The sequence below is a fragment of the Sorangium sp. So ce145 genome (assembly GCF_051525985.1).
Lineage (GTDB): Bacteria > Myxococcota_A > Polyangia > Polyangiales > Polyangiaceae > Sorangium > Sorangium cellulosum_B.
Genome location: NZ_CP150315.1, coordinates 5,109,530 through 5,166,269 on the forward strand (window position 1 = coordinate 5,109,530; position 56,740 = coordinate 5,166,269).

Genomic DNA, 56,740 nt, shown 5'->3' on the forward strand with positions numbered 1-56,740 from the left:
GTTCGAGCCCGCTCGACGCGCCGGAGCTCTCGCCGATCGCGGCCTGCACCGGCCAGCTGGGCCTCGCGGGCGCCGAGCCCGTGGTCGATCTGGCGACGCCCGCGGGCGCGCGGGAGCTCGAGGGGTGGCGCGCCGCGGCGCTGCACGCCGGGCGCACCTCGATCGCCGCCGTCGGCCCCGCCGCGTTCTGCGAGGAGGCGGCGCGCGCGGCGGAGGGCATCGACGCCTGGCCGGCGGGCGGCCCGCCCGCGGACCCCTGGCCGGCGGCGGACACGGTCGGCGTGTACACGACGAACCAGCTCGGACGGCGCGCCGCCCGCGTGACCGTGGCCGCGCGCGTCGCGAGCCCCCAGGCGGCCGTCGCCGCGGCGGAGCGGCTCGGCGCGCCTGGGTCCCCGCTCCGCGCGCGCCTCTCGGCGCTCCCCTCCCCGTTTCGCGCCGTCGAGGTGCTCGGGGTCGCCCGCCCGCGCGGCGGCTGCGTGAGCGTGACCATCGAGGCCGCCGATCTGCCCACGGCCCCGCCCGTCGAGGCCTCGGCTGCGCTCGCGGCCGCGGTGGCGCGGCAGGAGATCCGCCGCGGCCTCTCGGCGCCGCCGAACCCCGACGTCGCCACGCGTCAGGTCCTCACCGCGCAGGACCCTCGCGACGCCGGCGCGCGCGCCTCGTGGTGGGCGCTCTCGGGGAGCGCCCCGGGCGCGCCGCCGGAGCGGTGGGCGACGGCGCTCGGCCTCCCTCCGAGCGCCGACCCGCCGAAGCCCGCAACGCCGGGCGAGGCCGGCGCTCGGCGCTTCGAGGCCGAGCTCTCGCGCGCGCTCGCGCCGGGAGCCCAGCCCTCCCTGGAGCGGCGGGCGCTGGTCGAGCGCGGGCAAGGCGAGGTCTGGGTCCTGCTCGGGAGCCCGTGCGGCGTCGCCGAGGAAGGGCTGTACGACGCCGGCGCGACGGCGCTCGCCGCGCTCGCCGCCGTGCAGACCCGGCGGCGCGAGCTCGACGTCACGATCGAGCCGTGGGTCACGGCGGATGCCGTCGGCGTGATCGCGCACGCGCCGTTCCGCGACGAGCGCGAGACCCCGGCCGAGCTCGGGCGCCGCGTGGCGAACGCCGCCGCGCGCACGGTCGCGGCGACCACGCTGGGCCCCGAGGCGCTGACGCTGGCGCGCGCCGCGGCGCTCCAGCACCTGGAGCACCTCTCCGGAGGGCGGGCCGCGGCGCTCGAGGCCTTCGCCTCCGCGATCGCGCCCGACCACCCGTCCTGGATCGAGCCGTTCGGCGTCTGGGACCGGGTGGCGAGCGGCGCGCTCGAGACGGTGCAGCTCCGCTGGCAGGCGCTCGCGACCGGCCCGCTCCGGCTCGCCGTCCTCGCGAACGCCGACGCTTCCCAGGCGGCCGCCGCGGCGGAGGCCGCCGAGCGCTGGCTCGCGCCGCGGCTCACCCCGCGCGGGTGCGGCTCACCGGACGGCGCGGTGGTGCCACGGCTCGGTCACCACGACGCCCGCCTGCCGGCCGGGGCGGCCCTGTCGCAGGCCGTCGTCGGCGCGCGGCTCCCTGCGGCGATCGAGGCCTCTCCCACGGCGCGCGAGCTCGCCGAGCTCACGGCCTTCGCCCTCAACGGCGAAGGCGGGCTGCTCGCGGCCGCGCTCTCTCCCGCGGCGAGCACGGCGTCCCCGGCTCCAGCCAGCGCGGCGCCGACGAAGCGGCCGCTCGCGGCCCGCGCGAGCGCGCGCGTCCTCGGCGGGACACGCGCGGCGGCGCTCGCCGTCGAGATCAGGGCAGAGGCCGGCGAGCTGACCGAGGCATCGGCCCGCGTGAAGGAGCTCCTCGCCGGCCTGGCGCAGCGGGTGACCGACGCCGATCTCGGCCGCGCCGAGGCCCACCTCGCCCGGCGGGAGCGCGACGCGCTCGCGGAGCCCAGGCGCCGGCTCATCCACCTGTTCAACGGCCGCCCCTCCCGCGCGGCCGCCGCGAAGATCACGCTGGCCGCGTGGCGCGCCTTCCTGGCGGGCGCGCTCGGCGCGGACGCGGTGGTGACCGTCGAGGCCCGGCCCGACTGATCACTCCCCGCCGTCGAAGTCGCCGGCGTCCTCGAGCTCGGCCGCCCGCCCAGCGCGGGTCGCCTCGGGGCCCTCGTCGTCGGTGTCGGCGTCGCCGTCCGCGCCCGTGGCCTCGTCCTCGTCGACCTCGTCCTCGTCCTCATCGTCGTCCGGCTGGGTCAGCACGGGGAGCCGGCGCTTGCCGACCGGACCCTCGTCGACGTAATCGCGCAGCGCCATCATGTCCTTCAGCGCCTCTAGCTTCGCGAGCGCCTTGACCTCGACCTGGCGGATCCGCTCGCGGGTCAGGTTCATGATCGCGCCGACGTCCTCGAGCGTCGTGCCGCCGCGATCCGCGACGTCGAGCGCGCACGTCTCGTTCATGTCCCAGACCTCGAGATCGGGGAAGTTCAGCTTGATAGCGCCCGTCCTGGCGGAGACGTCGAGATAGAGGTGGTGCTGGCACGAGACGTACGGGCACGGCCTCGGGCCGTCGACGCACTCGGCGCGGGCCCGCGGCTTGTAGTAGTCGGTCTCGGGGTAGAGCATCCGGCCGATCTCGAGCTCGCGCTTGGTCATGCGCTTGACGCTGATCGTCCGCGCCCGGATCTCGCGCTTCCGCCGCGATCTGCGCTGCTCGCGCGTGATGGCGTTCCCCGACTCCGCGGGGTCGGCCTGGAGCGCGAGCGCGCCCTCCACGACGGGCTCCGTCGAGCCCGCTGGGCCGCGATCGCCCTCCGCCGCATCCGCACCGTCCAGGCCGAAGATCTCGAGCTCGCTGTCAGACACCGTCGCCATGCGCTGCCTCCGTTTGGTAGCGTCTCCGCTCTCAAGCGCGCGCGTCTCTCCCCGTACGTCCGAGTCCCAGCTCGAGCGCAGAGGGATCCGCTCCTTAAGCCCGACGTAAAGCCGGATGCCGTCCCTAAAAAATTGCGACGAAACGAGCCGATGCCCGTCCCGTCGATCGCATCAAACCCAGGCGGGGCCGCGCCCGCGGCCCCATGTACTTCACGACGACGAAAGCCCCGCGACTCGGCCCCTCAAGAGGAAGCCGCCTGTTTCGTGAGCCGCGCTTGCGCCATCAAGCGCTCTTCTATCAACGCCAGCTTGGCGACGAGCTCCCGCGCGAGCGACTCCGCGCTCGCGAGGTCCTGGGCTATCGCCCTGCCGCTCGTCTCGCTCCGCCTCTCCTTGGCCGCATCCCTGAGCGCATTGAAGACCTTGGCCATCGTGCGCTCGAGCTCCTCGATATCACCTCTCACGAACAGGAATTCACGCTGGATCTCTTCGATGGTGTAGTCCTGGGCCATCATCTCTTTGATGCGCTGAACCTGGCGGACTACCGTGGCCGGATACATCCCCTGCGAGCCCTGGTGCTTGCCCTTGCGCCCTACCCGCACGCTGCGCGGGAGCAAGCCGAGCTGCACATACTTCCGGAGCGTCGCCTCGCTGAACTTGATGCCATGAGCCGCGAACAGCTCGAGGATATCGCTCGATGTGATCCCCTGGGCGTGCTCCCGCTCGATGCGATCAAGCACCTCCTCAGGGATCCTCTGCACCGGTCCTCCCATCGATTGCCGGAGGCCCTACCCAACCGACGCGGGCGACTCTATTCCACTGAATGGAATACAGTCAATTGACGCGACTACGATTATTGTGTGGCTGTCGCGAGACGCGGTGCTTTGCCGGGGTTCTTGACATCCCTCGGACATTTTTCGTCCGTCGGAGCGACGCGTCGGCCCGCCCGGCACGGCGCGGGTCGGGGGCCGGGGTGGGAAAAAGGCGACGCTCGGTGCAATGGGTGCGAGCAGGGGGGCGCCCGACACCCGGCGGGGCTCGTGGAGCGGCATGCCCCGTACCCTGACACACATCGGTCCTTTCAGACAAAAGGGCTGATAGTCTCGCCGCCACCATGGCCAAAGCCCTCGCCAGCGAGGGTCGGGGCTCGGCCTCTCCCGCCGCCCCCCGACCCGTCGAACGCGTCATCAGGGATGTCACCGCCCGGGGTGTCAGGATGCGGGTCCTGGTCGCCGGCGCGGGCAACGGCCCGGCGCTGCTGCTGATCCACAGCTTCCTCGTCAGCCACCTGGAGTTCGATGACGTGATCGACACGCTGGCCCAGCGGTTCCACGTCATCGCCCCGGACCTGCCGGGCTTCGGCGAGAGCGAGAAGCCGAGCCCGGCGCGGTACGCCTACGGCATCGAGACGTTCTCCGAGGCCGTGGCCGACCTCATCGCCGCCTTCGGCGTCGGCCGCGCGCACCTCGTCGGCCACGCGATGGGCGCCGCCGTCGCGATCACGCTGGCCGCCAACCACCCGGAGCTCGTGCAGCGGCTCGTCCTGGAGGACGCGCTCTGTTACCCGTTCCCGATGAGCTTCAAGATGAAGCTCCCGCTCCTGCCGGTCGTGGGCGGCATCGTCTTCAAGCAGCTCCACGGCCGCGGCACGTTCCGGTCGTACTTCCGCGACGACGTGTTCCGGGCGGACGCGGCCGTGCCGCTGTCGCGCATCGACCGACACTACGATCTCTTCAACGCCCCCTCGGCGCGCGAGAGCGCGCACGCGGTGCTGCGCGCGGTGCTCGACGCGCGCCCCGTCGTCGCGCGCCTCACCCGGATCACGGCGCCGACCCTCGTCGTGTGGGGGCGCGACGACCGCATCTTCCCGGCGGCGAGCGCGCAGCGGCTCGCCCGCGAGATCTCCGGCGCGATGCTCGAGATCATGGACGCCGGGCACTCGCCCCACGAGGAGCGGCCGGGGGAGTTCGTCGCGCTCGTGACGCAGTTCCTCGAAGGGAAGCGGTGACGGCGGCGGCGCGCTGGGCTCGGCTCTCGCGCGGCGCGGCGCGAGCGGCCGGGCGCGCGGGGCGCGCCGTCCTCGGCGAGGACGCGGCGCGGCGGTTCCTCGGGGACCGCTCGGCGCTGCTCGGCCTCGGGATCGTCGCGCTGCTCTCGCTGTTCGCCGCGGTGGGGCCGGCCGTCATCGCCCACGACCCGAACGCGAGCGACTTCACCCTGGCCCGCGACGCCTCCGGCGCGCCGCCCGGGCCGTCGGCCGCCCACTGGCTCGGGACGGACCCGCTCTTCCGCGACCTGCTCGCGCGCCTCGCGCACGGCGCGCGGCTCTCGCTCGCCGTCGCGCTCTCGTCCACGGCCCTCGCCACGGGGCTCGGCGCGCTCGTCGGCGTCACGGCCGGCATGGCCGCCGGCACGCGGGCGGACGCGCTCGACGGCGCGCTCATGCGGCTCGTCGACGTGATCCTCGCCCTGCCGTACCTCCTGTTCGTGACCGCGATCGGCGTCGCCGTGGGGCGCGCGGACGTGGGGACGATCCTGCTCGTGCTCGGCCTCACGGGGTGGACCGGGGCGGCGCGGGTCGTCCGGGCCAAGACCGCAGAGCTCGCGCAGCGCGATTTCGTGGCCTCGGCGCGCGCGCTCGGCGCGGGGCCGCTGCACATCGTCCGGCGGCACGTCCTGCCGAACGTGGGCGGGACGCTGCTCGCGCTCGCGACCATCAGCGCCGGGCAGATGATCCTCGCGGAGGCCGCCCTCGGCTACCTCGGCGTCGGCGCGCAGCCGCCGACCGCGACCTGGGGCCGCATGCTGCACGAGGCCGAGCCGTACCTCGGGGTAAGGCCGCTCCTTGTGGCCGCGCCGGGCTTCGCCATCGTGCTCGCCGTGCTCGGCTTCCACCGCGCGAGCGAGGGGCTCCGCGACGCGCTCGATCCGGCCGGCGCGGCGCTCCCGCGCGGCCGTCGCCTGCCGGTCGATCTGCTCGTCGCGGCCGCGGCGCTGCTCCTGCTCTCGGGCGGCTCGGCGGGCGGCGTCCGCGCGCCACTCGGCGGCGAGCCGGCGCCCGGCGCGCCCGTGCGCGGCGGGACGCTGCGCCTCGCGACAACGGTCAACGCGCGCGCGCTCGATCCGGCGATCGCCTACGACGAGCTCTCGAGCACCGTCGCGGAGCTCGTCTTCGCCCGCCTCGTCACGTGGGACCAGGCCGGCCGCATCACGCCCGATCTCGCGCGCGCGATCGAGGTGGAGCGCGGCGGGCGGACGTACGTCTTCACGCTGCGCGAGGGCGTGCGGTTCCACGACGGCGCGGAGCTCCGCGCCGCCGACGTGAAGCGCTCGATCGAGCGGACGCTCCACCCGAGGACGCCGAGCCCGGGCGCGAGCCAGTACGACATGATCGAGGGCTTCGCCGAGTACCACGCGGGCGCGGCGCCGCACCTCGCCGGCGTGCGGGTGCTCGGCGATCACGCCGTCGCGATCGATCTGCGCGCGCCGGACGCGACGTTCCTGCCCCTCATGACGCTCGCGTTCATGGCGCCGGTGTGCCCCTCGTCCGGGGCCGCGGTCGACGCGGCGAGCCCGCCGCCGCCGTGCGGCGCCGGCCCGTTCCGCGTCGCGCGGTGGGACCAGGACGGCGGCATCGGGCTCGCCCGCCACGAGGGGTACTTCCGCCCGGGCCTGCCGTACCTCGACGCCATCGCGTGGCAGACCGGCGTGCGCGCGACGACCCAGCGCTACAAGTTCGAGGAGGGCGAGCTCGACGTCCTGCGCGATCTCACCGCGATCGACGCGGCGGCCTACCGCGCCGCGCCCGGGTGGGAGGGGCGCAGGCGCTGGGTGACGCGGGACAGGACCAACGCCGTCTTCCTCAACACCGAGCTCGCGCCGTTCGACCAGCTCGCCGTCCGGCGCGCCGTCGCGTTCGCCCTCGACCCGACCGTGCTCGAGAAGGTGCGCCCCGATCTGCTCGCGCTCGACCGGGTGCTGCCGCCGTCGATCCCGGGCCCCCCGCGCGACGCGCCGATGCGGCAGCACGACCTCCCGCGCGCGCTCGCGCAGATGGCCGCGGCCGGCTACCCGTACGACCCGGCGACCGGCAGGGGCGGCTACCCGGGCGTCATCGACTACATCGCGGTCCCGGACACGCTGGAGCAGGCGATCGGCGAGATCGTCCAGCAGCAGCTCGCCAGGATCGGCCTCCGCGTCCGCCTGCGGCTCGTCAGCTGGGCGACGTACCTCGCCGAGGCCTCGCGGCGCCGCGCCGTCCCCATGGGCTGGGTCGGGTGGCAGGCCGATTTCCCCGACCCGGCGAGCGTCTTCGAGCCGACGCTCTCCACGCGCGCCATCCGCGACGAGGGCTCGCAGAACTACGCCTTCTTCAGCGACGAGGAGCTCGATCGCACGCTCGACGCCGCCCACGCCGAGCAGGATCGCGCGCGGCGCCTCGCGCTGTACGACCGCGCCGAGCGCATCGTCCGCGATCGCGCGCCGTGGGTGCCCACGTACACGGCGCGGCAGCTCGAGCTCTGGCACCCCTACGTGCGCGGCCACGAGGGCGCCGCCGCGCTCACGTCGCGCTTGCACGAGGTCTGGCTCGACCCGTCCGCGCGGCCCGGGGCCGGCGGCGGGCCGCGCGCGGCCGCGCCACGAACCGCGACGCCGCTCCGCGCGCTGCTCGCGCGCGCGGCCCTCCCCCGATGAGCACCCCGCGCGCGCGCCGTGCCTCCACGCCCCGATCGGGCCGCGCCTCCGCGGTGGGCTCCGCGCTCGCGCGCCTGCTCCGGCGCCTCGGCTGGGCCGCGATCGTCATCGCGGGGGTCACCGCCGTCTCGTTCGGGATAGCGTACCTCCTCCCGGGAGACGCCGCGCGGATGCTCGTCGGACCGCAGGCCTCGGCGGCGGACCTCGAGCGCGCGCGGGCCATCCACGGGCTGGATCGCCCGGTCCCCGTGCAGTTCGCGCGGTTCGTCCGGCGGCTCGTCCACCGCGGCCCCGCGGGGGGCGGCGACGACAGCGCCCCTGCCGCCCGCGCGGGCGCGCGCGCCGATCCGGAGCACCGCAGCTGCGCGGCGGGGCCGCTCGGCCTGCACGTCGACCTCGGCTACAGCTTCCATTACCGCAAGCCGGTCGTGGATCTGCTCGAGGCGAAGGTGCCGCGCTCCGTCGAGCTCGCGCTGGCCGCCCTGCTCGTGCAGCTCCTGCTCGGCCTCTCGCTCGGGATCGTCGCGGCGGTCCGCCGCGGGACGGCCTGGGAGGACGCGGCGCTGGGCGCCACCCTGCTCGGCGCGAGCGCGCCGACCTTCGTGATCGGCCCGGCGCTCCAGTACGTGCTCGCCTACAAGCTCCGGCTCTTGCCGTACGACGGGTACGGCGCCACAGCGGCGGATCACCTGCGCTCCCTCGTCCTGCCGGCGCTGACGCTCGGCGTGTTCGGCAGCGCCCTCTACGCGCGCATCGTCCGCGAGGAGCTCCGGACGCTGCTCCGCCAGGACTTCATCCGCACCGCGCGCGCCAAGGGCGCCTCTCGCCTGCGCGCGCTCGTCGTCCATGCGCTGCGCAACGCGCTCTTGCCGCTCGCCACGCTCGCCGCGCTCGACCTCGGGGCGCTGGCGGGCGGCGCGATCGTCACGGAGAAGCTCTTCCGCTGGCCCGGCGTCGGGAGCATGGCGGTCGAGGCGCTCCAGAACCGGGACGGCCCGCTCATCGTCGGGACGGTGCTCTTCTCCGCGGCCGCCATCGTGCTCGCCACCGTGGCGCTCGATGTGGCGGCCCTGGCCCTCGATCCCCGGCTCAGGTCGCGGTCGCGCTGAGCGCGGGCCGCACGCTCACGGCATGCCGGCGAGCGCGCGGCACTCGGCGCCGAGCGAGGACTCGGGCGAGGAGAGCTCGGCGCACTTGCGGAACGAGGCCCGCCCGCCGCGCCCGGCCGCCTGCTCGGCGGCGCCGCGCAGGTGCCACGCCGCGGCGCTCCCCGGGGAAGCGGCCGTGAGCTGCTGCGCGAGCTGCACCGCCTTGCCGGTCTGCCCCGACTCCAGGGCGCGCATCACGCGCGTCGAGAGGGGCCCGCCCTCCTCGCCCGGCGCGGCAGGCGCGGGCGCGGCAGGCGCGGGCGCGGCAGGCGCGGACGCGGCAGGCGCAGACGGGGCAGCCGAGGGCTCCGGCTCCCGCGTCGGCGCGGCGGCCTGGCCCGCTGTCGCCGCCGCGCTCGGCGGCGCCGCGTGGGTGGTCGGCGCGTGCGAAGCGCGCTCGGAAGGCGCTCCGGCCGGCGCGGGGCTCGCCGCTGCAGGCTTCGCCCGCGCGCTCGCCGAGGCCGGCGCGGCCGGCTGGCCCGCCGGGGCGTCGGCGGGGGTCGCCGCGGCGAGCCCCTCCGCGGCAGCGGCCGCCAGCTCTCCTTCCGGCTCCGACGCGGCCAGAGCCGCTGCGGGCACCGCCGCGGAGTGCTGCCCCGCCGGCCCCTCCTCCGGCAAGGGCGCATGGACCGGCGCCGCTGGCACGGGGCGCCCCGTCTGGCCGACCAGCCACACGCCGGCGGCCCCGAGCGCGAGCGCCGTGACCAGGCCGGCGACGATCCGCGCGATGCGGGCCCGGCGCTCCTCGTGGCGGGGCCCGAAGAGCGTGGCCTCGACCGCACCGGCGGTCGTGTCGGCGTCCTCGGCCGAGGGATGCTCCCGCGCCGCCATTCCCTCCGGCGCGTCCACCCCGCCGCCGAGGAAGAAGCGCTCGCTCTCGCTGATCGGCCCGGGGTCGCCAGGAGGCGCGTCGTCCGGCGCCGCCGCGGGGCTCGCCGCCAGGGCGGCGTCCGGCACCGGCAGCGGCGGCGGGGAGGCCTCGATCGGGCGCGCCTCTTCGGCCCTCGCTTCGACGGGCTGGGGCGCCTGCGCACGCTCCGCCGCGCGCGGGACGGCGACGGGCGGCGGCGCGTCGCTCGGCGGGCGGGGGCGCAGCGTGGGGCTCGTCGACGCCGCCGGGGTGCGCTCCTCGCCAGCGGGCGACGCGACGCCCGCTGCCGCCGCAAGCGCAGGCGGCGCCGCCGCAGGCGCGGGCGGCGCCGCGGGCTCGGGCAGCGCCGCTGCGGGCGCGGGCGGCGCCGCGGGCTCGGGCAGCGCCGCTGCGGGCGCCTCCGGAGGCGTGGAGCGAACGCGCTGCTCGGCGGGAGCGACCGCGGCCACGGGCCTGTCGCTCCTCGTGGAGCGCTGCTTCTGCGCGAAGCTGCGCGGCGTCACGAGCGGTCGCGTGAGCGGGGCCTCATCGCTGCTCGCGAGCGTGGTGTCCTTGTCGAGATCGACCTCGGCGCGCGGCCGCGTAACCCGGGCGGCCTCGGCAGGCGATGCGGCGTTCCGCGGCGGCTCCGACGGCGCGCGGCCGCCCGCCGCGACAGGGCGCGCCGCGGCGTTCCGCGGCGGCTCCGACGGCGCGCGGCCCCCCGCCGCGACAGGGCGCGCCGCGGCGTTCCGCGGCGGCTCCGACGGCGCGCGGCCCCCTGTCGCGCCGGCGCGCGCCGCGGCCGACACGGTGCTCCGCGGCGGCTCCGACGGCGCGCGGCCCCCCGCCGCGCCGGAGCGCGCCGTCGCGGCCGACACGGCGCTCCGCGGCGGCTCCGACGGCGCGCGCGCCCCCTCCAGCGCGGATCGCGCCACGGCGGCGCTCGCGCTGGCCGCTCGGCCGACCGCCCCTGGCCCGTGCACCGCGCTGCGGGTCGTCACGGGGCGCCCGGGGGACTCCGCGTCGGGGTCCCCCGCCGGCGCGTGCAGCTCGTGACCGGGCCGGGAGCGCGGGAGCACCGCCGGAGAGACCCGGTTCGAGAGCGGCGCCGGGACCACGGCGGCGTCCTCGAGGTCGTCGGAGCCGGCGTTCCCCGGGCTCCCCTCGGGGTAGTTGGAGCGCCGCGCGCTCGACGGCGACGAGAGCGGCGAGAACTCGTCATGGAACGCCGCCTCCGGCTCGCTCGGCACCACGTCGTCGGGCGGGAGCGCGGCGGCGGGCACCAGCAGCCCCTCGAAGTAGAGCTTCGAGATGGTCGAGAGCGTCGAGAGATCCTCGAACGGGGACGCGTCGACCACCTGCATCAGCGTGCGCTTGCCGTCGAACAGGCGCAGGATCCCGTTCAGCTCGTCCGGGATCTCGTTCAGCCGCTCCAGCAGCTCCTCGCTGTCGACCTCGAAGACGGTCGCGAGCGACGGCAGCGCCTCGAGCAGGCGGCCCCACTCGTCGACGCGGCGCATGCCCTCCATGAGGAGGCCCTGCGTCGACGTCTCGATCCCGTCAGGGTTGTCGACCTTGCAGAACTCGACCTCGAACGTCCCCTCGTTCCACAGGAGCGCGCGGTAGACAGCCTCCTCGCCGCAGAGCCGGCCGAGCGTCGCGTCGACGACCTTGCCCTCGCGGAAGTAGACCTGCGCCTCGTTGTCCGCGTGCGACAGGTGGACGATCCCGCTCTTCCGGCTCACCTCGAACGTCTGCAGCAGATCCACGACGTTCATGTCGAGGATCGACCCGGAGAACCTGGTCCGCCCCGTCGTCGAGAAGTGGCGCGTCGTGATCCCCTCGCGCGTCCGCCGCGCGAGGAGCAGCGTCACGCGCGCGATGAGCTCGCGCACGAAGATCGGCTTGGTCAGGTAGTCCTCGACGCCGAGCTCCAGCCCGCGGATCTTGTCCTCGATGGACCGCTGGCTCGTGAGGAAGACGACCGGGATCGAGGCCCAGTCGGCGTGCTCCTTCATCTTGCGGACGAGGGCATATCCGTCCACGTTGGGGAGGCGCGTGTCGCTGAGGACGAGGTCCGGCGTGGAGACCTCGAGCTTCGCGAGAGCGTCCGCTCCGTCCTTCGCGGTGGTCACGCTGTAACCGGCCTTTTTCAGGCTGACCTCGAGGACCCGAACGCTGCGCGGATCCGCGTCGACCAGGAGGAGCTGTTGCTTGGCCACTAGAGGTTTCCGCCTCGCGAAGGATGGCGAGCCCGAACGGACGCTGTCAAGCGCTCCGCCCTGAGCGTCGCCGCTGCCGTCGATCGCTTGTCCCGCGGCCGCGGGCCCGGCGATCGACGTCGTCCATCGTGCACACAGGACGGCTGGGAAGGCCAGGTTTCGTCGCGCGCCGATCGGGCGATCAGCGCTTCCAGGGATCGACGATATCGCCGGTGGCTTGCGGCCTTACCATGGAGGCCGTGGGCGCCGCGGTCGCCGACGGACGGGCCGTCGCCGCGGTCGGCTTCGCCGGGATAGGGGCGGCTGTGCCCTGGGTGCGGGGCGGCTCCTGCGCGGTCGGCGCGGGCGCCGCCGTCGCGGCCGCGACGGCGGGCGCGGCGGGCGGCTCGTCGATCGCCTTGGCGGGCGCCGTCTCCGCCGGGAGGGCGCCGCCGGGAGCGTCGGCGGCGGCGGCCTCGGGCGGCTCCTCGGGCGCCGGCGCGCGCAAGGCGCGGACGCCGAGGGCGATGACGATGGGCACGAGGACCGCCGCGAGCGCGATCGCCACGCGCGCGGCCATCGAGAGCGGCTCGGAAGGCTCCGCAGGCGCATGGCCCGGGGCGACCATCTCCTCGGTCGCGCGCGGCCGCATCGACTCGGTCGCGCGCGGCCGCATCGACTCGGTCGCGCGCGGCCGTATCGACTCGTGGCGAGGCAGCTCGCCCGGGGGCGCGACGGAGGTCACGCGGCCCGGAGGATCGAGGGCGAGCTCGATGGCCTCGACGAGGTCCGCCATCGAGGAGAAGCGCTCCTCGGGGTTCTTCGCGAGGCAGCGCATGACGATCGGGCCGAACGCGCCGAGCGCGGTGGCGTCGGGCATCACCTGCTCGAGCGGCTCGGGCGACATGTACATGTGCTTGGTCAGCACGCCCATGTACGTGTCCGCCTCGAAGGGGACGCGCCCCGCGAAGCACTCGTACATGAGGACGCCGAGCGCATAGATGTCGGCGCGGGCGTCGATGCGCTTCCCCTCCGCCTGCTCCGGGCTCATGTAGTGCGGCGTCCCGAACACCATGCCGATGCGGGTGAGCCGCTTGCCGCCGGTCACCTTCGCGACGCCGAAATCGAGCAGCTTGACGAACTCCTGATCGCCGTTGCGGACGAGGTACACGTTGTCGGGCTTCAGGTCGCGGTGGATGACGCCCGCGGAGTGCGCGGCCCCGAGCGCGGCGGCGCACTGGAGCATGATCTGCCCGACCCTGTCGGCCGGCAGCGTCTTCTCGGTGCGCAGCAGCGACGCGAGGGAGGTCCCGGAGAGGAACTCCATGACGAAGAACGGCAGCTCCGCCTGCCCCGTCTCGACCTCGATCGCGCCGAAGTCGCTCACCGCGACGATGTTGGGGTGGCCGATCGCCGCGGCCGCCTTGGCCTCCTGGATGAAGCGGGCGACGAGCTCGGCGTCCTGCGCGATGTCGCGCCGGAGCACCTTCAGGGCGAAGAGGCGGCCGAGCGACTTGTGGCGCACCTCGTACACCGTCCCCATCCCTCCTTCACCCACGACCGCCTGCACCTCGTAGCGGCCGTCGATGGTGCGCCCGAGCATCGGATCGGCCGACGGATTCCAGTCGGGCGCGTCGGCGAGCGGATCGCCGTCGAACGGGCAGAAGCGGGAGTCGCCGGAGAAGGTCTGCTTGCAGGTCGGGCAGCGCCGCGCGCGCGGGGTCTGTTTCGCCTTCCCCCGGCGCGCCGGCCCGTCGAAGCGCGCCGGCAGGGGTGGGAGCGCCGGCAGCGGCGGGAGCGCCGGGCGCGCGCCGACGTGCGCTGGCAGTGTATCTGCGCGCGGCGGCACGTCGCTGCGGAACGGCAACTCGCTGCGCGGCGGCGCGTCGCTGCGCAGCGGCACGTCGCTACGCGCTGGCGGCGCATCGCTCCGCGCTGGCGGCACATCGCTGCGCGCTGGCGGCACATCGCTGCGCGCTGGCGGCGCATCGCTCCGCGCCAACGGCACATCGCTCCGCGCTGGCGGCACATCGCTGCGCGCCGGAGGCTGAGCAAATGATTCGTCTCCGTGCAGCCGCGGGATGTCTTCCCGATGGAACAGCTCGGCAGCCTCGGACTCGCCGGCGGTCATCTCGGGCTGAGCATCCCCGGCCATGCGGAGCGTCACTGGCACCCCATCGAGTCTAGCCGAAAGCGCGCTCGGTGGTTCGGATCAGATGGCGCCAGTTTGGCGACCGCGGTGGAGCGCCCCCCGCGGGTCGCCGCGCGCGGCGGCCTGCGCCGCCTGGTAAGGACTCAGATCTCTTCCAGAATCTTCGCCTTGCGGGCCTGGAACTCCTCGTCGGTGATGAGGCCCTTGCTCTTGAGCTCCCCGAGGCGCTCCAGGCGCTGCTCGATCGACGGCGCTGCGGCGGGGGCAGCCTGCGGCGCCCCCGGGTAACCCTGCGGCGCCCCCGGGTAACCCTGCGGCGCCCCCGGGTAGCCCTGCGGCGCCCCCGGCTGCTGCATGTGCGGCGGCACGAACTGAGGCTGGCCCTGCGCCGCGAGCGCGGGGTTCATCGCCTGCGCCAGGCCGGCGCCGATCGCCACCTGGGCGCCCAGCCCCGCGACGCCGCTGCCGTCGCCGCCCTGCGCCATGCCCTGGCCGGCGCCCATCATCGCCTGGCCGGCGGCGTAGTTCTGCCAGTTGCCCGCCAGCTGCTGCACGTACCGCGCGTCCTGCTGGAACCGCTGATCGAGCTCGAACTGCTTCGCGCGGGCGGTGTCCTGCGCGACTCCGATGCCGCGGCGCGCCTCGCCGCGCGCCTTGTTCGCCTCGCGGAGGAGCTTCTGGTCCTCGGCCGCGAAGTTGATGTTGAAGTTGCCGATCTCGAGGATCTTGCAGCCGATCTCCTCGAGGTTCGGCGCGGATTGCACGATGCGGGCGCCGAGCTCCATGCTCATGCCGCCGAGGTTGAGCAGGCTCTTCTGCTGCTGCGCGCAGACCTGGCCGATCACGGTCTTCACGCTCATGAAGAACTTGCCCTTGATCCAGCTCAGGACGACGTCGTTGTCGCCGCTGCCGCCGCACTGCCCGTGGTACCCGACGACGAACCGCACCGGATCGACCACCACCAGCGAGAACTCGCCGAAGATGCGCGGCGTCACGAACTCGTAGAGGACGGGGTCCTCCATCGACTCCAGCGGCCCGCCGAACGGCACGCCGCGGACCGGCTGCGTCTTGACGAAGAAGATCTCGGCGATGAAGACGTCCCCGCCCGTGAACTTGTTGACGAGGTTGTTCAGGAACGGGATGTTCTGGGTCTGGAGGGTGTGGCGCCCTGTGGGCAGGTAACCCATGTACCTGCCGTCCTTGAAGAAGAGGGCACACTCATCGCTGTCGACCGTCAGCTGCGACCAGAAGGGGATGTTCTGGTCCGGGTGCTTGTAAACGATGAGATGCTTCGCCGCGTCCGGGCGCGCGATCATCATCTCGCGGACGCCGCTCTTCACGAAATCGAAAATCCCCATGTCGCGCTCCTCTTCGGTGTGCTGGGTGTGACGGATCTGCCGGTCCCCTGCCCCCCGGGACCTCGGGCTTCATTCCGGCAGACGGCGCGCAGGGCCCGCGCCGTTCGTTCTCCGTTGACGATCGCCGCGCCTTTCAGGCACACAGCGGCCTCAGGATAATCCGCAGATCGCAGGGCAGCAATGCCCGCCGGGAGGACCGTATGCCCGTTGCTCCGCTTGCTCTGCTTGCTCTGCTTGCTCTGCTCGAGCCGCTGGCGTCACCCGAGTCATCCGCGCCACCCGAGCCACCCGCGTCCTCCGGGATCCCGAGCTCCGCCGTTCGGCAGCCGAAGCGCTCGTTCTTTTGGCACGGGGCCGCGCTGGCGAGGGCGCCTCGATGATCGCGCCGATCGACGTCGGCGCCCTCTCGGCGCCCGCGCAGAAGCTGGCGCAGCCGGGCGCGCCGCAGAAGCTCAGGGAGATGGCGGCGCGCGGCATCGCCCCCGGGCTCAAGCCGGGCGACGTCGTGACGGTGCTCGTGCTGCTCGCGTCGCGCGAGGAGGAGCCGGCCCACGAGGCCGCGGAGAAGACGCTGGCGGCGCTCCCCGAGCCGCTGCTCCAGGGGGCGCTCGGCGCGGATCTGCAGCCGCCAGTCATCGATCGGCTGGCCCGCGCGTACGCGGACCGCCTCCCGGTCGTCGAGAGGCTCCTCGCGATGCCGGGCGTCGCCGCGGAGACGCTCGAGGAGCTCGCGCGGACCGGGGGCGAGGCGGTGACGGAGCTCATCGCCGTCAACGAGGAGCGGCTGCTCAAGAACCCGCGCGTCATCGAGAAGCTCTACCTCAACAAGAACACGCGGATGTCGACCGCCGACCGCCTCGTCGATCTCGCGTCCCGCAACGGGGTCGAGCTCACGGGCATCCCGGCGTGGCGCGAGGTCAGCGTCGCGATCAAGGACGAGCTCATCGCGGAGCCGTCGCCCGAGCCCACGCCGGACGACGTGCTGTTCAGCGAGACGCAGGCGCTCGCGGAGGCGCTCGCCGCGGACGAGCCGGTCGACACCCACGTCGAGGACGAGGAGGGCAAGGAGGCGATCAAGGAGCAGTACGTCCCGCTCTACAAGCGGCTCGCCGACATGACCATGTCGCAGCGGATCCGGCGGGCGATGCTCGGCTCGCGCGAGGAGCGCATGCTGCTCGTGCGCGACTCGAACCGCCTCGTGGCCAGCGCCGCCGTGCGCAGCCCGCAGATGCAGGAGGAGGAGGTCGTCCTCATCAGCCGCAACCGGAACATCTCGGACGAGGTGCTGCGGATCATCTCGACGACGCCCGAGTGGCTGAAGAGCTACACGGTGAAGCGGAACCTCGTCGAGAACCCGAGGACGCCGGTGCTCGTCGCGACGCGGCTGGTCCAGCACCTGCGCGAGTCCGATCTCCGGGGCATCGCGAAGAGCAAGAACGTGACGTCGCCGGTGAAGGACGCCGCGAGGCGGCACCTCGAGCGGCGCAAGAGCTGAACGGGGACGAGCGATGAGCGACCTGGTCCGCTTCGGCGTGGCGATGGATCGCGCGCTGCTGGCCGAGTTCGATCGGCGCATCACCGCGCAGGGCTACGAGAACCGCTCGGAGGCGCTGCGAGATCTGGTCCGCGCGGACCTGACGCGCGCCGCGCTGGACGAGGGGGCCGAGGTGGCGGCCACGCTGACGCTCGTCTACGAGCCCGAGGTGCGGGAGCTCGTGCTGCGGATCTCCGAGCTGGAGGAGCGGCGCGCGGGATCTCTGGTCTCCAGCCTGCTGGTCCGCCTCGACGCGGCCCGGCTGCTCCAGGTGATGGTGCTGAAGGGCCGCGGGCAGGAGCTGTCCGAGCTCGCCGGGCAGCTCGCCGGGGCCAAGGGGGTCCTGTCCTGCGCGCTCACGCCGGCCGCGGCGCTCCCGGGGGCGGCGCGCCGGTAAGCGGGGGCGGCGCGGCGCGCCGGGAAGCGGGGGCGGCGCGCCGGTGGAGGAGGGCTCTCCAGAGCTGCTGATCTACGCGTCGTCGCCGGAGCTGTCGGCCACTTTGACCGTGGTCTTGGGCGGGTCGACGATGAACGTCACGAGGCGCTCCTTGGCCTCGAACTCCTGCCGGTAGATCACGGCCGAGCGCTTGTACTTGAAGGGGCCCACGCGCACCCGGTGCCACAGGCCGCGGCCCTTGACGTACGCCGGCTCGACGTACGCCTTGTGCCCGCGCCGGCGCAGGGCCGCCGCGAAATTCTCGGCGTCGGTGGGGTCCTTGAACGAGCTCACCTGGAGCTGGTAGTTGCCAGGCCCTCCCCGCTCGGTCTCCGGCCCCTCCTCGCGCGACACGTGGCGGGCCATCGCGGTGAGCGTGTCGTTCGGGGCGACCTCGCCTCCGGGACGCCCGAGCACGTGCTGCGCCGGCAGCGGGACCACGGGCAGCCGGTCCGCGGCAGGCGGCGGGACGGGCTCCGCGGCGGGCGCCTCGGCGGAGGTGGCCGCCTTGGCCGCCCGCGGATCACGCACGGCCTCGAGCGCGGTCGTCGGGTGCTCCGCGTCCGAGAGGACCGCGGGGAAGGTCACGTCCTCCCCGATCGTGGCAGGGCGCGGGGCCGGCTTCACGCCGGCCGGGTGGGCGCGCGCGACCAGATCGCCGAGCGGATCGGCGGTGACCGGCCGCTCGCGCTGCGGGGCGCGCAGGAGCGCCACCGCCGCGAAGACGATGCACGCCCCGCCGAGCGAGGCCAGCACCAGCGCGCCCGCGCGCGACGGGCGAGCCCCGGGATCCTCTTCCTGGATCTCCTCGAGGTTCCGCACCGCCCCGGTGTCCATGCTCTCGCCCTTGCTGCGCCTCATGCGTCCTCCTCGCCCCGTCTACCCTGCCCGGCCGGCGACCCACAACTTTCGTGTGCTACTTTATCCTACATCTTCCAGAGAAGTCCGGTCGCGGAACGAGCGCTCTCGGGTGAGCGCGCGCTTCGGCGGGACCGGGCAGCCTCGCATGCGCGGCGCGCGCGGTGAAAGTTCTCGGCTGGCGCCGGGCGCGCGCAGGCCAGACGATCCCCGCGGGCTTCGTCCGCGGTGAGCCGTCTCGCGGCCCTGCCGTGACTCAAGGGGGCCGATCGGGTCACGAGGCGGCAGGAGGCGTTCGATCATTCCCAGCGGAGCCCCACGATCATGGTGATGCGCGCCGGCGCGCTCGCCCCCCCGCGAAGGCTGGGCGTGGTCGCCTATGCGAGCGACGAGGCGCTCGTGGAGGGCCTCCGCGCGAGGCATCCTGCCGCGCTCTCCGCCTTCCACGAGCGCTTCTCCGGGCACGTGCTCCGCGTCCTCGGCCGGCTGCTCGGCGGCAGCCGCGACCTCTCCGACGCGCATCACGACGCCTTCGTCCGCGCGCTGTCCTCCCTCGACACCCTGCGCGATCCGGCGGCGCTGAAGGCGTGGATCACCTCGGTCGCCGTGTTCACGGCGCGGACCTGCATCCAGCGGCGCGCGCGCAGGAAATGGCTCCTGTTCTTCGCCCCCGACGAGCTCCCCCCCCTCGTGGAGCCCCCGTACGAAGGTGAGGCCCGCGAGGCGCTGCGCGCGACCTACCGCGCGCTGGAGCGGCTCCCGGCCGACGAGCGCATCGCGTTCGCGCTGCGGCGCATCGAGGGCATGGATCTCCAGGAGGTCGCCGGCGCGTGCGGCGTCTCGCTCGCGACCATCAAGCGAAGGCTGGCCCGCGCCGAGGCCAACTTCCTTGAGGCGGCGCGGGACCAACCCGCCCTCGAGGCGTGGCTGAAGGGAGGCGCGTCATGAGCGATCGCCCCTCGCTCGATCGTCTTCATGAGCTCCGCCGGGCCCAGGATGAAGAGCTCGCGGCGCAGGATCTCGACGGTGCGCGCCGACGGTTCCTGGAGATCGCGGCCGGCGGATCCCCCCGTCCCGGGGCTGCGCGCCTCGGCCCCCCGCGTCCTCGGTGGATCGCGCCCGCGGCCCTCGTGGCGCTGGCGGGGGTCTGTGCGGCGCTGCTCCTCGTGCTGCTCCCGTCCTCGCGATCGCTCTCGTTCGCGGTCGGCTCGGCGCAAGGTCAGGTCGGGGCGTGGATCGCCGCCAGCGCGGAGGCTCCTCTGGCGGTCGCCTTCTCGGACGGCACGTCCCTGGCGCTGGACGCGAACGCCCGGGTGCGGGTGGTGGCGGCCGGCGCAGATGGCGCGCGCGTGCTGCTGGAAGGCGGCCGGCTCACGGCGACGGTGACCCACACCGCGACGAGCGCCTGGAACTTCGACGTCGGCCCGTTCGACGTGCTGGTCACCGGCACGCGCTTCGAGCTGAGCTGGTCCCCGGCGAGCGAGCGGCTCAAGCTGGTGCTGCGGGAAGGATCGGTCGCCGTGTCGGGGCCGCTCGTGGGCGGGCGGCGCGCCGTCGCTGCGGGAGAGACGCTCGAGGTCTTCTGCAAAGAGCAGCGCTTCGAGCTCACGCGCGGGGAGCTGCGCGCCGCCGCTCCACCTCCGCCGTCCGCCACGCGCGTCGATCAGCCGGCCTCCGAGCCGGCCCCCGCGGCGACCGGCGCCGGCGAACGCGCGATGGTCGCGAAGGCCGCGGACGCCGCCCCCCGCCGGCCGACCTGGCGCGATCTCGTGGCCAGCGACAGGTACCAGGAGGCCATGACGGCGGCCGAGGCCGAGGGCTTCGACGGGCTCGTCGCCCGCGCGAGCGCGGCGGATCTGCTGGCGCTCGCGGACGTCGCGCGCTTCTCCGGGAAGCCGGAGCGCGCCGCGGCGGCGCTCACCACGGCGCGGAGCCGGTTCGCGGGCTCGGGCGAGGCGGCCAAGGCCGCCTTCCACCTCGGCCGGATGGCGTTCGACCAGCGGCGATCGTACGCCGAGGCCGAGCGCTGGTTCCTCGTGTACCTCGAAGAGCAACCGGGCGGCTCCTTTGCGCAGGAAGCGCTCGGGAGGGTCATCGAATGCCGGGAGTCGATGGGGCCGGCCAGCGAGGCCCGCGAGGCCGCGCGCCGCTACCTGGCGCGGTATCCGGCGGGGCCCCACGCCGCGCACGCCAGGGATCTCCTCGAGGGGGAGTGAATGCCGTCTCGAAGGCCGGCTCGCGCGGCGCACGGCGGAGCCTGGGCGCTCGGGCTCTGCCTCCTCATCGCACCCGAAGCGCGCGCGGCGCCGCCGGAGCCTCCACGCACGAAGGTCGTCCTGATCGCCGATCGCCGGTCGGACCCCATCATGGCGCGCGTCTATGCCGAGCTCGCCACGCTCGGATTCACCGTGGTGGTCGTGAGGGGCGGCGCCGAGCCGCCCTCCCAGGGGCCGATCGAGACGAGCGCGCGCGAGGTCGGAGCGTCGGCGGAGATCCGGGTGACGGAGGTGCCAGGTGGCGTCGAGGTCTCGATCGCCCATGGCGCGACCGGCCCATCGGTCCAGAGCGCGGTGATGGCCGACGATCCAGCCACGGTCGCGGTTCGCGCGGTGGAGCTCCTGCGCGCGAGCCTCCTGGATGTGCGCTCGCCCCGTCCGTCGCAGGGCGAGGTCGGCGCCGATCCGGAGGCTCGCGCCGTCGTCGACCTGCAAGAGCCACCGCCGGCCAGGCCCGCGCCCGTCGCCGCCGCGCGCCCGCGAGCCGACGCCGCCTCCCGCGCGCCCCCTCCCCCGGCCGCGAGGCCAGGCGCGACCCGAAGGGCACCGATGACGTTCGGCGTCGGTGCGGCGCCGGCGGTCCTGTGGAGCCCAGGCGGCGTGCCCGCCACCCCGATGCTGGACGTGTCGGGGTACGCGATGATCTGGTCTCGTCTGGGGCTCTCCACCTTCGTGCAGATCCCGCTCGCCAGCGCGCGCCGTGAGGGCAAAGAGGGCACGCGGCACACGCGCATCGCGCTCGCCGCCCTGGGGGTGCGCGTCCCGCTCGGCCCCACCGGCGCCGCGTGGCTGCCGTCGGCCGGCGCAGGGCTCGCCGCCGCCTGGCTGCACGTCGAGGGCGAAGGCCGCTCGCCCCGGTACGCGGGCAGGTCGGAGGACGCGTACGCGGTCGCGCCGTACCTGCGCGCTGGGCTCTCGTTCGCGCCGACTCCACACCTGCGGATCAGCGAGCACCTGCTCGCCGGGATCGCGGCGCCGCGCGTCGTGATCGACGCCGCAGGCCGCGCGACGGACGCGTGGGGTCGCCCGTTCCTCGGCGCGTCTCTCGGCGTGGAGGTCGTGTTGCCGTGAGCCGAAACGGGCAGCTTCCGTGACCTCAGCGCAGACCATCTTTGACGCCGGGCGCGTCGGCGCGCGGCGCGGAGGACCCAATGAAGATCACGGCTACGAGGCTCTGGGCTCTGGGCTTGTCGGCGGCCTTCGCGCCCGCACAGGCGGCGTGCGGCGACCGTCATGTCGATCCGATCGTGGAAATCCGCCTGGCGACCACCGTCGAGGGGGCCACCGAAGGGCCGTGGGCAGCCTGCGTTTCCTCCGGGGACGAGGGCAACTTCGCCCTCCCCCACGTCTGTCCGGATCCCGAACCGAGCGGTGAAGAGCGCATGTGCAGGGTGGCCTACGTCGCCGAGCGACAAGACGATGGATCGACGTGGTGCGATGTGGCGGCGCAATGCAACTACGCGTGCGAAACGGCGGAGGACTGCCCGCGGCCGCCGAGCGGCACCGCCACGCCGGTGTGCAACTCGGTCTGCGAGTTGCCCTGCGACGAGAGCACCACGTGCCCGAGCGGCATGGAGTGCTGGCGCATGTTCCACGGGCCTGGCCTCCAGGACGAACAGGGCTTCTGCATGTGGAAGTACCGATGTGACTGAAGGTCGAGGTCGACGAACCTGGCCAATCCATCTCGCTCTGCCCGCGGACCCGCGCGGCGACACGCAACCGCTGGGCTTTCGCGCGCTCGAGGCGCTATGACTCGGCCCTCATGAAGATCCCGCTCCTGGGCCGTGTCCTCCCCGCGCTCGCCCTGTCGCTCCTCGGCTGCGCTGGAGAGCCGTGGACGCTCACGGTCGAGGTCGTGCCGGGGCACGAGGCGACCGCGTTCCAGGACGACCCGCCCGTCGCCCGGGTCGAGGTGACCGCGACGACGGCCGAGGGAGACGTCACCGTGTCGGCGGCGGCCGCGCCGGGCGGCGAGCTCGATTTCGGCGAGATCCCGGCGGAGCGGGCTTACACCTTCGAGGTGCGCGGCCTCGACGCGGGCGGCGCGACCGTGGTGCGGGGGCGCTCCGCGGCGGGCATCTACCTCGCCGCGGTGACGGGCGACGTGCTGCCGCTCTTCGCCCAGCGGACCGGCCGGTGGGCGCGGCCGCCGGGCGAGCTCGCGGCGTCGCGCGTCGGCGCGCCCGGGGCGGCGCTCGCGGAGCGCTACCTGATCCTCACCGGCGGGGCCGCGGCCGCGGGCGCCGCGGCGGGCACCGTCGACCCGGCGCGGCTCGACGCGTACGACCTCGCGGCGTGGGGCGGGAGCGCCACCAGCGGCGCGCTCCCGCGGGCGGCGCGGTCGCTCGTGGTGCGGGGAGACCTGCTGCTCACGCTGGACGACGAGGGCGCGAGCTGGACCGACATCGCGTCGGGGCAGAGCGCCGAGGCGTCGCTGCCCGAGGGGCTCGGCTCGTTCGCGGAGGTGGCGGGCGGCCGGACGGTCGAGGCCTCGGATGGGCGCTCGTTCGTGGTCGGCGCGACGCGCGCGGGCGCGGCCGCGGGGGCGCCGGGCGCGCCTTCGGACAAGGTGCTCGTCGTCGGCGCGGACGGGGCGCTCTCGGTGGCGAAGCTCCGCCATGCGCGGGCCGGCGCCGCGGCCGTGTGGGTGGAAGGTCTGGGCCTGGTCGTCGCGGGCGGGAGCGCGGACGGCGCGGGGCTGGAGGTGCTCGGCGACGGCGCGACCGAGTTCTCGCCGAGGCCGTTTCCGCCGGACGCCTCCGAGGGGGCGGGCGCCGCGGTGACCGGTCCCGGGGAGATCGCGCTCGTCGGCGGGGTCCAGGGCGGCGCCGCGGCGCCGACCCGGCGGCTCGCGCCGGGGTGCGCCGTGACCTGCGCGGCCGTGGAGGTCGAGGGCGCCGCGCTGCCCGCGGCCGTCGGTGGTGTTGCCGCGTTCGCGCTGCCCGGCGGGCGCGTCCTCGCGCTGGGCTCCGAGGCGGGCGAGGACGGGCTCACGCGGAGCTTCATCGTCGACGTCGCGGCGGCGCAGGTCGAGGAGCTGCCGCTGCGGGAGCCGCGGCGCGGCGCGGCCGTGGTGCCCGCGCCGAACGGGACGCTCGCGGTGCTCGGCGGGGTCCACGCGGACGGGACGCCGGCGCTGACGATCGAGACGTTCTTCCCGGAGTGAGCGGTCCGCCGGAGGGTATCGACACGCGCCGGGTTGTTTTTTTTCTCCACGGAGGCTGTCGACACTCTCCGCGTCGAGATCTCCTTGGGGTTTTGGAGGCAGCCATTTCACCGATGGGTTTCGCCGGGAGATCAGGTGCAGCCCGTCGACCGTCCGGCGCCTCCGAGGACAGCCGCCGACCGATCGCAAGATCCTCCAAGTCGGCCGCCCCGCCGGCGCGTAACTTCCGCGAGGTCGAAAGGAGGACTCATGATCGGTGGTATCAAGCGCGCGCAGGCCAAGGCGGGTTCCGAGGCGGAGTTCGAGGCGATCTTCAGGGCCCACGCGGCTGCAGTCCGGGCCCATGAGCCGGGCACGCTCAGCTACGACCTGTTCAGGGACGGCGCGCCCGGGCGCTATGTGGTCCTGGACCGCTATCAAGACGGCGAGGCGCTGGCCGCCCACTGCGGCTCGTCTCACGGAGCCGCCTTGTTTCCGCGCATGCGCGCGCTTCTGGAGCGCCTGGAGGTGAGCTACTTTCCGGGACACGAGCCCGGTGACACGCGATATACGGCCCTCGCCCTGACGCGCGCTCCCCTGGACACGGCGTTCCGTCTGGCCGCGGACATCCGCCTCCTGCCGCGCTGGGGCACGCGCTTCTGCCAGGGATTGCGACAGGAGGGGGAGCGCTGGATCGTGAGCTCCCCCCAGGGAAACGTGCGCTTCCGCTACGAGGCAGACCCGTCCGCGGGCGTCGTCTGGCACTGCGTGGATCCGGGCAGCGGAGAGCTGCGGATGCCCATGCGCATCGTGCGACACGGCCCCGGGAGCCTGCTCCTCTTCACCATCCAGCGGCCGCCGGGGTGTTCCGAGGCGGCGTTCGACGAGCAGAGAGAATGGGTGGATCAGGAGCTAGCTCAGCTGCGAGATCTGGTCGAGGGGTCATAGAGTCACCCCTCAGGGAGCCCCCGCTGGGAGCGCCGCCTCGACCTGCGGGAATCCCGACCTCGACCGAACGGCTCCCTCTGTCCGGTGCCCTAGCTGACCGTGTCACCTATAGCATTCGACTCGCCATGCTCCGCCGCAGTGTCGTCGTCCTCTCGGATCTGCACCTCGGCCCCACCGGGCCCCCTTGCCACCTTTCGAGACGATCGAGCGCTCGCCGGCCTCCTCGACCACCTCGGTGCGCCCGGCGAACCGCCCACGGAGATCGTCCTCGCCGGTGACGTCTTCGACTTCCTCTAGATCCCTGGGACCGCTGGCCCGTGTGGGGCCATGTGGTCGGCAACGACGCGGGCTCGCGTGTGGATCGTCCATGGCGACCGCTGGGACCCGCACAACGCCGTGCACCGCGACGCGCTCCGCCAGGCCGTCGCCACGGGCCGTCCGGTCGAGCTGCCCGTCGGCTCGCAGCTCGTCTACCGCGTGCTCAACCAGCTTCAGCCGGAGAACCGCTGGATCCCCGAGCTCAAGCCGGAGCTCCCCGTCGTCTTCCCGCTGCTGCTCTATCTCGACCCTCGCGTGACGGAGCACGAGATGAAGCGCTCCCTCGACGACATCGAGGCGGGGCGCTGGGAAGCCGACGCGCCGCGCACGTGGGTGATGATCACCTGCAACGATGGGGCCTCCTGGAAGTCAAGGCCATCGTCGCGCCCGCGCGCTTGTCGCGCGCAGTTAGCACGGTTCGCGCGGTTCGCAGGATTCCCACGGCTCGCGCCGCTCTCGCGGGTCGTGCGGCTCTGCCCGACCTGAGCCCCTGGAATCGACGCCGAACGAACCGCCCTGGCCTGTGGTCGAAGCGCTCGCTGCGACCTGCCTTCTCGCGCACCGAGCGGCAGCGACCCCCACAGATCGTGTCTTTGCGTGTTGCCCTCCAGACTCCATGTGGATGCTGGCGGGTGCTCAAGCCGTGAACCTGCCTGATCAAAGGATAACCGACCATCCGGTCGGCCATCGTTCGGCCATTGATCGGCCGGTCAGACTCGCACGCGGCTCATCGGCCGCTGCCTCGATGACAGCTTCGCAAAATGTTGCAAGCGACGCAGATGCGACGCAGTCGATGCAGACCGTGCAAACAGTTCAATTCGCAAACTTTGCGGGCGATGCGCTTGTGATGCAGTTGTTGCGGACTATGCAAACAGTTCAATGATGACAATGATGAATGAGCTGCCAGGAGCTGGCATCCCATGGACGAAACACTCGATCTTGATCTTCACGTCTTGACATGAATGAGTAAGAGGAAGACCCTAGATGAATATCTGCCTTAGGCTTTCGTAGCGATTCACACCGCACATCGCCTCGCCCCCAGCGCTCGTGACCGTCGGGCCACACGACCCCGGCCTTGCGCGCGGCGGAGCTTTGCGCGGTCAACGACAACGTCTGTCAGGGAGAACCTTTGCATGAGAGATAAAATGAAGATCCTCAATGCCTTGTGCGCCGGCGTGGCGAGCGCCCTCGCGGCCTCTTGCGGCGCCGATCCCGGCGGCGCGGGAGACGAGGGCGCGGCGCGCGCCGCGCAGGCACTATCGACCGAAGGACAGGTGTGCACCACCGTCCAGCGCGGCGCCGGACCAGCGGGCGTGGCCGACGTCGTGCTCTGGCAGAACGCGCCGACGTGGAACGACGGCGCGAACGTGGCGCTCAGCTCGGGGACGAGCGCGAGCGGCGGGATCCGGCGCAGCTTGCTCCGGTTCGACCTCTCCGGCGTCCCATCGAACGCCGAGATCGTGTCGGCGAACCTGTCGCTCTCGCAGATCTACAAGGCGGACACCAGCACGGTCCGCGTCCACCGCGTCACGAGCGCCTGGGCGGAGTCCACCGCGACCTGGGGGAGCTTCGGAGAGTCCTTCGATCCGGCGATCGCCGCGTCGTTCACCGGCGGCGGGGCGGCGGGGCGGCGGGCGTCCGCTCCTCCGACCTCACCGCGCTCGCGCGCGCGTGGGTGAGCGGCGAGGCCGAGAACCACGGCGTCCTCATCGAGGAAGACCCGGTCGTGAGGAGCGAGTTCAAGAGCAGCGAGCGGCCGGAGATCGCGAGCCGGCCGAAGCTCGACGTCTGCTACGTCACGTGCGACGACGGGATCCAGAACGGCAGCGAGAACGGCGTCGATTGCGGGGGCCCGTGCGCGCCCTGCGGCGGCGAGTCGTTCGAGGGGCCGCCGGGCGGAAGCCCCGTCGACCACGAGGGCACCGGCGCGACCTATGGCTGGTCGGTCGGTGACCTCGACGAGCTGCCGGAGTCCGTCGCGCGGCAGGGCACGAACGAGCCGTGCACGACCGGCGAGGACTGCCAGTTCGACCAGCACTGCGACAACCCCGCGCAGGGCGCGTGCGCCCACGATCCGTGCGCGACGGGCGACTCGCTGCTGTCGAGTTGCAGCGGCTGCGTGACGAAGGTCTGCGACGCTCGGCCGAGCTGCTGCACGCAGACGGCCACGCCGGGCGACTGCGCGCACGACGCCTGCGTGGCGGTGCCTGGCCCGGCGACCAACATGACCACGACCTGCGGCGATGCGTGCATCGCGAACATCTGCGCGAACCATCCGCGCTGCTGCGAGATCACGTGCACGAACACCGCGCAGTGCACTGCGATCATCGGCACGGGCAGCACCTGCGTCTTCCCAGGCCGCTGCACAGCGCCCAGCGGCGTATGTCCCCCGGGAACCGTGCTGTCAGGCGGCAGGTGCACCGGGACGTGGAGCGCGACCTGCGCGGGTTATGTCGAAACGGAGTGCGCCCCCAAGACGTGCGACGACGCGGCCCCGGCCTGGGACGCGGCGTGCGTGGGCCTGGCCGACTCCCTGTGCGGCACGAGCTGCAGCGCAGAACCAGGCGAGCCGCGAGGCACCTGCGATCCCTACCTGCCCGGCGAGACGAACCCGGCCTGCAGCGGCGTGGATCTCACCGTCGGCGTCCCTTGCGGCGGGACGATCCCCGTCTGCAACCGCGGCAACACCCAGGCGCCCGCGGGCATCGCCATCCACCGCTATCCAGCGGGCGCGGGCCAGCTCCCCTCCTCGGCACCGAGCCGGATCCTCGACGCGTGCAGCCCGACCGGCGGCACCCTCGCCTGCACGACGACAGAGCCGATCGAGCCGGGCGAGTGCATCAGCGTGGCGGGCTGCACCGGCGTCACCGACGGCATGGAGCTCATCGTGAATCCGCCGGGCGCGGGGCAGATCGCCGAGTGCCAGTGCGGCAACAACGGGAGCGTCTATCAATCGGGCGAGTGCGGGTCGCCCGCCTGCACCGCCACGGCCAGCACCTCGCCGTTCAGGCCGGTCACCCTGTTCGTGGCGCTCGATCGATCCACCTCGATGCGGCAGACGCTGTCGGGGGTGGACGTGAGCGCGGATCGATGGATTCCGGCGACGAACGCGCTCAAGTCCTTCTTCCAGGATCCGGCGTCGGCGGGGCTCGGCGTCGCGTTCCGGTTCTGGCCGCACGACAACCCGGGCCCGTGCAGCGACACCCCTTCCTGTCCGCCCGCCGGTGGCGGCGGCTGCGCGCTGCCGGTCGTCCCGTTCAACGGCGCCGCGGCCGACAGGTTGACCGCGGCGTCTGCGGCGATGGGGGATCAGCAAGAGATCAAGCTGATGCAGGCCTTCATCAGCTTCCCGACGCCCAACGGCGAAACGCCGATGTACCCGGCGCTGGACGGCGCCACGACCTGGGCGAACAACTACAAGGACGCCCATCCCGAGGAGGAGGTCGCGGTCGTTTTCCTCACCGACGGCGTCCCGTCGAGCTGCAACACCGTCCCCAACGCGATCGGAAACCTGGCGCGAAACGCCTGCGTGAACCACGGCGTTCGCGTGCACGCCGTGGGCTTCGGCAACTCGAACGCGGAGCTCATCAACCTCATCGCGGACCAGGGCGGAGGGCGGGCGTACAACCTCAGCGCTGGCTCGACGCTGGAAGGTAGCGTCCTCGATGCGCTCGTCTCGATCCGCGGAGAGGCGCGGTCGTGCGACGTCGCGGTCCCCAGCGCGGGCGCTTCGGATCCCGCCTCGGTATCCGTCACCTACGAGAACGCCGCCGGCGTGGAGACGACGCTCACGCCCCAGGCCGGGCCCGGCAGCTGCGGCACGGGCTGGTACTTCACCGACGCGACGCACACGACCGCCAGGCTCTGCCCGGAGACCTGCTCCATCGCCCGCGAGAACCCGGGCGGGAAGATCCGGGCGACCGTCCCGTGCGCTGACGAGGCCCTCTCGCCCATCACCACGAGCTGGGAGCGCTACCACGGCGTCTGCCCGCCGGGCACCAAGGCCCGGTGGGAATACCTCACGTACAGCACGACCACGCCCGGCGACTCGAGCGTCGAGTTCTTCGTGCGATCGGCCGACGACACCGCCGATCTCGGCGCAGCGGCCGTGACGCTCGCCGCGACCGCCCACGCGACGCCGGCCGATACCCAGGTGTGCGACGACACCTCGACGCCGCCGTGCGCCGTCGATCTCGGCGCGCTGCCGGGAGCGCAAGCGGATTACCTCGAGCTCCAGGTGACGCTGAATCCGACGAGCGACGGCGCCGGCGGAGTCCAGGTGCAGGACTGGGAGATCGGGTATTCGTGTCCTGACGTGGAATGAGCCTGGACACGTTCGCGATCCCTCCGGTGCCGGCTCACCTCTTCCTGCCCCTGCGCTGAGGCGCCGCCGCGCCGCGCGCCCCGTAGACCGCTCGTAGATCCTTCGCGATCTCCCTGAGCCGCGCCCGCAGCGCCGCCGGCTCGATCACCTCGACGCCCCTGCCCAGCCCGACGATCTGCGAGATCGCGATCGACTCCCGCTCGAAGTCGACCGTCACGACGCTCGTCCCCTCGCGCCCGCACGATCCCCGCCCCCACCGCGCATGCTCGCCGCCGGGCCGGACCCGCCGGAGCGCCTCTTCCCCCTCCCCGGTCACGCGCAACGTCACCACGTAGCTCGCCCTCTGCTCCGCGAACCGCCGGCTCAAGCCCTTCCAGCACGCCGCCAGGTCGAACCCCTCCGGCCGCGCAAACGTCGCTTCGAGGAGCCGCGCGCCCGCCACCCGCGCTCCCCGGAAGATGCTCGGCCCCCGCTCGGTGCCGGCGACGAGGTACCAGCGGTCGGCCTTGATGACGAGCCCGTACGGCTCCACCACCCGCTCGCTCGCTTCCCCGTCGAAGTCCCGGTACGCGAGCCACACCTTGCGATCCTGCCAGACCCCCTCCCGCAGGACGTCGAGGTGCGGCACCACCTCCCTGCCCTGGAACCACCCCGACGCGTCCACGTGGAGCCGCTGCCGCGCGTGCTCGGCCAGCGACCGGTGCACGGCCGGCAGCGCCGCCGACAGCTTGATCAGCCCGCTCTCCAGCGCCGCCGAGAGCCCGATGTCGGCCAGCGCCCCGGGCGCGGCGACCGCCGCGAGCGCCTGCACCTCGGGCTGCGTCAGCCCGGTCAGGCTCGTCTGCCACCCCTCCGCCAGCGAGATCCCGCCGCTCGGGCCGCGCTGCGCATACACGGGCACGCCCGCGGACGACAGCGCGTCGAGGTCCCGGTAGATCGTCCGCGCCGAGACCTCCAGGCGGCGCGCCAGGTCCTCGGCCGTCAGCTGACGGCTCTTCGCCCGCTGCAAGAGCAACATCAAGCTGAGCAGCCGATCCGCGCGCATGACCGTCCGTGGCTCCCGGCCCCGAAATGAGCCGCCCGAGAGGCTACGCGCAATTCATGACAGGAGACGTCAGGAATTCCCCCGTAGCGTCGCAGGACGACCGGAGCAGGACGGAACGCGAGGACGCGCGCGTCGCAGGAGCCCGCGCGCGTCCCCGACAACGCCGGTCGTCAAGGAGGAGACACCGTATGAGACCGCTCGAAGGACAGGTCGCCCTCGTCGCCGGAGCCACGCGCGGCGCGGGGCGCGCCATCGCATGCTCGCTCGGCGAGGCCGGCGCCACGGTCTATTGCACAGGGCGCAGCGTCCGCGGCCGGCCCGCCACGGGCCAGCGCCCCGAGACCATCGAGGAGACCGCCGAGCTCGTGGGCGCGGCCGGAGGGCGCGGCGTCGCCGCGCAGGTCGACCACACCGTCGAGGAGCAGGTCGAGGCGCTCTGCGCCCGGATCCGGCAGGAGCACGGGAGGCTCGACATCCTCGTCAACGACGTGTGGGGCGGCGATGAGCTCACCGAGTTCGGCCAGCCGTTCTGGAAGCTCTCCCTGCCCAGCGGGAAGCTCCTGCTCGAGCGGGCCGTCACCTCGCACATCATCACGAGCCGCCACGCGGTGCCGCTCATGCTCGAGCGCGATCGCGGCCTCATCGTCGAGATCACCGACGGCGACCACTTCGGCTACCGCGGCAACCTCTTCTACGACCTCGCGAAGATGTCGGTCATCCGCCTGGCCTTCGCCATGGCCTGGGAGCTGCGCCGCCACCCCGCCATGACGGCGCTCGCGGTGACGCCCGGCTTCCTGCGCTCGGAGGCCATGCTCGACCACTTCGGCGTCACCGAGGCGAACTGGCGAGACGCCGCCGAGAAGGACCCGCACTTCATCGAATCGGAGACGCCGTTCTACGTGGGCCGCGCCGTCGCGGCGCTCGCCGCCGATCCACACGTCGCGACGAAGTCCGGCCGCGTGTTCAGCTCGTGGGATCTCGCGAGGGAGTACGGGTTCACCGACGCCGACGGCCGGAGGCCCCACTGGGGCGAGTACTTCGAGCGGCACCTCGGCCGGTACAACAGGGCCGGCGAGGCGGCCTACGCGAGCTGGTTCAACGGCCCGATGGAGCTCGCGTGCCCCGACTGGCCCAAGGAGTGAACGGCGCGGCGGCCGCAGGGGCGGCGCGGCCGCCTCAGTGAGCGTAGGGCTCGCCGCGAAGCAGGGTCATCGCGCGGTAGAGCTGCTCGATCAGCACGAGCCGCGCGAGGCGGTGCGGGAACGTGAGCGGCGAGAGGCTCCACCGGTCGTCCGCCGCGGCGGACACGTCGGGCGGCAGCCCGTCCGCGCCCCCGATCAGGAACGCGACCACCCCCTTGCCGCGCGAGCCCCAGCGCTCGACGCCGGCCGCGAACGCCTCGCTGCCGAGCGCCTTGCCGCCCACCTCCATGGCGATGACGCTCGCCCCCGCCGACGCGCGCGCAAGGAGCGGCCCGACCTTCGCCGGCGGGCCGTCCTGGATCTCGATCTCGTCGCACGCCACGTAGCGGCGGATGCGGCCGAGGTACTCGTCCATCGCCGCGCGCAGCGGCTTGTCCTTCACGCGCCCGACGGCGGCGACGACGAGTCGCACGGCGCGCTCAGCTCGGATCGAACCGCGGGGCGGGCTGCGCCCCCGGCGGCAGGGTCTCCTCCGGGACCGGGACGCGCCCCGCGTCGATCCAGAGCCCCTCGATGTCGTAGAGGCGGCGCGTATCCTCCTGGAACACGTGCACCACCACGTCGCCGAAATCGATGAGCACCCAGGTCGCCGCGGCGAGGCCCTCCATCGAGAGCGGCGCGAGCTTCTGCTTGCGCACCGCCTCCTCCAGCCCCGTCGCGATCGCGTGGACGTGCCTGTCGGAGCGGCCGGTCATGATCACGAGGTAGTCCGCGTAGTCGACGCGCCCCACGACCTCCAGGATCTCGACGCCGATCGCCTTCTTGTCGAGCCCCGCCGCGGCCAGCGTCAGCGCGAGCTCGCGCGCGGGGGCCGACGGCTCGGGGACGGGCGGCGGCGTGCTCCGGCGCGAGCCGGCGCGCTTCGGGCCCGCGAGCGGCGACTTGCTCCGCGCGGGCGACCGCCCCGCGAGCGGCAGCGCCGCCTTCGCGCCGCCCTCGCCGCCGCCACGCGCGGCCCGCGGGGCCGGCGCGTCGCCGTCGTCGCGCGCCGGACGCCGCGCCCTCGAAGCCGGCCGATCCGCCGGGATCGGCCGCGCCGCGCGCTCCAGCGGCTCCGCCTCGCCGCCCGCGCGGCGCGCGCGGACCACCTTCTTCGCGCCGGGCTCGCCGACGCCCGCGTGGGAGGCGCGGATCCGGGGCGACGCCGGCCGCTTCGGCTTCGCCGCGGACGACGCTCGACCGGCCGCGCCCGCCTTGGCCGTGGTCGCCTTCTTCCGCGCCGGCGCGCGCGGCTCCGCGCCCTCGCCCGCCGAAGGCCCCGACTTCGCCCGCGGCTTGCTGCTCCCCTCGCCTGCGTCCTTCTTGCTCGCCAACGTTCTCTCGCTTTCTTGCGCTCGGTCGATGACCGGCGCCACTCGTCTCGCCCGCGTCAGCGGGTCTGGCCCTCGCCGTACGCGATCCACTTGAGCGTCGTCAGGCTCGCGAGCCCCATCGGGCCGTAGGCGTGGAGCTTCGTCGTGGAGATGCCGATCTCCGCGCCGAGGCCGAGCTCGCCGCCATCGTTGAACCGGGACGACGCGTTCACGAGCACGCAGCTCGCGTCGACCTCGCGCAGGAACCGCTGCGCGTGGTCGTAGCGGGGCGTGCAGATCACCTCGGTGTGCATCGACCCGTAGCGGCCGATGTGCTCGATCGCCTCGTCGAGCGACCGCACCACCCGCACCGCGAGGATGGGCGCGAGGAACTCCCGCCCGTAGTCGTCCTCCGCGGCCTTGCGCGCCGACGGCACGAGCGCGCAGGTGGCGGCGTCGCCGCGCAGCTCGAGCCCGCGCTCCGAGAGGGCGGCCACGCGCCCGAGCAGGGGCGCCGCGACGCTCTCGTGGACGAGCAGGCACTCCAGCGCGTTGCAGACGCCGGGGCGCTGGAGCTTGCCGTTCTCGACGAGGCGGCAGGCCATCTCGAGGTCACAGCCGGCGTCGGCGTAGAGGTGGTTCACGCCCTTGTAGTGCTGGATCACGGGGACGCGCGCGTTCTCGGCCACGAACCGGATGAGGCCCTCGCCGCCGCGCGGGATGGCCAGATCGATCATGCCGGTCAGGCCGAGCAGGATCCGCGTGGCCTCGCGGTCGAGCGAGGGGACCATCTGCACCGCGTCAGCGGGCAGACCGACCGAGCGCAGCGCGTCCGAGATCAGCTCGCCGAGGGCCGCGTTCGAGCGCGCCGCCTCCTTGCCGCCCCGGAGGATCGCGGCGTTGCCGCTCTTCAGGCAGAGCACGGCGGCGTCGACCGTCACGTTGGGGCGCGACTCGTAGATCATCGCGATCACGCCGAGCGGAACGCGCACCTGCCCGACGAGGAGCCCGTTCGGCCGCCGCTCCATCCCGACGACCTGCCCGACCGGATCGCTGGCGGCGGCGACCTCGAGCACCGCGCCGGCGATCGCCGCGAGCCGCGCCTCGTCGAGCACGAGCCGGTCGACGAGCGCCTCGGAGACGCCGGCGGCGCGCGCCGCGGCCACGTCCTCGGCGTTCGCGGCCAGCACCGCGGAGCGCTTGCCCTCGCCGGCCTCGGCGCGCAGCCGCTCGGCGATGGCGCGCAGCGCGCGGTCCTTCTGGGCCCTGTCCAGCGGGGCGAGGGCGCGGGCAGCCGTCCGGGCGCGCTGGCAGAGCGCGCGAAGCGCGCCCTCTAGATCGATGTTGCTCTGTTCCACAGCGGGAACCTAGCTCGCCTCCCTGCGCGGGCCAACCGTTCTCCTGCGCATCCATGCTAGCGTACCCGCCGTGTCCGGCGATCTCCGAAGCTCGAGCCAGGCGTCGTTCGCACCCCGCTCCCGAGACGCCCGCCGCGCCCCCGCGAGGAGCGCCGCTGCCCGCCCGCGGCGCGGCGCGGCGCTCCTCGCGGGGGCGCTCCTCGCCGCGATCGCACCGGCGTGCGGGGGCTCGGATGCAGGCGCGGACGCGCCCGCCACGGCGAGCACCGGCATCCCCCTCGCGGCGCCGGGCGCGCTGGGGGCGCCGCTCGACGCGCCGCCGGCGGCCCCCTCCGTCCCCTCCTCGCCGTTCGCCGATCCGGAGGGGCTCCAGGTCCCGCCCGATCCGGCCGGCCCTCCCGAAATACCGCCGTATCGTGCTCCTCCCGGGAACACCGGGGGGAGCGGAGTGGAGCTATGACTCGCGCCCGCCACACCTCGCCGATCGCCGCGCTCGCCGCGATCCTCGCCGCGCACCTCGCCGCGGCGTGCTCCTCCGCCGCGCCGAAGCCGCTCCCGCCCGGTCCGCCGCCCGAGTACGAGCGCCCGCGCGGGTACGACGGCGGCGTCGACGACGCGCCGGCCGCGCCGCCGGATGAGCCGGATGCGACCGACGCGACCGACGCGACGCCGGGCGCGCCGCTGCTCGCCCCGTCGCCGGGCGCGCCGCCCGCGTCCACGCAGCCGCCGCCCACCACGCCGCCGCCGCCGCCCACGCAGCCGTAGCGACGTGCGCCGCGAGCGGGCGTGCGGCGAGCGCCTCGGCCGCGCGACTCTGGCGGATCCAGCCCCGCCATGCTAGCGGCAGCCATGCTCTCACCCCGGCGGGACTTCGTCGTCATCCTCGATTTCGGCTCTCAGTACACGCAGCTCATCGCCCGGCGCGTGCGCGAGTCTGGCGTCTACTGCGAGATCCACCGCTTCGACGTGCCCATCGCCGAGCTGCGCCGGCTCGCCCCTCGGGCGCTCATCCTCTCGGGCGGCCCCGCCAGCGTGTACGGAGACAACGCGCCTCGCTGTTCCCGGGAGGTGCTGGAGCTCGGCGTCCCGACGCTGGGCATCTGCTACGGGCTCCAGCTCATGGCGTATCACCTCGGCGGCAAGGTCGAGCGCGCGCACACGGGGGGCGAGTACGGCCCCGCGACGGTGCGCGTCGAGCGCCCGACGGGCATCTTCTCTCGCTTCGCCGAGGGCGACGCCATCGACGTCTGGATGAGCCACGGCGATCGGCTCACCGCGATGCCGGAGGGGTTCGTGTCGCTCGGCACCACGACCGGCAGCCCGCTCTGCGCCGTCGCCCGCGAGCGCGACAAGCTCTACGGCCTCCAGTTCCACCCCGAGGTCGTCCACACGCCGCGCGGCAAGGAGATCCTCCAGTCCTTCCTGTTCGACGTCGCCGGCCTCTCGCCGACCTGGACGCCCGCGTCGTTCGTGGAGGAGGCAATCGCCGCGGTCCGCGAGAAGGCCGGGCCGAGCGACCGCGTCATCCTGGGCCTCTCGGGCGGGGTCGACTCGTCGGTCGCCGCCGTGCTCTGCCAGCGCGCCCTCGGCGACCGGCTGACGTGCATCTTCGTCGACAACGGCCTGCTTCGCGAGGGCGAGGCGGAGAGCGTCGAGCGGACCTTCCGCGGCCACTTCCACATGAACCTCGACGCCGTCGACGCGTCGGCGCGGTTCCTCGAGGGGCTGCGCGGCGTCGTGGATCCCGAGCAGAAGCGCAAGGTGATCGGCCGCCTCTTCATCGAGGTGTTCGAGGAGGAGGCGAAGCGGGTCCAGGGCGCGAAGTGGCTCGTCCAGGGCACGCTCTACCCCGACGTGATCGAGAGCGTCTCGTTCAAGGGGCCGAGCGCCGTCATCAAGAGCCACCACAACGTCGGCGGCCTGCCCGAGCGGATGAACCTCGGCCTGATCGAGCCCCTGCGGGAGCTCTTCAAGGACGAGGTGCGGGCCGCCGGCGAGGCGCTCGGCATGCCGCGGGACATCCTGTACCGCCAGCCGTTCCCCGGCCCGGGGCTCGCGGTACGGTGCCTCGGCGAGGTGACGCCGGAGAAGCTCCGCGTGCTCAGGGAGGCCGACGCCATCTTCGACCAGGAGATCCGCGCCGCCGGGCTCTACGAGTCGCTCTGGCAGAGCTTCTGCGTGCTCCTCCCCGTGCGCTCCGTGGGCGTGATGGGCGACGAGCGCACCTACGACGAGGCGATCGCGCTCCGCGCGGTGCACTCGACCGACGGGATGACGGCCGACTGGGCGCGGCTGCCCTACGACCTCATCGCCCGGGTGAGCTCGCGCATCATCAACGAGGTGCGCGGCGTGAACCGCGTGGTGCTCGACGTCTCCTCGAAGCCGCCCTCGACGATCGAGTGGGAGTGACGATGGCGAGCGCGAAGCGGACGCGCGCCACGGCGGCGCTCCTGATGCTCGGGCTGTCGGCGTGCGTCGCGCGGGCTCCGGCGACGGTATCGCTGCGGGTGAAGGGGAACGTGCCCGACGCGTCGGTCACCATCGACGACCAGTACATCGGCGCGCTCGCCTACGTCGCCGCCCACGGCGTCGCGCTGCCGCCCGGCGCGCACCGGATCACCGTGGAGAAGGCCGGCTACTTCGCCTGGGACCGCCTTGTCGAGGCCAGGAGCGGCGCCCCGCCGATCCACCTCGAGGTGCAGCTCACGCCAGTACCGGACTGACCCTCTCGCGGGGCTGGCACCGGCCGGCCCTGGCGCAGCCGCACCCTCACCGGGGCGCACGCGCGAGAGCACAGGACGAAATCATCTCCACGCGGTCTCCGTAATCCATGGGGTGGATGCACGAGGCATCCATCCCGATCTCCACGTTACGGGGGACCGAATCATGCCGAATCGGAGCAGTCCGAAGGCGCGCGTGACGAAGACGCGCGCGCCTTCCACGAACCAATCAGCTCGGCGCGCCCGCCGGTGCGCCACCCTCGAGGTGTGCGGCCCCGAGAGCTGTCGTCCGGGAGGCCGCCTGTTTCACGCCCTGTGCGATCTCGCCGATCGCTTCCTGCAACGCCGGGGAGATCCGCGGGCGATGCAGCTGGGAACCGTGCTGTTTTATGTCGCGTTCCACAGCGCTCGAGCCGCCGAGGACGACGACTTTCGCCTCTCTCTCCGGACCTCCCTGGACATGCTCGTCGAGCTCGAGCCGGTCGAGCGCTGGCTCCGGCCGCCGCCGGCGTTCGATGTGTCATCCGGGCGGCCTGCGCCGCGCCCCTACCCCACCTGCGCCGGCGCGGAGCTCCCGGCGCCACGAGGCTCCGGATGACGCCGCCGCACGCCTCGCCGTCCTCGCCGCCGTCCTCGCCGCCGTCCTCGCCGCCGTCCGCGCCGGCGCGCCCGTCGTTCGAGACGGTCTATGCCGTGGGCTTGCCGTTCCTTCATCACGCGCTCCGCTGGCTGGGTGTCTCGGTGAACGATCTGGACGACATGCTCCAGGAGGTCTTCCTCGCGGCCTATCGCGGCCTGGCGAGCTACGAGCCATGGCGTTTCCACGCGGCCCCTGCGGGCGGGCTCGCCGCGGCAGGAACGCCGCCCCTTCGCATCACGCCCGAGGCGGCGCTGCATCGATGGCTGTTCGGCATCGCGTGGAGAAAGGCGAGCCACTACCACGCGCGCGCTCACCGGCGTCGCGAGATCCCCTCCGGGGCCGGCGTGTCCTGGCCGTTCGACGAGCGCGCCCCGGCGCCGACGCCCGAGCAGACGCTCGCGGGCGCGGACCGCGCCGAGATCGTGACGGCGCTTCTGCTGAAGATCGCGCCCGAGCGGCGCGTGATCCTCGTCATGTACGATCTCCTTGGCGTCGCGGTGGCCGACATCGCCGGCGAGCTCTCGCTCAACGAGAACACGGTCCGCTCCCGCCTGCGCCTCGCCCGCGAGGACTTCCGCGCCGCCGTCGCGCGTCAGTCGGCCGAGCGCCGCAGCGCCCTGTGCGCCCTCACCGCGTCGGAGCGCCCCCTCCACGCGAGCGCCGCGACCATGCTCCACACCGTGCGCGCGTTCCCGCCCGTCCCCGCGCCCGCTGCACGCGCGCTCTGGCGCCGCCTCCAGCAGCGGATCGACGAGCGCGCTGCCATTGCCAGGACCGCCCCGCCGGCGCCGTGGTAAGGACCAGCGAGCCAGCGCCACCAACACACGGACGATAGGGACAGAACGCAACACGCACGGCGCCGCACACACCCACGCGACGGCACAAACGGCACAAACGTTCACAAACGTTACTGACAACAAGCCGAGAGCGAAAAATACGAAGCGGGCGACCCCACTGACAGCTTGACGCCCCCGCACGTTTGTGTAGTCTCCGCCGCCCTCGCAGAGAAAGTCCTACGATCATGGCCAATACTCCGAAGTGGAATGTCCGTCTGCGTCACGAATGGCTCGCCACCCCGCTCAAGAAGAAGCGCCTGAAGCGCTGCCAGAAGGCGCGGATCGGCCTGCTCGATGCGGAGCAGCGCAAGGCTGCCAAGCAGAAGCCCGTCCAGGTCGAGCAGCCCGCGAGCTGACCGGCTGACCACCGTTACGCACCGCGCGACACTTGCCAGCCCGGCCGCGCGAACACCTCGACATCACGTGCCGATCGCGGTTCCGCAGGTCGGCGCCCTCGCGCGGCGCGATCCGTGGTAGCGTCGCCTCGCGGTGTTCGCCCGCGCGTTGGCGACGACTCGTCGATCCTCGCCTCTGGTGAGGTTCGACCCGGATCCATGGGAGCGAGGCCCTGAGCGTGTCGGATTCGAGCTTTTCGCCCGGTCGCTCGGGCACTCCTGCCGTGCCTTCGTCTCGCTCTGCAGGGGGCGAGGAGGGCGATGGCCCCACCCGCGTCATGAGCGACACGGAGCGGCAGGCCGCGCTTGCCGCCGTGCGCGGAGCGCAGGCCGCGGCCGCCGCCGCTGCGGTCACCTCGACGACCGCGGAGACGGTTCGCCCTCCGCCGCCCCCTCCCCCCGCGGGGGCTCCCCCTCCCTCCGGGTCGGGCGCGGCGGCGCACGAGCTGGCCGCCGAGACGGTCCGCCCCGCTGCGCTCCCCAAGGGGCTCGCGGCGGCTGCTGCGCACGACGCGACCGCCGACACGGTCCGTCCACCCGCTCCTCCCACGGGGAGCGCGGAGAGCGCGGCGGACGAGCAGCCGGCGGAGGTGGACCCGCTCGTCGGCACCACGGTGGCGGGCGCGTACCACGTCATCCGCCTGCTCGGCGAAGGCGGCATGGGCCGCGTCTACGAGACGCACCACATCCGCATCCCGGGCAAGCGGTTCGCGCTGAAGACGCTCCACCCCGAGCTCGCCCAGCAGGCCACCGTCCTCGCGCGGTTCCAGCGCGAGGCCGAGGCCGCAGCGTCGATCCGGAGCCCGCACGTCGTCGAGATCTTCGACGTGAACCGGCTGAGCGACGGCCGTCCGTGCATCATCGCCGAGTACCTGGATGGCAAGGGCCTCGACGAGCTCCTCGCAGGGTCGGGAGGGCGGCTGCCGGCCGGCGCCGCGGTGCGGATCGCGCGCGAGGTATGCGACGGCATCGCGGCCGCGCACGCCGCGGGCATCGTTCACCGGGACATCAAGCCGGAGAACATCTTCCTCACGGGCGACCCTGCGTGTCCGACCGTGAAGGTCCTCGATTTCGGCATCTCGAAGACCTCCGCGCCGTCCACGCTCACGAGGACCGGCATGGTGCTCGGCACGCCGGCGTACATGGCCCCGGAGCAGGCGAAGGGGGAGGAGATCGATCCTCGGGCCGACATCTACGCCGTGGGGGCGGTCCTCTACCACGCGCTCACCGGGAAGCGCCCCTTCGAGCGCAGCGACCCGACGGCAGTGCTCCTCGCGGTCATGACGGAGGAGCCGCCGCCGCTGCGATCGCTGAACCCGGAGATCCCGCCGGGCCTGGAGGCCGTCGTCCAGCGCGCCATGGCGAAGCAGAGAGAGGGCCGCCACGGCTCGATGAGCGAGCTCGCCAGCGAGCTCGCGCCCTACGAGGAAGCGGCCGCGCCCGGGCCGCCCAGCGCTCGCGCGTCGCTCGCGCGCGCGTCCGTCGTGCTCGGGCGGCCTTACGCGCTCTCGCATGCCTTCGGCCTTCCCGGCTCGGCGTCGTCGGAGGCGTACCTGACGCGGCAGATGGTCTTCCTCGCGGTGAGCCTCGGCCTTGGGTGGCTCGGCGCAGGCCTCGTCAGCTGCCTCGCCGGCTTCGCGCGCGCGGCGAGCAGCGACGCCGCCGCGCTGTCGGGACAGGGCGCCACCCTGCTCACGCTCGGGATCCTGTGCGCCCTGTTCGGCGTCGGGCTTCTCGGCGGCTTCTATGTCTTTCGGCGTGTCTGGCGGGACGACGCCCGGATGAGCGCGCTCGCGCCGCGGCTCACGACGCCCGTCGTGATCGCCCTCGTGGCCTACGGGTCCGCGTCGCTGCTCGTGCGGCTCGTCGAGGCCGTGCTCCTGCAGCGCGCCATCGGCATCGCGTGGCCGGTCTGGGACGCGCTGCTCTTCCTCATCAGCGTGCTCGCCGCGGGCGCTGCCGCCCTGTTCCAGTGGCGAGGACAGCGGCGATGAGCCCGCGGCCGGGCCGCAGGACGCGGGCCATGGGCCGCTGTCCGGGCGTGTGTTAGGGGGAGCAGGCCATGCCAGCGCAGGCATCTGGGACGAGCGCCCGCCAGGCCAGCCCCCCCGAAAGGCCGGGCACACAGGCGGGAACAACCACCGTGCTCGGCGCAGGCGGCAACGCCTCGGGCTCGCGCGCCTCCCTGCTGGCGCGGACGCCGCCCGCGGCGCTCTGGCTGGTCACGGGCGCGGCTGCGCTCGTGGCCGTCGTGTTCGCCGCGGCGCTGCTGCGCGACGGCGTCTCGCTCTCCCGGCTCGAGGCGGCCTCGCTCGCCGAGCGCGCGCCGCCGTCGAGCTCCGGCCTCCGGCGTCCGGTCGCGCCGCGACCTTCCGATGCTGTCCCCGCCGACGAGCTCGCCACGGCGACCGCGGGCGGCGTGCTCGCGCTGGAGGCGCTCGCCTCGCGCTACCCGAAGGATCCGGCGATCTTCCGCGCGCTGATGCTGCGCCACGCGCTCCCGCCGCCTTACCACGCCGCCGCGCTCGCCGCGGTGAAGCGGCTGCTGGAGCTCGATCCGGGGGCTGCGGCCGACGACGACGTGAAGCGCATCGTTTCGAGCGCCGCCGGCGGACCGCCCGAGGCGGCCTCGGGCGCGCTCGACCTCATGGCGAGCGGCATGGGGAGCCACGGGGCGGATCTGCTCTACGAGCTCGCGGTGGGCAGCTCCGCGCTGAAGGAGCGCGCCGCGAAGCGGCTCGCGGAGGCCGCGGTCCTGGGGCGAGCGACGCCCGCGCTGCGCGTCGCCCACGAGCTCCGGATCGCGCCCTCCTGCAAGGCGAGGCAGGCCTTGCTGGCGCGCGCGACGACCGATGGCGATCGGCGCGCCGTCGATGTCCTCGCGCCGCTCATCACCAGCAAGGGCAAGGGGTGCGGCTTTCTTGGCATGAGCCGGTGCGCGGCGGCTTGCGCCTCGATCGCGGGAGAGATCAAGGCGGCGATCCAGGCGATCGAGGCGCGCACCGGGCCATCGCCCCGGGCGGCCGACGCGCCCGCGAGCCGATGACCGCGCCCGCGTGCCGATGACCGCGCCCGCGTGCCGATGACCGCGCCCGCGTGCCGATGACCGCGTCTGCGAGCCGGTGACCGCGCCCGCGTGCCCATCGTCTCACGCTCGAATCGATGACGTTGACCGAGGGTTGCGCAGGTGGGAGCCTTGCCATAATAGGGCTCAACTCATGTACGTTCCTGCTCAACCCTGGTCGCCGGACTCATGGCGTGAACGGTTCAACGCTGCGCCGCTCCCCTATGACGATCCCGATGCCGTCCAGGTGGCCGTCGAGAAGCTCCGGGCGCTGCCGCCGCTCGTGACCTCGTGGGAGGTCGAGCGACTCAAAGGCTATCTGGCCGAAGCGCAGCTCGGCCGCCGGTTCGTGCTCCAGGGGGGAGACTGCGCGGAGACGCTCGACGACTGCCGCCCGAACATCGTCACGAACAAGCTCAAGATCCTGCTCCAGATGTCGCTCGTGCTGGTGCACGGCGCCCGCCGGCCGGTGGTGCGCCTCGGGCGCTTCGCCGGACAGTACGCCAAGCCGCGCTCCAGCCCTGTCGAGACGCGCGATGGCGTGAGCCTGCCCAGCTATTTCGGGGATCTCATCAATCGCGCTCCCTTCGACGCCACCGCCCGGCGCCCCGATCCAAACCTGATGATCGCTGGATACCAGCACGCGGCGATCACCCTGAATTTCATCCGTTCCCTGTCGGAGGGCGGCTTCGCCGATCTGCACCACCCGGAGTACTGGGACCTGAGCTTCCTCGAGCGGGCGGATCTGCCCGGGGAGCTGCGCGAGCGATACCAGCGGATGACGGAGCAGGTCGGGGAGGCCCTTCGGTTCATGGAGGCGCTCGCGGAGGTGCCGGTCGGGGAGCTCTCTCGGGTCGAGTTCTTCACGAGCCATGAAGGGCTCAACCTGCACTACGAGTCCGCGCAGACGCGGAAGGTCGCGCGCCGGCCTGGCTTCTACGACCTGACGACCCACCTGCCCTGGATCGGCGAGCGCACGCGGCAGCCGGACGGCGCGCACGTCGAGTTCTTCAGCGGCGTGGAGAACCCGCTGGGCATCAAGCTCGGCCCGAAGACGCTCCGCGACGACGTGATCCGCCTCCTCGACCGGCTCAACCCGGCGGACGAGCCGGGCAAGATCGTGCTCATCGTGCGCATGGGCGCGGGCCGCGTGCGCGACGGGCTCCCGCCGCTCATCGAGGCGGTGCGGTCCGCGGGGCGCAAGGTGCTCTGGATGTCCGACCCGATGCACGGCAATACCCTGACGACGTCCAGCGGGATCAAGACACGGAATTTCGAGGATATCCTCACCGAGATCGAGGCGAGCTTCGAGGTGCACGAATCCATGGGATCCAACCTCGGCGGCGTCCACTTCGAGCTCACGGGCGACGATGTCACCGAGTGCGTCGGGGCTGGCCTCACGGAGTCCGATCTCGACCAGCGCTACGCGAGCCTGTGCGACCCGAGGCTGAACTACCGCCAGTCGCTCGAGATGGCGTTCCGCATCGCCCACCGCATGGCGGAGTCCTCCCGGCGCGCGAGGGGCTGAGTCGAGGACAGGAGTCTCCTGCTGGCGTTCCGTCGAGGCTGCCCAATGAACACCCGCAGGGGGTAGTTCGCCATGCAGACCATCTCGACGGAACAGGGTGAGAGCCGACAGGGCGGAGAGCAAGCCACGACGGATGCCTCGCACGAGTGCCCGCAGCGCTCCGGCGCCAGCCCCACGCTGCTCGAACATTTGCTGCCTGAGGCCGATATCGTCATGAACCACGCGATCGTGGTGATGGCGCCACCGGAGGTGACGTACGCCACGCTGAAGAGGGTGGATTTCGCGAGGAGCCGCTCTCTCCTGCTGCGCGCGGTCTTCGCGCTCCGCCTGGCCGCCGTGCGGCGCGCCCGGCGCAGGCTCCGCCTCGCGCCGCTCCCGGCGCGCGTGCGGATGTCGCTCCAGAACATCGAGGATTACGGCCAGTCCAAGCTCGCCGAAAAGGAGGGTTCCGAGATCGTCATCGGCTCGATCGCGCGCCTGTTCAGCATGGAGAGCCTGTTCACGAGGCGGACCGCCGCCGAGTTCAAGTCGTTCGACTGCGCGGGTCACTTCAAGGCGGCGGCGAGCTTCGTCGTGATGCCCTACGGTCAGCGCCGGACGCTGCTCGCGTACGAGACGCGCATCCGCGCGACCGACACGCGGACGAGGCGGCGGCTGTTCCTCCTGGACGCGCTGACTGCGCCGCTCGGGAGGCTCGTCATGCGCCGGATGCTCCGCGTCGTCGCCAGGGTCGCCAAGTACCAGTGCGCGGTGCCGGCGCATCATCATCGCCAGCAGGCCATGTAGTCTCCTCGGAGTGCCGGGCGCGCGCCGCCGGCCGCGCGCCGGCCACGAGCGGGCGCGCGCGGCTCGCGCCCCCGCCGGGAGCGCTGCCCGGGCGCGCCTTGCGCCGCGGCCCTCGCTCGTGCACCCTACGCGGCGAAGGAGGCCCGCCGTGCACCCCATTGCATCGACGAGCCTCGGCCTGACGCGCCGCTGAGCGCGCCGGCGAGGCTCACATCCCCGAGCTCATCTCGCGTGTCGCTGGAACCGCGCGGCCGACGCGTAGGTGCGTCGCCGCGCCCTCGGGAGCATGGCATGGGCAAAGATCGATCGCGGAGCCGCGAACGCGCGCGCTCCGTCGTGGATGCAGGTTCGTTGTTCGGTGGGACGGCGGCGCGGAGCGCGCAGCGCAAGGAGCGCCAGCTCTGCCGTCAGGTGCAGGAGGCGGTGAGCGACGCGCTCGCCGCGCTCCGCGACGACGTCCTCCAGGACGTCTGGGTGATGGGTGTGGAGCCGGCGCCCGACGCCAGCCGGCTCGCGGTGGTCGTGCAGGTCAGGCCTGGCACGCCGCCGGAGGTGGCGGCGGCGCGGCTGGAGAAGGTGGCGGGCTACGTGCGCGCGGAGGTCGCGGGGGCGATCACCCGCAAGCGCGCGCCGACGCTCGCGTTTCAGGTGCTGCCGCCGGAGGGAGAGCCGTGAGCGCGCGCATCTCCGCGTGGCTCCCGGACGGCGCGAGCGCGGCGCTCAGCGCGTCGCTCTCGCGGCTCGCGCGCACCGACGACGTCGCTCACGTCGCGGTCATGCCCGACGCGCACGTGGCCGACGACGTGTGCGTCGGCACGGTGACCGCAACGACCCGCCGCCTCTTGCCGGCGGCGGTCGGCGGCGACATCGGCTGCGGCATGGTCGCGCTGCGGCTCCGCGCGGACGCCGATCTGCTCGCGGATCGCGATCGCGCGGCGCAGCTCCTCTCCGCGCTGCGCCGCCGCGTCCCGCACCTGTTGCGCCCTGCCGCCGGCGCCCCGCCGCTGCCCGGCGATCTCGCCGAGGCGCGGCTCGGCGCGCCTCGCCTCGAGGCGATGAAGCACCGCGAGGGCCGGATGGAGCTGGGTACGCTCGGCCGGGGCAACCATTTCCTGGAGGTGCAGCGCGACGAGGAGGGCGCGCTGTGGCTGCTCCTCCACAGCGGCTCGCGCGCCATGGGCCCGGCGATCCGGCAGCACCACGAGGCGCTCGCGGCGCGCGACCCGTCGGGCGTCCGCTTCCTCGACGCGGACAGCGAGGCCGGGCGCGCGTACCTCGACGACGCAGCCTGGGCAGCGAGGTACGCGCGCGCGAGCCGCGCGCGGATGGTCACCGAGGCCCTCTCGCTCTTCGCCGAGCTGTTCGGCGTCGACGCCGACGCGTCGTCGCGCATCGAGATCGATCACAACCACGTCCGGCGCGAGGAGCACGGCGGACGCGCGCTGTGGGTGCACCGCAAGGGCGCCATGGGGCTCCGCGAGGGGGAGCCCGGCGTCGTGCCCGGGTCGATGGGGAGCCCGAGCTTCCACGTCGAGGGGCGCGGCCACCCCGAGGCGCTCGGCTCGTCAGCGCACGGCGCCGGGCGCGCGCTGCCGCGGGGCGAGGCGCGCCGCCGCATCGGCGCGCGACAGCTGCTGCGCGAGGCCGAGGGCGTGTGGTTCGATCACCGCCTCGCGGACCGGCTGCGCGAGGAGGCGCCCTCGGCCTACAAGGACATCGGCGCGGTCATGCGGGCGCAACGCGACCTCGTGCGCGTCGTCCGCCGGCTCTGGCCGGTGCTCGTCTACAAGGCGCCATGAGCGGACCCCTCACGGCCGGTCGAGGGTGACGACGGGCGACGTCCATGTCTCCCAGTGCGCCTCGTTGTCCGGATCGCCGAGCGCCCGGAGCGCGCGGAGCTTGATCAGGTAATCCCCGTCCGGGACGACGGTGTGCCTCCCGTCGAGCTTCGTCGTGCCCTTCCATCCATACCGCGTGACCGCCGTCGCCGAGGCGCTCTGACCGACGTGGGACAGCATCAGCGCGCGCCCCCACGGCTTCGCCGTGGCGGCGTCGACGATGTCCAGCGCCAGGAGCTCCGCGCCGTGATCGAGGTGGACGACCACGTACGGCATGTCGTCCGACGCCAGCGTGTAGGCCGCGCCGCGCGGCTGCTGGGTCAGGCGCGTCCCGCTCAGCTTGCCGAGCCACGGAGCCCCGGGACCGGACGCCTTGAGGAGGGGCAGGCTCTGGTAATCGCCCTTGAAGCCCGCATACGGCACCCGCAGCAGGCCGTCGGCCGCCCCGCCCCGCGGCGTGAACACGAGGTAGCCGCCGAACAGGCCGCCTTCCGCGAGCGCGTCGCTCGCCGTGACGGTGACGGAGACGGTCGCGCTCCCGGCGGCGGGCACCGTCACGCTCGCGGCGCTGAAATCGACGCGCGCGGCGCCGGTCGTGGCGCTCGCGGGCGCCCAGTGGTCGCCCCCTGTCGCGCACGCCGCGGGCGCGTGCGACAGGTCGTAGGTGACGTCGTGCCCGCTCGAGTTCTCGAGCGTCAGCGTGCGCAGGGCGGGGCCGGCCTCGCTCTCTCCCAGCGAGAGCTTTCCAGGGCTGATCAAGGTGGTCGCGCGGATCGCCCGGTCGACGCGGATCACCCCTGCGCCCTGCCGGTGCGCGCTCTCCGGCACGCCGGCGCCCAGATCGCCGCTCCACGGCGCGGGGACCGCGGTGTTCTGGAGGACGTCGCGCACGCGCGCCGCGGACAGCTCCGGGCGCGCGGCGAGCAGGAGCGCGACGGCCCCGGCCACGTGCGGCGCCGCCATCGACGTCCCGCTGAGCGTGTCGTACGAGCCTTGCTCGATCGGCACCGTCGAATAGATCGTGCCGCCGGGCGCGGCGAGATCGGGCTTGAAGGACAGCGCCGCGCTCAGGCCGTGCGAGCTGAAGCGGGAGACGAGGCCCGCGGTGCTGTTCCGCGCGGCCACGGCCCGGTGGGTCCAGCTGTGGGTCACGGGCCCGGCGTCGAGGCGCGCGTTGAGCTGCTCGCCGTCGGCCTGCGCGATCCCCACGACCGGGATGGTGATCGGAGGGTCGCCCTCCACGGACGGGCTCATCGCCCCGGACCGGTCGTTGTAGAACAGGACGGCTACGGCGCCCGCGGCCTGCGTGTGCGCGGCCTTCTGGTGGAACGAGCAGCCGCCGCGCCGGACGAGCGCGATCTGGCGTGCGAGGCTGCCGGCGGGGAGCTCGGCGCACGCGTCGCGGGCGCTGGTGGTCGTCCCCGTGCGCGCGAGGGCGGCGCTCCCCGAGAGCGGCGCGGGCGGGCTCCCGGCGCCGCGGGTGTAGCCGATCACGGCGTTGCCCGGCGCGACGGTGAACGACAGGGTGGTGACGCGCGTGCTGTCGACGGACGCGGTGCCGATGACCGCCTCACCCACGCCGGGCGCGCCCGCGGCCCAGAGCCCCTTCTCACCGCTGTTGCCGATCGACGCGACGACCGCGACGCCGCGCCCGACGAGCGCGCTCGCCGCCGTCGCCGTCGGATAGTCAGGCCACTGGAACGGCGTTCCGATGCTGATGTTGATGACGTGCATGCCGTCGCTGGCAGCCCGCTCCATCGCCTTGAGGATGATGTCGGCGCGCGAGCCGCCGCGGCAGCCGAAGACGCGGTAAGCGCCGAAGGTCACGTCCGGGGCCACGCCCTGCACGACCCCGTTCGCCCCGATGATCCCGGCGACGTGCGTGCCATGGCCCAGGCAATCGTCCGGCTCTCCGTCGGGCACGGGCGGCTTGGTCGCGTCACTGGCGACGAAATCGTCGCCGACGAAATCGTAGCCAAACGCCACGCGGCAGCCCGGGCCGAAGCAGCCTCCGAGATCGGGATGATGGTAGTCGATCCCGCTGTCGATCACGCCGACGCGGATGTCCTCGCCGGTCACGCCGAGCTCTCGGCGCACGACGTCCGCGCCCGACATCTCGCCTGCGACGGCGAGGTCCGGGTCGACCGTCGGCGCGGCGCGCGTGGTGTCGAGCTCCACCGGCACCACGGGGTAGACGGCCTTGACCCCGGGCATGTCCACGAGCGCAGCCGAGCTCTCTCGCGCGACCCGGACGGAGAGGCCGTTCCAGAGCTCCTCGAACGAGAATCGTTGTTTGTACCGGAGCCCGCGGGCCGCGGCGGCTCGCCGGAAGAGCTCCCGCTCCTCCTCGACAAGGCCCTTGACGCGGGCGCCCCCGCTGCCCCTCGCGGCCGGCGCTCGCTCGAACTCCACGAACCAGAGCTCCGTGGCCTCCTCCGGCGCAAACGTCGCTTCGCCTGGCTCCGGGTCGTCCGGAGGGACGGTGTCCTGGCCCGCCCCCTTGTCTCCAGTCTCTCCGCTGCACCCTGAAATGGCGAACCAGAGAGATGCCAGAACGAGCCGGCAACCACCGCACCTCACACGCCCCTTCCCGCGCGCTCCGATCATCGATTCAGCTATGTTCGATGACGCGAATCGGTCAAGCGTGAGCGGCGCGAGAACGGAGGGAGGCGCGCGCCACGGATCGTCATTGTCGCAGACCATGGAAGAGTGGTTGTTTCAGAGCAGCCACCCTTTCGGGTCGGGCGTAACGAGAGTTGCGCTGCGCGACCCTGCCACGCGCGGCGGCGCGGCGGCGCGGCGGCGCGGCGGCGCGGCGGCGCGGCGGCGCGGCGGCGCGGCGGCAAACGAGCCCAGGGCGCCCTGCGAGGCGGCCTCGAGAGGTCGTTATCTCGCTATGTCGTCGCTGTCCTGCCATGCCGCGGCGTACGAGCTCGTCGCGCTCAGGAGGCCGCCTCGGCCCCCGGCGGCGCGGGGACGGCCCCGGACGTTGCCGGTCCTCGAGCGCTCGACTAGCGTGGCGCGGCTCTCCGGCGCGGGCGGCGCCGGGGCTCGGATGTACGATGACGGTCCTCGAGCGCGCCCTGTTCTCCTTGCACCATCGCCTGGTCCACGTGCCGCGCGTTGGCCGCGTCGCGCGGGCGCTCGCCGCGCAGGTGGGCCCCGCGGCGTCGCTGCTCGACGTGGGCGCGGGCGACGGCACGGTCGCGCTGGAGGTCGCGCGCCTGGTCGGGGCGCTCCGCGTCGTCGGCGTGGACGTGAAGGCGCGTCCCGGGGCGGCGCTGCCGGTCATCGGCTATGACGGCGAGCGCCTCCCCTTCCCCGACGCGGCGTTCGAGGCGGTGCTCCTCTCCGACGTGCTGCACCACGCCGCGCGCCCCGGCGCGCTGCTCGCCGAGGCGCTCCGGGTCGCGTCGCGCGTCGTCGCGCTCAAGGATCACTTCCGGTTCGGCCCGGTCTCGGAGCGCGTGCTCCTCTGGATGGATCTCGCCGGCAACGCCGCGCCCGGCGTCGAGGTGCGGGGCACGTACTTCACGCCGGGCGAGCTCGTCGCGCTCGTGCGCGGCGCGGGCGGGCGCATCACCGGCCTCGAGTGGCCGCTCCGGATCCACGATCTGCCGTTCCGCCTCGTGACCCAGGATCGCCTCCAGTTCGCGGCGCGGATCGAGCGCCTGGCCGCGGGAATCGCGGGCGCCGCGGGAGACGCGCGATGACGGAGCTCAGGTCGTTCGTCGTCGGCGGCGCCGGGTTCATCGGGAGCCACCTTACCGATCGCCTGGTCGAGCGCGGCCCCGTGACGATCTACGACAACCTCTCTGTCGGGCGCCGCGCGTTCGTGGCGTCGCACCTCGCCTCCGGGCGCGCGACGCTCGTCGAGGCCGACGCCCTCGATCTGGAGCGGCTCACCGAGGCCATGGCGGGCCACGACCTCGTCGTGCACCTCGCGGCGAACCCCGAGGCGCGCTGGGGGCTCGCGCGGACGCGGCTCGACCTCGATCAGGGCACCATCGCGACGTACAACGTGCTCGAGGCGATGCGGCGGACGGCCGTCGGCCGGCTGATCTTCTCGTCCTCCGGGACGGTCTACGGCGACACCCCGCGCCGGTGCGCGGAGGGCGATCTCGGCGCCCTGCCCATCTCGCTCTACGGCGCGAGCAAGCTCGCGGGCGAGGCGCTCATCAGCGCCTACGTCGAGTGCTTCGGCCTCACGGCGTGGATCTACCGCTTCGGCAACGTCGTCGGGCCGCGCGGGACGCACGGCGCGGCGCTCGATTTCCTGAAGAAGCTGCGCGATCGGCGGACGGAGCTCGAGGTGCTCGGCGACGGGCGCCAGTCGAAGCCGTACCTCGATGTCCGGGACTGCGCGGAGGGGATCCTGTTCGGCTTCGACCAGGCCAGGGAGCGGCTCAACATCCACAACCTCGCGCCCGAGGACGCGACGAGCGTCTCGCGCATCGCGGAGCTGTGCGTGGCGGCGTCGCCCTATCCGGACGCGGTGATCCGGTATCAGGGAGGCGAGCGCGGCTGGCCTGGCGACGTGCCGCGATCGCGGATGGATCCTGGCAAGCTGGCGGCGCTGGGCTTCCGCGTGCGCCACACGAGCGACGAGGCGGTCCGGATGGCGGTGGAGGCGCTGGCGAGCGAGGTGTTCGGGGGCGAGCTGGCGCGACGAGCGCAGTGAGCGCGCGGTCGACGCGGCCGCCGCCGCGCGGGTCGGCCGCGGTGGTAGAGTCCGCGCATGTCTGAGCTCACCCTCTACCTCGGGAACAGGACCTATTCATCGTGGTCGCTCCGGGCCTGGCTCGTTCTGAAGCAGGCTGGCGCCGATTTCGAAGAGGTGGTGATCCCTCTCCAGGCGCCCGGCACGCCCACCCTGGAGATCCAGCGTTACTCTCCGTCGGGCAAGGTGCCGGCCTTGCAGCACGGGGTGCTCACGATCTGGGAGTCGCTCGCGATCGCCGAGTACGCGGCGGAGCTCTTCCCCGCGGCGAAGCTCTGGCCGGAGGCGCGAGACGCGCGCGCCGTCGCGCGATCGGTGAGCGCCGAGATGGCGAGCAGCTTCGCCGCGCTCCGCACCGCGCTGCCGATGAACGTGCGGCGGAAGATCCAGGGCGTGGCGCTCACCGACGCGGCGTCGCAGGACATCGCGCGCGTCCAGGCGATATGGAACGACTGCCGATCGCGCTTTGGCCAGGGAGGCGAGTTCCTGTTCGGGCGCTTCAGCGTGGCGGACGCCATGTACGCGCCGGTCGCGACGCGGTTCGACACGTACGGCGTCGAGCTCGACGCGGTCTCCCGGCGCTACGTGGCGTCGATCCTCGCGCTGCCCGCGATGCAGGCGTGGATCGCGAAGGCCAGGGAGGAGCCGCACATCATCGAGGCGTACGAGGCCATCGGCGTCGTGGGCGTGTAACACGTAAACAGGTAGGCAGAGGCGAGCGCGGTCCACGCCGCGCTCGGGATCACCGACGGCGCCGCACCGCGAGGCGGCGGCCGGCGACGGAAAGCGCTAGACGGGCACATGCCGCACGAACTCGATCTTATCCTCACGATCACGGGCGGGCTCACCGGAGCCCTGGCGCTCGGCTTCGTCACCCAGCGCCTGAGGCTGTCCCCCATCGTGGGCTACCTGCTGGCCGGCATCCTCGTCGGCCCCTTCACCCCGGGGTTCGTGGCGGACAAGCGGCTCGCGGACCAGCTCGCGGAGATCGGGGTCATCCTGCTGATGTTCGGGGTCGGCCTGCAGTTCCACGTCCGCGAGCTCCTCGCCGTGCGCAAGGTCGCCGTGCCCGGCGCCCTCATCCAGATCGCGGTCGCCACGGCGCTCGGCGCCCTGGTCGGCCGCGCCGCGGGCTGGACGTGGGGCGCGGCGGTCGTCTTCGGCGTCGCCATCTCGGTGGCGAGCACCGTCGTGCTCACGCGGGTCCTCAGCGACAACGACGTCCTGCACACCCCCGCTGGCCACCTCGCCATCGGCTGGCTCGTGCTCGAGGACGTCTTCACCGTGCTGGTGCTCGTGCTGCTCCCCGCCGTGATGGGCGAAGCCGCGGGCGCGGGCGCGGCGGGCGTCGCCGTGTCCGTGGGGATCGCGGTCCTGAAGCTCGCCGGGCTCGTGGCGTTCATCTTCATCGTCGGACAGCGCGTCATCCCCGCGCTGCTGGGGTACGTCGCGAAGACCGGCTCGCGGGAGCTCTTCACGCTGACGGTGCTCGTCGTCGCGCTCGGCGTCGCCGTGGGCTCGGCCATCCTCTTCGGATCGTCGATGGCGCTCGGCGCCTTCCTCGGCGGCCTGGTCGTCGGCCAGTCCGACTTCAGCTCGCGCGCCGCGTCGGAGGCGCTCCCGATGCGCGACGCGTTCGCCGTGCTGTTCTTCGTCTCGGTGGGGATGCACCTCGACCCGGCGCAGCTCGCCGTGGGCTGGCAGCTGGCCGCGGGGACGCTCGCGGTGGTGCTGATCGGCAAGCCGCTCGCCGCGCTCGCGGTGACGGTGCTGCTCCGCCGCCCCCTCCAGACCGCCTTCGCCGTGGCCCTCTCGCTCGCGCAGATCGGGGAGTTCTCGTTCATCCTCGCGGCGCTCGGCAAGAAGCTCGGCGTCCTGCCGGTCGAGGCCGAGCAGACGCTCGTCGTCGCCGCCATCGTGTCGATCACGCTGAACCCGGTGCTCTTCGGCTTCCGCGATCGCCTCGCGCGATGGACGTCCGCGCTCTTCCAGCAGCGCGACGCCGCCCTCGCGGAGGCGGAGGCCGCGTCGCTGGACGAGCACGCCCACCGCACCGTCGTGGTGGGCTACGGCCCTGTCGGGAAGACGCTGACGCGGCTGCTCCGTGAGAACGGCATCGCGCCGACCGTCGTCGAGCTGAACCTCGACACGGTGAAGCAGCTGCAGGACCAGGGCATCCGCGCGATCTACGGCGACGCCACGCAGCGGGAGATCCTCGAGCGGGCCGGGGTCGGGACGGCGGACAGCCTGCTGTTCACGGCGGCCGGCGCGCCCGGGGACGGGGTGATCGAGCAGGCGAAGGGCGTGAACCCGAGGCTGTTCGTCCTCGCCCGCGCCTTCTACCTGCGCGAGGTGACCGCGCTGAAGAAGGCGGGCGCGGACGTCGTGGTGACCGGCGAGGCGGAGGTCGCGTTCTCGATGACCGAGCGCCTCCTCGTGCGCATGGGCGCGACGTCCGAGCAGCTCGAACGCGAGCGCGAGCGCGTCCGGAGCGAGCTCTTCGGCAGCGGCTCACCAGGGCCTCGCCCCGCGGTGCACGACGCCTGACCTCGCGGCGGGCATGCGCCGCGCCCCGCGGCCCCGGCGCTCCCGAGCGGGGCGCAGGTTCACTTCGACTTGCCGAGCCAGCTCACCCCGCCCACGACCAGCGTGAGCCCGACGACCTGCTGCCACGTGGCCGGCTCGCCCAGGATGACCCACGAGAACGCGATCGTGAGCACCGGGCCCAGCGTCGAGAACGTCGCCGCGCGGCCCGCGCCGAGCCGCCGGATGGCGGCGGCGAGGAGCACGATGGGGAGCACCGTGCTGATCGTCGCCATCGCCGCCGCGTACCCCCACACCGACGCCGGGAGCTCGCCCAGCCTGACCGGGCTCCCCGCCGCCGCGTAGTGCGCGAGCACCATCAGGCACGAGGCCGCCCCGCAGTACGCGGCGAGGCGCGTGGAGCCGACCCTGGAGGCGAGCTTGCCGACGCCGATGTAGTAGAGCGCGTAGGTCACCGAGCTCGCGAACACCCACGCTCCGCCGATGGCGACGGCCCGCGCGTCCCCGGATTGCTCGAGATCGTGCCAGACGGCCGCCCCGAGCCCGAGATAACACACGGCGAGCGCTCCCCAGGCCTTGCCGCGCACTGGCTGCTTCAGCCACGCCGCGCCGATCAGGAGGACGAGCGTCGGATACACGAACAGGATCAGCCGCTCGAGGCCGGTGCTGATGTACGTGAGCCCGATGAAGTCGAACAGGCTGGAGAGGTAATATCCGAGGAACCCGACGATCAGCACACCTCCCCAGAGGCCAGGCGTCAGGGGCCCTTCGGCAGCGCCGCGCTCCCTCCGGGCGAGCCACAGGAAGAACGGCAGCGCGATGCCCATCCGCAGCGCGAGCAGCGTCACCGCGTCGACGGGGTGCGCGGCGTAGGCGAGCTTCACGAAGATCGCCTTGAGCGCGAACGTCGCCGCCGAGAGGACGGCGAACGTCCGGCCGTCGTCGAGGAGGCCAGTCCGGATCTCGCCCGTCAGCGCGCCCACGCCCTCATGAGGGGACATCACCTCTGCTTCTCTGCTCTTCACCAGGCTCGCTCCACCAGGGGACCGGACACCGTCGCCGACAGCCCGCCTCCGGGCCGGCGCGCTCCTCCGGCGGGAGGCGCGCCGGCATTGCGCGCAGGAGCGCGCGTTTGCCACCGCACGAGGCTGCCTCGAAGGAGGCGGGCACATTTCAGGTAGAGGACGATCTCCTGTTTGGGTAGCGGTCTCGACCTCTCCGGCGCCGGCCTCTCGGGACGCCAGATCGCGCCGCGCTCCCCGGGAGCCTTGGGCTAAGCTCCCGTCTCCCATGACGTCTCCTGCTGGCCCAGGCACCGCCGCGCGCGCTCACGGCGGCGGCGCGCTCGCCTCGTCCGGCGCGCCGCCCGCGCCGCCCGTGAAGCGGCCGCGCGCGCCGATCGCGCAGGAGCCCTCCGGGGTCCACCAGCTCGGCGGCTCGTTCCTGCAGATCGCCGCCACGGTGGGCGGCATGGCCGTGCTCGCGGGCAAGATCGCGGCGCGCGTGGCCACGCTCCGCGTCGACGGCGCCGAGTTCATGCGCAACCTCTACCGGATGGGCGTCAAGTCGATGCCCATCGTCGTCGTGACCGCCCTCTTCACCGGCGCGATCATGGTCATCCAGGCGGCGCCGCTGGTCGAGCGCTTCGGCGCGCACGGCCTGCTCGGCTGGGGCGCCGGCTTCGGCACGCTCCGCGAGATCGCCCCGCTGCTCACGGCGCTCATGATCAACGGCCGCGTCGGCGCCAACAACACCGCCGAGCTCGGCACCATGGTCGTCACCGAGCAGATCGACGCCCTCCGCGTCCTCGCGATCGACCCGGTGAGCTTCCTCATCGCCCCGCGCTTCCTCGCGATGGTGCTGACGCTGCTCCTCTCGGTGATCTTCGCCGACGCGCTCGCCCTGCTCGGCGCCGCGCTGACCGGCGACCTCCTCCTCGGCGTCGCCCCGGCCGTCTTCTACAACGGCCTCACGAGCGGGCTGCTCGACATCGGCGACGTCATGAGCGGCCTCGTCAAGAGCGTCGTCTTCGGCGTCGTGCTCGCGCTCTCGAGCTGCCAGTACGGCCTCGGCGTGACCGGCGGCGCGCCCGGCGTCGGCCGCGCCGTCAACGCGACCGTCGTCGCCTCGGCCGCCGGCATCTTCATCCTCGACTACTTCGTCTCCTTCACGCTCGACTGATCGGCGGCGCCGCGCATGCCCTCCCCGGACAAGAGCTCCTCCGACCGCCCGAGCGCCGGCCCGCCCTCGAGCGAGCTCAGGGATCTCGCGCCGGAGGCGTCCGGCGTCGCCGCGATCGGCGCCGCCGCGCTGTCCCTCTTCCAGTCGGCGCGCGAGCTCTACTCGGTATTTGTAAGGACGCTTTACTACTGCGCGAAGGGGCGCCGCGAGCCGGGCGCGGTGCTCCAACAGATGTACGAGATCGGCAACAAATCGCTGTTCTTCCTGACGGTCGTGATGGGCTTCATCGGGATGATCATGGTCTTCCAGGCCGGCCAGCAGGCGAAGCGGGTCATCCCGGATCTGACCATGCTCGGCGCGACGTACCTCGAGCTGCTCGTCCGCGATCTCGCCGCGTCGATCGCCGCGCTGATGCTCGCCACGCGGGTCGGCGCGGGCATCGCCGCCGAGATCGGCTCGATGGTGGTGACCGAGCAGGTCGACGCGCTCCGCATGTGCGCGGCCGATCCGATCGACTACCTCATCAAGCCGCGGTTCATCGCGAGCCTCCTCATGACGACGTGCCTCATCGTCTGGAGCGCCGCGGTCTCCTTCACCACCGGGATGGTCACCGCGTACAGCATGTTCGATGTCAGCCCCGAGACGTTCATGAACGTCAGCCTCGTCGACGCGGGTGATCTCGCGACCGGCCTCGCGAAGTGCGTGGCCTACGGCGCCGCGATCCCGGTGGTCTCCGGCCACTCCGGGCTGTCGACCTTCGGCGGCAGCGAGGGCGTGGGCTGGGCGACGACGCGCGCGGTCGTGAACTCCTCGCTCGCGGTCATCGTGCTCAACATGCTGATCTCGGCGGCCGCTTTCCTGATCTTCCGCTAGGCGGTCGGCGCCGCCGCGCCGCGCCGACGCCTCACTCGATCGGCCCCTCGGCGCTGCCGGTGATGAACTGCTGCACGACCGGATCCGGCGAGCCCTGGAACGCCGCGCGATCCCCGAGCAGGCGCACCAGGCCTTGATAGAGCATGACGATGCGGTCGGCGATCGTGAAGATGCTCACGAGGTCGTGGCTCACGACGATGCTCGTCACGCCGAGCGTGTCGCTGAGCTCGCGGATCAGCTTGTCGACGCGCCGCGCGCTCACCGGGTCGAGGCTCGTGGTCGGCTCGTCGAAGAGCACGTAGCGCGGGTCGAGCGTGAGCGCGCGGGCGATGGCGACGCGCTTGCGCATCCCGTCGCCGAGCTCCGGCGGGAAGCGGTCCCCGAACTCGCGCATATGCACCTGCTCGAGCCGCCGCCGCGCCTCCGCGAGCGCCTCCTTCGGCCTGAGCCCCTTGTGCTTGCGGAGCGGGAGCGCGACGTTCTCGGCGCACGTCATCGAGTCGAACAGCGTCGAGTGCTGGAACACCATCGCGCACTTCATCCTCACCGGGTACATCCGGGCCTCGTCGAAGCGGCTCACCTCCTCTCCGTCCAGCCAGATCTCCCCGCCGTCCGGATAGAGCAACCCCACGAGGTGCTTGATGAGC

General features: G+C 73.4%; 49 protein-coding genes (2 of these 49 cut by a window edge). 36 read left to right on the forward strand and 13 right to left on the reverse strand.

What is annotated here, in order from left to right; genetic code table 11:
- A protein-coding gene (locus tag WMF34_RS18860) for a hypothetical protein (protein ID WP_437994103.1) crosses the window boundary here: on the forward strand, positions 1–2,048 show its 3' portion. The gene continues 457 nt to the left of window position 1, outside the view; the window shows 2,048 of its 2,505 coding nt (coding positions 458–2,505); its start codon lies off the left edge, out of view; its stop codon occupies positions 2,046–2,048.
- Here WMF34_RS18860 and WMF34_RS18865 read toward each other — a convergent pair whose 3' ends face one another.
- Both WMF34_RS18865 and WMF34_RS18870 read right to left on the reverse strand, forming a co-directional pair.
- Positions 2,049–2,825 (reverse strand): sigma factor-like helix-turn-helix DNA-binding protein, encoded by a 777-nt coding sequence (locus tag WMF34_RS18865; RefSeq protein ID WP_012236274.1) that lies wholly within the window; start codon positions 2,823–2,825, stop codon positions 2,049–2,051. It lies immediately after the preceding gene.
- Positions 2,826–3,067: 242 nt separating this feature from the next.
- On the reverse strand, positions 3,068–3,565 hold the full coding sequence (locus WMF34_RS18870; RefSeq protein WP_437282555.1) for a MerR family transcriptional regulator: 498 nt from the start codon (positions 3,563–3,565) through the stop codon (positions 3,068–3,070).
- Positions 3,566–4,041: 476 nt separating this feature from the next.
- Between WMF34_RS18870 and WMF34_RS18875 the strand changes: the two genes are divergently transcribed.
- From WMF34_RS18875 to WMF34_RS18885, 3 genes are read left to right on the forward strand one after another with little or no spacing between them, the layout of a single operon-like run.
- Positions 4,042–4,833, forward strand: coding sequence for an alpha/beta fold hydrolase (locus tag WMF34_RS18875; protein ID WP_437994104.1), 792 nt, complete (start codon positions 4,042–4,044; stop codon positions 4,831–4,833).
- Positions 4,830–7,520 carry an ABC transporter substrate-binding protein gene (locus tag WMF34_RS18880; RefSeq protein ID WP_437994105.1) on the forward strand — a complete coding sequence of 897 codons (2,691 nt, stop codon included), beginning with the start codon at positions 4,830–4,832 and terminating at the stop codon, positions 7,518–7,520. Before WMF34_RS18875 ends, WMF34_RS18880 begins: the two co-directional genes overlap by 4 nt.
- Positions 7,517–8,629: an ABC transporter permease gene (locus tag WMF34_RS18885; RefSeq protein ID WP_012236278.1), complete on the forward strand. Its 1,113-nt coding sequence runs from the start codon at positions 7,517–7,519 to the stop codon at positions 8,627–8,629. Before WMF34_RS18880 ends, WMF34_RS18885 begins: the two co-directional genes overlap by 4 nt.
- 15 nt (positions 8,630–8,644) lie before the next feature.
- Here the strand turns inward: WMF34_RS18885 and WMF34_RS18890 are convergent, their stop codons facing one another.
- The 3 genes from WMF34_RS18890 to WMF34_RS18900 all read right to left on the reverse strand — a co-directional run bounded on the left by WMF34_RS18890 (position 8,645) and on the right by WMF34_RS18900 (position 15,232).
- Positions 8,645–11,743: a response regulator gene (locus tag WMF34_RS18890; protein WP_437994106.1), complete on the reverse strand. Its 3,099-nt coding sequence runs from the start codon at positions 11,741–11,743 to the stop codon at positions 8,645–8,647.
- Between the two features lie 181 nt (positions 11,744–11,924).
- Positions 11,925–13,625: a serine/threonine-protein kinase gene (locus tag WMF34_RS18895; protein ID WP_437994107.1), complete on the reverse strand. Its 1,701-nt coding sequence runs from the start codon at positions 13,623–13,625 to the stop codon at positions 11,925–11,927.
- A 392-nt stretch (positions 13,626–14,017) separates the two neighbouring features.
- Complete coding sequence (locus tag WMF34_RS18900) at positions 14,018–15,232, reverse strand: SPFH domain-containing protein (RefSeq protein ID WP_012236281.1); 1,215 nt, start codon at positions 15,230–15,232, stop codon at positions 14,018–14,020.
- Positions 15,233–15,608: 376 nt separating this feature from the next.
- On the opposite strand from WMF34_RS18900, the gene WMF34_RS18905 reads away from it, so the two are divergent.
- The gene (locus tag WMF34_RS18905) at positions 15,609–16,727 is read left to right on the forward strand and encodes a hypothetical protein (RefSeq protein WP_437994108.1); all 1,119 of its coding nucleotides are present in this window, start codon (positions 15,609–15,611) and stop codon (positions 16,725–16,727) included.
- A 13-nt stretch (positions 16,728–16,740) separates the two neighbouring features.
- Complete coding sequence (gene nikR / locus WMF34_RS18910; protein WP_012236284.1) at positions 16,741–17,163, forward strand: nickel-responsive transcriptional regulator NikR; 423 nt, start codon at positions 16,741–16,743, stop codon at positions 17,161–17,163.
- 72 nt (positions 17,164–17,235) lie between these two features.
- On the opposite strand, the gene WMF34_RS18915 is transcribed toward nikR, so the two are convergent.
- The gene (locus tag WMF34_RS18915) at positions 17,236–18,063 is read right to left on the reverse strand and encodes an SPOR domain-containing protein (protein ID WP_437994109.1); all 828 of its coding nucleotides are present in this window, start codon (positions 18,061–18,063) and stop codon (positions 17,236–17,238) included.
- Between the two features lie 321 nt (positions 18,064–18,384).
- Here WMF34_RS18915 and WMF34_RS18920 point away from each other — a divergent pair, with 321 nt between their 5' ends.
- The 10 genes from WMF34_RS18920 (at position 18,385) to WMF34_RS18965 (ending at position 29,071) form a co-directional block, all read left to right on the forward strand.
- Positions 18,385–19,008, forward strand: a complete 624-nt coding sequence (locus tag WMF34_RS18920) for an RNA polymerase sigma factor (protein WP_012236286.1) — start codon at positions 18,385–18,387, stop codon at positions 19,006–19,008.
- The gene (locus tag WMF34_RS18925; RefSeq protein ID WP_437994110.1) at positions 19,005–20,276 is read left to right on the forward strand and encodes a tetratricopeptide repeat protein; all 1,272 of its coding nucleotides are present in this window, start codon (positions 19,005–19,007) and stop codon (positions 20,274–20,276) included. Before WMF34_RS18920 ends, WMF34_RS18925 begins: the two co-directional genes overlap by 4 nt.
- Positions 20,277–21,407, forward strand: a complete 1,131-nt coding sequence (locus WMF34_RS18930) for a hypothetical protein (protein ID WP_437994111.1) — start codon at positions 20,277–20,279, stop codon at positions 21,405–21,407. It abuts the gene before it with no gap.
- A gap of 176 nt (positions 21,408–21,583) precedes the next feature.
- On the forward strand, positions 21,584–21,988 hold the full coding sequence (locus WMF34_RS18935; protein WP_437994112.1) for a hypothetical protein: 405 nt from the start codon (positions 21,584–21,586) through the stop codon (positions 21,986–21,988).
- Between the two features lie 110 nt (positions 21,989–22,098).
- Positions 22,099–23,502, forward strand: a complete 1,404-nt coding sequence (locus WMF34_RS18940) for a hypothetical protein (protein ID WP_437994113.1) — start codon at positions 22,099–22,101, stop codon at positions 23,500–23,502.
- 249 nt (positions 23,503–23,751) lie between these two features.
- Positions 23,752–24,429 (forward strand): putative quinol monooxygenase, encoded by a 678-nt coding sequence (locus WMF34_RS18945; protein WP_437994114.1) that lies wholly within the window; start codon positions 23,752–23,754, stop codon positions 24,427–24,429.
- A 354-nt stretch (positions 24,430–24,783) separates the two neighbouring features.
- Complete coding sequence (locus WMF34_RS18950; protein ID WP_437994115.1) at positions 24,784–25,233, forward strand: hypothetical protein; 450 nt, start codon at positions 24,784–24,786, stop codon at positions 25,231–25,233.
- Positions 25,234–25,363: 130 nt separating this feature from the next.
- On the forward strand, positions 25,364–25,630 hold the full coding sequence (locus WMF34_RS18955; RefSeq protein ID WP_437994116.1) for a hypothetical protein: 267 nt from the start codon (positions 25,364–25,366) through the stop codon (positions 25,628–25,630).
- A gap of 262 nt (positions 25,631–25,892) precedes the next feature.
- On the forward strand, positions 25,893–26,426 hold the full coding sequence (locus WMF34_RS18960; RefSeq protein WP_437994117.1) for a DNRLRE domain-containing protein: 534 nt from the start codon (positions 25,893–25,895) through the stop codon (positions 26,424–26,426).
- The gene (locus tag WMF34_RS18965) at positions 26,423–29,071 is read left to right on the forward strand and encodes a vWA domain-containing protein (protein WP_437994118.1); all 2,649 of its coding nucleotides are present in this window, start codon (positions 26,423–26,425) and stop codon (positions 29,069–29,071) included. The genes WMF34_RS18960 and WMF34_RS18965 overlap by 4 nt, the downstream gene beginning before the upstream one ends.
- Before the next feature lie 34 nt (positions 29,072–29,105).
- Here WMF34_RS18965 and WMF34_RS18970 read toward each other — a convergent pair whose 3' ends face one another.
- The gene (locus WMF34_RS18970) at positions 29,106–30,116 is read right to left on the reverse strand and encodes a helix-turn-helix transcriptional regulator (RefSeq protein ID WP_437994119.1); all 1,011 of its coding nucleotides are present in this window, start codon (positions 30,114–30,116) and stop codon (positions 29,106–29,108) included.
- 188 nt (positions 30,117–30,304) lie between these two features.
- On the opposite strand from WMF34_RS18970, the gene WMF34_RS18975 reads away from it, so the two are divergent.
- Positions 30,305–31,258, forward strand: a complete 954-nt coding sequence (locus WMF34_RS18975; RefSeq protein ID WP_437994120.1) for an SDR family oxidoreductase — start codon at positions 30,305–30,307, stop codon at positions 31,256–31,258.
- A gap of 34 nt (positions 31,259–31,292) precedes the next feature.
- Here WMF34_RS18975 and WMF34_RS18980 read toward each other — a convergent pair whose 3' ends face one another.
- Genes WMF34_RS18980 through WMF34_RS18990 form a run of 3 tightly spaced genes read right to left on the reverse strand, consistent with a single transcriptional unit; the run spans position 31,293 to position 33,968 of the window.
- Positions 31,293–31,730: a 23S rRNA (pseudouridine(1915)-N(3))-methyltransferase RlmH gene (locus tag WMF34_RS18980; protein ID WP_012236304.1), complete on the reverse strand. Its 438-nt coding sequence runs from the start codon at positions 31,728–31,730 to the stop codon at positions 31,293–31,295.
- Between the two features lie 7 nt (positions 31,731–31,737).
- On the reverse strand, positions 31,738–32,631 hold the full coding sequence (gene rsfS / locus WMF34_RS18985; protein WP_049876287.1) for a ribosome silencing factor: 894 nt from the start codon (positions 32,629–32,631) through the stop codon (positions 31,738–31,740).
- 56 nt (positions 32,632–32,687) lie between these two features.
- A complete protein-coding gene (locus tag WMF34_RS18990) occupies positions 32,688–33,968 on the reverse strand; it encodes a glutamate-5-semialdehyde dehydrogenase (protein ID WP_437994121.1) in 1,281 nt (426 codons plus the stop codon).
- Between the two features lie 70 nt (positions 33,969–34,038).
- Between WMF34_RS18990 and WMF34_RS18995 the strand changes: the two genes are divergently transcribed.
- From WMF34_RS18995 to WMF34_RS19055, 13 genes are all read left to right on the forward strand, one after another.
- Positions 34,039–34,428 (forward strand): hypothetical protein, encoded by a 390-nt coding sequence (locus WMF34_RS18995; protein ID WP_012236307.1) that lies wholly within the window; start codon positions 34,039–34,041, stop codon positions 34,426–34,428.
- On the forward strand, positions 34,425–34,733 hold the full coding sequence (locus tag WMF34_RS19000) for a hypothetical protein (RefSeq protein ID WP_437994122.1): 309 nt from the start codon (positions 34,425–34,427) through the stop codon (positions 34,731–34,733). The genes WMF34_RS18995 and WMF34_RS19000 overlap by 4 nt, the downstream gene beginning before the upstream one ends.
- 69 nt (positions 34,734–34,802) lie before the next feature.
- On the forward strand, positions 34,803–36,377 hold the full coding sequence (gene guaA, locus WMF34_RS19005; protein WP_012236309.1) for a glutamine-hydrolyzing GMP synthase: 1,575 nt from the start codon (positions 34,803–34,805) through the stop codon (positions 36,375–36,377).
- Between the two features lie 2 nt (positions 36,378–36,379).
- Entirely contained in the window at positions 36,380–36,691 is a 312-nt protein-coding gene (locus WMF34_RS19010; protein WP_012236310.1) for a PEGA domain-containing protein, read from the forward strand.
- A gap of 361 nt (positions 36,692–37,052) precedes the next feature.
- Entirely contained in the window at positions 37,053–37,286 is a 234-nt protein-coding gene (locus WMF34_RS19015) for a hypothetical protein (protein WP_157906767.1), read from the forward strand.
- Entirely contained in the window at positions 37,283–38,125 is an 843-nt protein-coding gene (locus tag WMF34_RS19020) for an RNA polymerase sigma factor (protein ID WP_437994123.1), read from the forward strand. Before WMF34_RS19015 ends, WMF34_RS19020 begins: the two co-directional genes overlap by 4 nt.
- Before the next feature lie 224 nt (positions 38,126–38,349).
- Positions 38,350–38,520: a hypothetical protein gene (locus WMF34_RS19025; protein WP_012236312.1), complete on the forward strand. Its 171-nt coding sequence runs from the start codon at positions 38,350–38,352 to the stop codon at positions 38,518–38,520.
- Positions 38,521–38,837: 317 nt separating this feature from the next.
- Complete coding sequence (locus WMF34_RS19030; protein WP_049876289.1) at positions 38,838–40,553, forward strand: serine/threonine-protein kinase; 1,716 nt, start codon at positions 38,838–38,840, stop codon at positions 40,551–40,553.
- 149 nt (positions 40,554–40,702) lie between these two features.
- On the forward strand, positions 40,703–41,605 hold the full coding sequence (locus WMF34_RS19035; protein WP_044965241.1) for a hypothetical protein: 903 nt from the start codon (positions 40,703–40,705) through the stop codon (positions 41,603–41,605).
- 172 nt (positions 41,606–41,777) lie between these two features.
- Complete coding sequence (locus tag WMF34_RS19040; RefSeq protein WP_437994124.1) at positions 41,778–43,151, forward strand: 3-deoxy-7-phosphoheptulonate synthase class II; 1,374 nt, start codon at positions 41,778–41,780, stop codon at positions 43,149–43,151.
- Positions 43,152–43,364: 213 nt separating this feature from the next.
- On the forward strand, positions 43,365–43,937 hold the full coding sequence (locus WMF34_RS19045; RefSeq protein WP_437994125.1) for a hypothetical protein: 573 nt from the start codon (positions 43,365–43,367) through the stop codon (positions 43,935–43,937).
- 351 nt (positions 43,938–44,288) lie between these two features.
- On the forward strand, positions 44,289–44,612 hold the full coding sequence (locus WMF34_RS19050) for a ribosome-binding factor A (RefSeq protein ID WP_231864927.1): 324 nt from the start codon (positions 44,289–44,291) through the stop codon (positions 44,610–44,612).
- Complete coding sequence (locus WMF34_RS19055; protein ID WP_437994126.1) at positions 44,609–45,736, forward strand: RtcB family protein; 1,128 nt, start codon at positions 44,609–44,611, stop codon at positions 45,734–45,736. The genes WMF34_RS19050 and WMF34_RS19055 overlap by 4 nt, the downstream gene beginning before the upstream one ends.
- A 9-nt stretch (positions 45,737–45,745) precedes the next feature.
- Here the strand turns inward: WMF34_RS19055 and WMF34_RS19060 are convergent, their stop codons facing one another.
- On the reverse strand, positions 45,746–48,382 hold the full coding sequence (locus tag WMF34_RS19060) for a S8 family serine peptidase (protein WP_437994127.1): 2,637 nt from the start codon (positions 48,380–48,382) through the stop codon (positions 45,746–45,748).
- Positions 48,383–48,837: 455 nt separating this feature from the next.
- On the opposite strand from WMF34_RS19060, the gene WMF34_RS19065 reads away from it, so the two are divergent.
- The 4 genes from WMF34_RS19065 to WMF34_RS19080 all read left to right on the forward strand — a co-directional run bounded on the left by WMF34_RS19065 (position 48,838) and on the right by WMF34_RS19080 (position 53,042).
- Complete coding sequence (locus WMF34_RS19065) at positions 48,838–49,488, forward strand: class I SAM-dependent methyltransferase (protein ID WP_437994128.1); 651 nt, start codon at positions 48,838–48,840, stop codon at positions 49,486–49,488.
- Positions 49,485–50,456 (forward strand): NAD-dependent epimerase/dehydratase family protein, encoded by a 972-nt coding sequence (locus WMF34_RS19070; RefSeq protein ID WP_437994129.1) that lies wholly within the window; start codon positions 49,485–49,487, stop codon positions 50,454–50,456. Before WMF34_RS19065 ends, WMF34_RS19070 begins: the two co-directional genes overlap by 4 nt.
- Positions 50,457–50,513: 57 nt before the next feature.
- Positions 50,514–51,188 carry a glutathione S-transferase family protein gene (locus WMF34_RS19075; protein ID WP_012236322.1) on the forward strand — a complete coding sequence of 225 codons (675 nt, stop codon included), beginning with the start codon at positions 50,514–50,516 and terminating at the stop codon, positions 51,186–51,188.
- Between the two features lie 108 nt (positions 51,189–51,296).
- The gene (locus WMF34_RS19080; protein ID WP_012236323.1) at positions 51,297–53,042 is read left to right on the forward strand and encodes a cation:proton antiporter; all 1,746 of its coding nucleotides are present in this window, start codon (positions 51,297–51,299) and stop codon (positions 53,040–53,042) included.
- Between the two features lie 59 nt (positions 53,043–53,101).
- Here WMF34_RS19080 and WMF34_RS19085 read toward each other — a convergent pair whose 3' ends face one another.
- Entirely contained in the window at positions 53,102–54,040 is a 939-nt protein-coding gene (locus WMF34_RS19085; protein ID WP_080598922.1) for a DMT family transporter, read from the reverse strand.
- Positions 54,041–54,329: 289 nt separating this feature from the next.
- Here WMF34_RS19085 and WMF34_RS19090 point away from each other — a divergent pair, with 289 nt between their 5' ends.
- Both WMF34_RS19090 and WMF34_RS19095 read left to right on the forward strand, forming a co-directional pair.
- Complete coding sequence (locus WMF34_RS19090) at positions 54,330–55,220, forward strand: MlaE family ABC transporter permease (RefSeq protein WP_012236325.1); 891 nt, start codon at positions 54,330–54,332, stop codon at positions 55,218–55,220.
- Between the two features lie 15 nt (positions 55,221–55,235).
- The gene (locus WMF34_RS19095) at positions 55,236–56,093 is read left to right on the forward strand and encodes an MlaE family ABC transporter permease (RefSeq protein WP_012236326.1); all 858 of its coding nucleotides are present in this window, start codon (positions 55,236–55,238) and stop codon (positions 56,091–56,093) included.
- A gap of 31 nt (positions 56,094–56,124) precedes the next feature.
- Here the strand turns inward: WMF34_RS19095 and WMF34_RS19100 are convergent, their stop codons facing one another.
- Positions 56,125–56,740, reverse strand: the 3' portion of a protein-coding gene (locus WMF34_RS19100; RefSeq protein WP_272099386.1) for an ABC transporter ATP-binding protein. It continues 125 nt past the right edge of the window; 616 of the gene's 741 nt are visible here — the last part of the coding sequence; its start codon lies off the right edge, out of view — the gene reads right to left on this strand; the stop codon is at positions 56,125–56,127.

What these genes read in the sequence shown, in the direction of transcription:
- WMF34_RS18865 (WP_012236274.1), bottom strand. Translation starts at nt 2,825, where the DNA reads ATGGCGACGGTGTCTGACAGCGAGCTCGAGATCTTCGGCCTGGACGGT.
- WMF34_RS18875 (WP_437994104.1), top strand. Translation starts at nt 4,042, where the DNA reads ATGCGGGTCCTGGTCGCCGGCGCGGGCAACGGCCCGGCGCTGCTGCTG.
- WMF34_RS18885 (WP_012236278.1), top strand. Translation starts at nt 7,517, where the DNA reads ATGAGCACCCCGCGCGCGCGCCGTGCCTCCACGCCCCGATCGGGCCGC.
- WMF34_RS18900 (WP_012236281.1), bottom strand. Translation starts at nt 15,232, where the DNA reads ATGGGGATTTTCGATTTCGTGAAGAGCGGCGTCCGCGAGATGATGATC.
- WMF34_RS18905 (WP_437994108.1), top strand. Translation starts at nt 15,609, where the DNA reads ATGATCGCGCCGATCGACGTCGGCGCCCTCTCGGCGCCCGCGCAGAAG.
- nikR (WP_012236284.1), top strand. Translation starts at nt 16,741, where the DNA reads ATGAGCGACCTGGTCCGCTTCGGCGTGGCGATGGATCGCGCGCTGCTG.
- WMF34_RS18915 (WP_437994109.1), bottom strand. Translation starts at nt 18,063, where the DNA reads ATGAGGCGCAGCAAGGGCGAGAGCATGGACACCGGGGCGGTGCGGAAC.
- WMF34_RS18920 (WP_012236286.1), top strand. Translation starts at nt 18,385, where the DNA reads ATGGTGATGCGCGCCGGCGCGCTCGCCCCCCCGCGAAGGCTGGGCGTG.
- WMF34_RS18925 (WP_437994110.1), top strand. Translation starts at nt 19,005, where the DNA reads ATGAGCGATCGCCCCTCGCTCGATCGTCTTCATGAGCTCCGCCGGGCC.
- WMF34_RS18930 (WP_437994111.1), top strand. Translation starts at nt 20,277, where the DNA reads ATGCCGTCTCGAAGGCCGGCTCGCGCGGCGCACGGCGGAGCCTGGGCG.
- WMF34_RS18940 (WP_437994113.1), top strand. Translation starts at nt 22,099, where the DNA reads ATGAAGATCCCGCTCCTGGGCCGTGTCCTCCCCGCGCTCGCCCTGTCG.
- WMF34_RS18945 (WP_437994114.1), top strand. Translation starts at nt 23,752, where the DNA reads ATGATCGGTGGTATCAAGCGCGCGCAGGCCAAGGCGGGTTCCGAGGCG.
- WMF34_RS18955 (WP_437994116.1), top strand. Translation starts at nt 25,364, where the DNA reads ATGTGGATGCTGGCGGGTGCTCAAGCCGTGAACCTGCCTGATCAAAGG.
- WMF34_RS18960 (WP_437994117.1), top strand. Translation starts at nt 25,893, where the DNA reads ATGAAGATCCTCAATGCCTTGTGCGCCGGCGTGGCGAGCGCCCTCGCG.
- WMF34_RS18970 (WP_437994119.1), bottom strand. Translation starts at nt 30,116, where the DNA reads ATGCGCGCGGATCGGCTGCTCAGCTTGATGTTGCTCTTGCAGCGGGCG.
- WMF34_RS18975 (WP_437994120.1), top strand. Translation starts at nt 30,305, where the DNA reads ATGAGACCGCTCGAAGGACAGGTCGCCCTCGTCGCCGGAGCCACGCGC.
- WMF34_RS19000 (WP_437994122.1), top strand. Translation starts at nt 34,425, where the DNA reads ATGACTCGCGCCCGCCACACCTCGCCGATCGCCGCGCTCGCCGCGATC.
- guaA (WP_012236309.1), top strand. Translation starts at nt 34,803, where the DNA reads ATGCTAGCGGCAGCCATGCTCTCACCCCGGCGGGACTTCGTCGTCATC.
- WMF34_RS19010 (WP_012236310.1), top strand. Translation starts at nt 36,380, where the DNA reads ATGGCGAGCGCGAAGCGGACGCGCGCCACGGCGGCGCTCCTGATGCTC.
- WMF34_RS19015 (WP_157906767.1), top strand. Translation starts at nt 37,053, where the DNA reads ATGCAGCTGGGAACCGTGCTGTTTTATGTCGCGTTCCACAGCGCTCGA.
- WMF34_RS19020 (WP_437994123.1), top strand. Translation starts at nt 37,283, where the DNA reads ATGACGCCGCCGCACGCCTCGCCGTCCTCGCCGCCGTCCTCGCCGCCG.
- WMF34_RS19025 (WP_012236312.1), top strand. Translation starts at nt 38,350, where the DNA reads ATGGCCAATACTCCGAAGTGGAATGTCCGTCTGCGTCACGAATGGCTC.
- WMF34_RS19030 (WP_049876289.1), top strand. Translation starts at nt 38,838, where the DNA reads ATGAGCGACACGGAGCGGCAGGCCGCGCTTGCCGCCGTGCGCGGAGCG.
- WMF34_RS19040 (WP_437994124.1), top strand. Translation starts at nt 41,778, where the DNA reads ATGTACGTTCCTGCTCAACCCTGGTCGCCGGACTCATGGCGTGAACGG.
- WMF34_RS19045 (WP_437994125.1), top strand. Translation starts at nt 43,365, where the DNA reads ATGAACCACGCGATCGTGGTGATGGCGCCACCGGAGGTGACGTACGCC.
- WMF34_RS19060 (WP_437994127.1), bottom strand. Translation starts at nt 48,382, where the DNA reads ATGATCGGAGCGCGCGGGAAGGGGCGTGTGAGGTGCGGTGGTTGCCGG.
- WMF34_RS19065 (WP_437994128.1), top strand. Translation starts at nt 48,838, where the DNA reads ATGACGGTCCTCGAGCGCGCCCTGTTCTCCTTGCACCATCGCCTGGTC.
- WMF34_RS19070 (WP_437994129.1), top strand. Translation starts at nt 49,485, where the DNA reads ATGACGGAGCTCAGGTCGTTCGTCGTCGGCGGCGCCGGGTTCATCGGG.
- WMF34_RS19075 (WP_012236322.1), top strand. Translation starts at nt 50,514, where the DNA reads ATGTCTGAGCTCACCCTCTACCTCGGGAACAGGACCTATTCATCGTGG.
- WMF34_RS19080 (WP_012236323.1), top strand. Translation starts at nt 51,297, where the DNA reads ATGCCGCACGAACTCGATCTTATCCTCACGATCACGGGCGGGCTCACC.
- WMF34_RS19085 (WP_080598922.1), bottom strand. Translation starts at nt 54,040, where the DNA reads ATGTCCCCTCATGAGGGCGTGGGCGCGCTGACGGGCGAGATCCGGACT.
- WMF34_RS19090 (WP_012236325.1), top strand. Translation starts at nt 54,330, where the DNA reads ATGACGTCTCCTGCTGGCCCAGGCACCGCCGCGCGCGCTCACGGCGGC.
- WMF34_RS19095 (WP_012236326.1), top strand. Translation starts at nt 55,236, where the DNA reads ATGCCCTCCCCGGACAAGAGCTCCTCCGACCGCCCGAGCGCCGGCCCG.